Raw genomic sequence first — 56,761 nt, 5'->3', positions numbered from 1 at the left:
CCGGACTTCGCGCATGGCGTGTCGGGCCCTTTTCCAGGCTGGTGCGCCCGGGGGCTATGGCATGCGTTGCGCTTATCGTCCTTGTGAGCGTTCTCCTGCTGGGGTTTGGCCTGACGCACGGTTCGCTTCCCATACCCGCTTCCGCTATCGGACGCGCGCTGCTCACTGAGCCAGGCCTGGAGGCGAATGCGCGCTATATCGTGATGGATATTCGCCTGCCACGGCTGCTGATGGCGGTCTTAAGCGGCGCGATGCTGGGCATGGCGGGGGCGGCGATGCAGTCCATCACCCGCAATGGCCTGGCCGATCCGGGGCTGATCGGCGTGAAAGAGGGCTGCAGCGCGGCGGTGCTGCTGCTGATTTTTCAGTTTCCTGCGTTGGGTCTGGCCTGGCGTCCGCTGTTCGGGATGGCCGGTGGGCTCATTACCGCGCTGCTGGTGGTGGCACTGGCCCGCGATATCTCGCGTCCACGTTTTATTCTTATTGGGATTGGCGTGTCGTGGGCCTTCTCTGCGGCAATGGGGATCTTTATGACCACCGCCGATGTACGCGATGTGCAGACGGCGATGCTGTGGCTGGCGGGGAGCCTGCATGCGGCAAACTGGACGCTGCTCGGTATCGCCGCAGCCTGGGCTGCCCCTGCGTTTGCGCTGCTGCTCTTTACTGCCCGCGCGGCTGACGTGGCATTGCTGGGTAACCATACCGCGACGGGGCTTGGGGTTCGCACCTCACGATTAGCGCTGCTGCGCGTTCTGGCTCCGGTCGTGTTAACGGCGGCCTGCGTCTCCTGCGTGGGCAGTATTGGTTTTGTGGGGCTGATTGCGCCGCATATGGCGCGTCTGGTGCTGCGCGGTGGACAAACCGCGTTGCTGACGGGCAGTGCCGTGCTGGGCGCGCTACTGGTGCTGCTGGCCGATACCGTCGGGCGTCTGGCATTCCTGCCGCTGCAGTTGCCGGCGGGGATTGTGATTTCACTGATTGGCGGACCGTTTTTCCTGCTGCTGCTCTGGCAGCGTCGGGACAGATTTTAGAGGATTATGATGCGCGTACTTTTTTCGATGCTGTTGCTGGTTGGGTTTGCGGTGAGTGCGGCGGAGCCGATGCAGACGTTCACTGACGATCTGGGACGCAAGGTGGTGGTGCCGCTTCATCCGAAGCGGATCGTCTCGCTGCATGATCTGGATATCACCATTCCGCTGATAGAGCTTGGCGTACCGCCCGTCGCCAGCCATGGCCGCACGCGCCCGGATAGCAGCCATTTTCTGCGCGCCAGCGGCATGCTGACGGGCATCGATTTTGATAATTCCAGTATCAAATTTATCGGCACGGCGGATATCGACATTGAAGCCATTGCCGCCGCCAAACCCGATCTGATCATCACTGAACCCACCCGCAACACGCCGGTGGAACAGCTGGAGAAGATAGCCCCGACGGTGAGTATCGACCATCTCGATGGCGGTGCGCCGGAGATCTACCGCAAGCTGGCGCAGCTCACCGGTACGCAGGCGCGGCTGAAAATACTGGAACGCCGCTATCAGGAACAAATCAGGGCGCTGAAGGCGACCATCGATACGCGCAAAATCACCGTGTCGGTGATTCAGGCCAACCAGGGAAAAATCAACGCCATGCACAGCTACCACTCTTTAGGTCGCGTGCTGCGTGATGCCGGCTTTACCTTCCCGCCGCTGATTGAGAGCATCCCGGAAGGGGGACGGATTGACGTCAGCGCCGAACGTCTGCCGGAGCTGGACGCCGATTTTGTCTTTGCCACCTGGCGCGGAGACACCGGGGGCAAACCGCAGGACGAGCTGGCGGCGATGGAGGCGGTGATGCCGGGCTGGTGCCAGTTCCTCAATGCCTGCCGGACCGGGCACTATGTGCTGATTTCACGTGAAGAGGCCATTTCGAATTCCTTCGCCTCTTTAGGGCTGATGGTTGCGCAGGTGCAGTCGCAGATTGCCGGACGACCGCTACCGGAGGCATCACAGTGATGCGTAAAGACAAAGCGCGGGTCGATGTTTACGGCGAGCGCCTCCGCTCACGGGGGCATCAGTTAACGCCACGCCTGCAGCTGGTGGCACGCTACATCAACGAGAACCGGGAAGCGGTGATGGAGCAGACGGCAATGGAGATCGCCACGCTGCTTAAAACCTCGGACGCCACCGTGATGCGCGCGATCCAGGCGCTGGGCTTTGCCGGGTTGCGCGATCTGAAGCAGACGCTGGAGCAGTGGTTTGGTCCGGTGGTCACCTCGAGCGAAAAGATCTCCTCGACGGTAAATACGCTCACCAGTGATGTTAACGCGAGCATCGATTTTGTGCTTGAAGGGCATCAGCACACCTGCGAGGTTTTGTCGCAACCGCACAACCGCTATGCGATGGCGCAGGCGGTGTCACTGCTGGCCCAGGCCAGACAGGTCGCTATCTTTGGGATTGGCGCCTCCGGCATTCTGGCCGACTACACCGCCAGATTGTTCAGCCGGATGGGGTTACCCGCCATGCCGCTCAATCGCACCGGGATAGGCCTTGCCGAACAGCTGATTGCGCTCCAGCGCGGCGATGTGCTGGTGATGATGGCGCAAAAATCTGCACACCGGGAAGGGCAAACCACGCTGCGGGAAGCCAAACGTTTGGGGATCCCGACTATTTTGCTGACCAATGCCCTCGATTCGCGTTTCAGCAAAGAGGCCAGTGTGGTGATCCACGTTCCGCGTGGTGGAGAAAAAGGCAAAATTCCGCTGCACGGAACGGTGCTGCTGTGTCTGGAGATGATTATCTTGTCCGTTGCCTCCACCGAGCCGCAGCGCACCATCAAATCCATGAAGCGCATCAACGAGTTTCATCGAGGGTTAAAGCCCGGCAAAAAGAGCGGCTGACGTTTTTTGGCGTAGAGCGGGAAGCTGTGCAGGTAAAAAGTCGGGGGCATCCCCCCGACTTGTGGGTTACGCCTTAGGAATACGCAGCGTCTGGCCGGGATAAATTTTGTCCGGGCTGGAGAGCATTGGGCGGTTCGCCTCAAAAATCTTGTTGTACTGGTTGGCATCACCGTACACGGTTTTTGAGATGGCGCTCAGGGTATCGCCTGATTTGACCGTGTAGTAGGTGGCTTCATCTTTGGCATCGGTGGCGGTGATATTGTTTTCCACCTCGCTGACGCCAGCAATATTGCCGACGGCGACCTGAATTTTTTCTTTCTGCTCCTGCGTCAGTCCGTCACCCGTGACGCTGGCTTTGCCATCGGTGACGTTAACCTGAACTTTATCCGCGCCGGGAAGGTTGAGTTTCTTGAGGTGCTCGGTGATTTTGTCGCTTTGACCTTTATGATCGGTCAGGTTATCCCACAGCTTTTCGCCTGCTTCTTTTACGAAGTTAAAAAGACCCATTCCATCCTCCTGTTAATCATGAAGTCAGAATAAGCATAGCAGTTGGGTTTTAAGGTGATAAAAAAAGCCCGGAGCGCTAGCGCCTGCCGGGCTGGATCTGTTCTCCCTCTCTTCGCTGGAGAGGGCGAGGTGAGGGGGGGACTTAAACCCCTTGCTCCAGAATACGGATGTGGGTCTCCAGCACGTCACCTTTCACCGCGTCGCTCCACGCTTTCATATGTGCGGTCTGCAGGTGGGCTTCAAGATGCGCCACGGTTTCCCACTGCTCAACCATGATGATCGAGTCCGGGGCGGTGGCCTGGAAGCTGGCGCTGGTAGCGGCGTCAACCATCGGCGCATAGCCGTGGCAGCCTTCTTCTTTCAGTACGGTTGGGATAATTTTCGCGAACTGATCCAGCACCGCCTGGCGGTGATGTTGGCCAGGACGCGTACGGATTTCAGCAATAACGGTAAGCATAATTAACTCCTTCTAATTCCAGGCTACCAGTTAAGCAAAAATTTCAGCCAGATGCTTGCGATATTCTGCGATATAGCGCGGGACGTCCGGCATTTTAATCACGTCGTTGACGATGAAGGTCGGTAGCGGGTCCATGCCCAGGAACTGATTAGCCTTGTGGAACGGCAGGTACGCGCCGTCGACACCCACGCCTTCAAAGAACTGATCTTTTTCGGTGAATGCTTCCAGAGGGGCGTTCCAGGTCAGGGAGAGCATATATTTCTTACCCTGAATCAGGCCGCCTGAGCCATATTTTTTAGACGCGTCTGAACGGGTACGGCCGTCGCTGGCATACAGTGAACCGTGGCCCTCAGTGAACACGTCGTCCATGTATTTTTTCACGGTCCACGGTGCGCCCATCCACCAGCCAGGCATCTGCCAGATAACCACGTCAGCCCACAGGAAGTTCTGTACTTCCGCTTTTACGTCGTAATGGCTGTCTGCGCGCACAACCTTAACATCATGCCCGGCGTCGCGCAGGAAGCCGTCCGCGACCTCGGTCAGGGTGTCATTCAACTGGCCTTTAGAGTGGGCGAATTCTTTCGCGCCGTTGATAATCAGAATGTTGCTCATTATTTGTCCTCGTCGATGAGAGTATGGCGAGTATTCTACGCGCGAGGGCGATGCGGTAAAATGAGCAAAATGTGCAAAGTCTTTTGCGTTAAAAGCAATAATCCCTTACCAGCACACCTTCACGTCAACGCCACCTTCAGCGGCATTGTCCAGTGAAACGCGCATACCGTGCAGCGCAGCAATGCGTTTCACAATCGATAACCCCAGCCCGCTGCCCGTGGCATCCTGACCGGGTGGGCGATAAAAACGCTCGCCGATCCGGGCCAGCGCCTCGGGGGCGATCCCCGGCCCGTTGTCGCGTACGGTGAAGCCGCGGGCCTCCAGCGTGACGTCTACCACACTGCCGTGTGGGCTGTAACGCACGGCGTTATCCAGCAGGTTACGCACCAGCAGGCTCAACAGCAGCGGCTGACCTGTGCGTTCAGCCTGCGGGGCGTTGATGTTCAGGCGAACGTCGATGCCCGCCTGCTGCGCCGGATGCCAGATATCCAGAACCGCCGACTGCAGTAAATCGGCCATCATTATTGGTTCGACATCGTCGAGGTTTTCCAGAGAATCCAGACGTGAGAGCGTGAGGAGCTGATCCACCAGCCGTGATGCCCGGTCGATCCCCGCGTGGAGTTGCGAGAGCGCTTTTTCCTGCGCCTGCGGATCGTCCAGAGAGAGTTGCGCCACGTCGGTTTGTACCTTCAGTGCCGCCAGCGGGCTGCGCAACTCATGGGCGGCATCAGAGGTAAAGCGGCGCTCGCGGGTCATCATCTCCTGAGTTCGGGTAAAGAGATGGTTCAGTGAGTCAAGCAGGGGACGCACTTCTGATGGCACGCCCTGCGTCGGCAGGGTGTCGGTGGCATCCGGTGAGCGCAGGCGCAACGTCTGCGCCAGTTTTTTCAATGGCTTAAGCTCCCGGCTCAGCAGGACCATAAGCAACAGCAGCATCACCGGCAGCGCCACCAGCCACGGCGTCAGCTGCGAGCTGACCACGTCCAGCGCCATCTCCTGGCGGTATTCCCACTCCTGACCAACCACCACGCGGTACTTCCCGTCTGGCGAGGTCAGCCAGACGAAACGCCATTCATCGTTGTCGTCTTTGAGCCTGCCGTCATCAAACCCGTCGCGGCGATAGTGATACGGGATGTCGCGCCCGTTTTCCCCGTCATTGAGGATCATCGTGCCGTCGGTGGCGTAAATGGCGAAGGCCAGGGCATCGTCATCCAGGCGACCATGCTTCACTTTTTTTGGCATCTCGCGCATCTGCTCCGGAGCGCGGATCTCATCCAGATCCATCGTCAGCAGCCGTTTGGCAAACAGCATCTGCTGGGTATCAAACAGCTTATCGAGCGTGTGGGTCGTCTGCTGCCAGGCGACAAGGCTTGCGGCAAACCAGGCCGTCAGCGACAGCAGCAGGAAAAGAAGCGTCAGACGGAGTTTCAGGCTCAGTTTCATGCGTCACCCAGGGTATAACCGATGCCATGAACGGTGCGGATAAACTCACTGCCCAGCTTACGCCGCAGATGATGGACGTGAACTTCCACGGCATTACTGGAGACGTCGTCGTCCCATGTATAGAGCTTCTCTTCGATCGCTTTACGCGGCAGAACGCGGCCCGCATTGCGCATCAGGAGTTCCAGCAGGGCAAACTCTTTGGGCTTGAGCGTCAGCGTTTCCCCCTCCAGCGTGGCGACAAGGCTCGTCGGGTCGAGGGTGACCTTGCCGTGACGCAACTCGCTGCGCGTCTGACCGTGGCTGCGACGCACCAGCGCCTCAAGGCGGGCAGCCACTTCGATCAGCGCGAAGGGCTTGCAGAGATAATCATCGGCCCCCAGACGTAACCCCTCAACGCGCTGATTCAGCGCATCCCGCGCGGTCAGGATCAGCACCGGCTCGCTACGCCCGTTTTCGCGCCAGGCGCGCAGGATCGCCAGACCGTCGATCTCAGGTAGCGTCAGGTCAAGCACCACCGCATCGTAAGGGGCAGAACAGAGCGCCGCCTGACCGGTTTTTCCATCGGTGAACCAGTCCACGCTGAAGCCCATTTTGCTCAAGCCTGCTTTGATACCATCGCCAATCAGCTTGTCGTCTTCTATCAGTAAAATGCGCATATCCCCTCCTTGATGCCGTCAGTAAACCCTCTGGGTCCGCCTGCTGTACAGTAAAAATAAATAAATTTTCCCCTTAAGAAGTTGTTAAGGATTACCCTGTTTAATGGACTGCGACACCACATTAAAGGGAGATATGAATATGAAAAAATTCGCTGCAATGGCTGCTATCATGATGATGACCACCGCACCGGTCTTCGCTGCTCAGGGCGGTTTTACGGGCCCATCGGCCACACCTGCTCAGACGCAAACCCAGCAGGGCGGCTTTGTCGATAACAACGCTAACCTGACTACGGCCGCTAAAGTGAAAGACCTGAAAGACGACGCCTGGGTGAAGCTGCGCGGGAACATCACCGAACGCCTGTCCGATGACCGCTACACCTTCCGCGATGACACCGGAACGGTGGTGGTAGAGATTGACCACAAACGCTGGAACGGCGTAACCGTGACTCCGCAGGATAAAGTCGAGCTCCAGGGTAAGGTCGATAAAGACTGGAATGAGTTTGAAATCGACGTGAAGCAGGTTATCAAGCTGAATAAATAACGCAAAAAGGGCCGCTTATCCGGCCCTTTTTCTTTGTGACTCAACTCGCCAGATAGGGTAGTATCTGCGGCAATATTGCCTGAAACCCATCGGTTTCTGAGTTGAGGAATCACACGTAATGAGCGATATGGCAGAGCGCCTCGCGCTACATGAATTCACGGAAAACGCCTACCTGAACTACTCCATGTACGTCATCATGGACAGGGCATTGCCGTTTATCGGTGATGGCCTCAAGCCCGTCCAGCGCCGCATCGTCTATGCGATGTCCGAGCTGGGGCTGAACGCCACCGCCAAGTTCAAGAAATCCGCCCGAACCGTCGGTGACGTACTGGGTAAATACCATCCGCACGGCGACAGCGCCTGCTATGAAGCGATGGTGCTGATGGCCCAGCCGTTCTCGTACCGCTATCCGCTGGTGGATGGTCAGGGTAACTGGGGGGCGCCGGACGATCCGAAATCCTTCGCAGCGATGCGTTATACCGAATCCCGCCTGTCTAAATATGCCGAAGTGCTGCTGGGCGAACTCGGCCAGGGGACGGTGGACTGGGTGCCAAACTTCGACGGCACGCTGCAGGAGCCGAAAATGCTGCCTGCGCGTCTGCCGAATATCCTGCTGAACGGCACCACCGGTATCGCGGTCGGTATGGCGACGGACATCCCGCCACACAACCTGCGTGAAGTGGCGAAAGCCGCCATCACCCTGATTGAACAGCCGAAAACCTCGCTGGACGAGCTGCTGGATATCGTTCAGGGGCCGGACTTCCCGACCGAAGCTGAGATCATCACCTCGCGTGCGGAAATCCGCAAAATCTACCAGAACGGCCGTGGCTCCGTGCGCATGCGCGCGGTGTGGACCAAAGAGGATGGAGCCGTGGTGATCACCGCGCTGCCGCATCAGGTCTCTGGTGCCAAGGTGCTGGAGCAGATCGCCTCCCAGATGCGCAATAAAAAGCTGCCGATGGTGGACGACCTGCGCGATGAATCCGACCACGAAAACCCAACCCGTCTGGTGATCGTGCCGCGCTCTAACCGCGTGGACATGGAGCAGGTGATGAACCACCTGTTCGCCACCACCGACCTGGAAAAAAGCTACCGCATCAACCTGAACATGATCGGTCTGGACGGACGCCCGGCGGTGAAAAACCTGCTGGAGATCCTCTCCGAATGGCTGACCTTCCGTCGCGATACGGTGCGCCGTCGTCTGAACCACCGTCTGGAGAAAGTGCTTAAGCGCCTGCATATCCTCGAAGGTTTACTGGTCGCGTTCCTCAATATCGATGAAGTCATTGAGATCATCCGTACCGAGGACGAGCCGAAGCCCGCGTTAATGTCGCGCTTTGGTATCAGCGAAACCCAGGCCGAAGCGATCCTCGAACTGAAGCTGCGCCATCTCGCTAAGCTGGAAGAGATGAAGATCCGCGGTGAGCAGAACGAGCTGGAAAAAGAGCGCGATCAGCTGCAGGCGATCCTCGCGTCCGAACGCAAGATGAACACCCTGCTGAAGAAGGAGTTGCAGGCCGATGCCGATGCCTTCGGCGACGACCGCCGCTCTCCGCTGCATGAGCGCGAAGAAGCGAAGGCAATGAACGAGCATGACATGCAGCCTTCAGAGCCGGTCACCATTGTCCTGTCGCAGAGCGGCTGGGTGCGTAGCGCCAAAGGCCATGATATCGACGCGCCGGGGCTGAGCTACAAAGCGGGCGACAGCTTCAAGGCGGCCGTGAAAGGCAAGAGCAACCAGCCGGTGGCGTTTATCGACTCCACGGGCCGCAGTTACGCCATCGACCCCATCACGCTGCCTTCCGCACGCGGTCAGGGCGAACCGCTCACCGGTAAGCTGACGCTGCCGCCAGGGGCGACGGTTGACCACATGCTGATGGAAGCCGATGACCAGAAACTGCTGTTGGCCTCTGATGCAGGTTACGGCTTTATCTGTACCTTTAACGACCTCGTGTCACGCAACCGTGCCGGTAAAGCCATGATCAGCCTGCCGGATAACGCGCACGTTATGCCGCCGCTGGTGGTGGAGAACGAGAGCGACATGCTGCTGGCGATCACATCCGCGGGCCGTATGCTGATGTTCCCGGTCAGCGACCTGCCGGAGTTGTCGAAAGGGAAGGGCAACAAGATCATCAACATCCCGTCGGCGGAAGCCGCGAAAGGTGAAGATGGCCTGGCGCATCTCTTCATTCTGCCGCCGCAGAGCACGCTGACCATTCATGTCGGCAAGCGTAAAATCAAGCTGCGTCCGGAAGAGTTGCAGAAGGTGGTGGGCGAGCGCGGACGCCGCGGTTCGCTGATGCGCGGCCTGCAGCGTATCGACCGCGTGGAGATCGATTCTCCTGAGCGCAGCAGCGCGGGCGACAGCGAAGAGTAACGCGTTTCGATCCCCCTCTGTTCCGGAGGGGGATATCCAATAAAATTTCCCGTAAAATCGTTGTTAATTCGTGCGTTGCGATTAACAATACGCGCTCGTAATAAAGTCCTTACCTGGCCACAGGTGAAGTATAATTGTCAGCTGTCAGGGCTTCAGAGGTCGCTATGCTATACATTGTTCGTCTTATTCTTACCGTTATCTACTGCATTCTGGTCTGTGTTTTCGGCTGCATCTATTGCCTGTTCAGCCCGCGTAACCCGAAGCATGTCGCCACCTTCGGCCACATGTTTGGTCGTCTTGCGCCGCTGTTTGGCCTGAAGGTTGAAAAGCGTCTGCCGGAAGGGGCGGAGAATTTCGGTAACGCCATCTATATCGCAAACCATCAAAATAACTACGATATGGTGACCGCCTCTAACATCGTTCTGCCGCCAACCGTGACGGTGGGTAAAAAGAGCCTGCTGTGGATCCCCTTTTTCGGCCAGCTTTACTGGCTGACGGGTAACCTGCTGATTGACCGTAATAACCGCGCAAAAGCGCACGGCACCATTGCGGAAGTGGTGAATCATTTCAAAAAGCGCCGCATCTCTATCTGGATGTTCCCGGAAGGGACGCGCAGCCGCGGTCGCGGTCTGCTGCCGTTTAAAACCGGTGCGTTTCATGCTGCAATTGCGGCGGGCGTTCCAATTATTCCCGTGTGTGTTTCCAATACATCGAATAAGATTAATCTTAACCGCCTGAATAACGGGCTGGTGATTGTCGAGATGCTGCCGCCGGTCGATACCAGCAAATACGGTAAAGATCAGGTCCGTGAGCTGGCAGCGCACTGCCGTGAACTGATGGTTCAGCATATTGCTCAGCTCGACAAAGAAGTCGCAGAGAGAGAAGCCGCCGGGAAGATCTAATCCGGCGTTAAAAGGGAAAACGAATTCCCGCGTTGTTAGTCGTTTCAGATGGAGCTTATATGTCACTCAGTCGGCGTCAGTTTATTCAGGCTTCGGGGATCGCCCTTTGTGCGGGTGCGATGCCGCTGACAGCCAGCGCCGCCGGGCAGCAACAGCCGCTGCCCATTCCGCCGTTGATTGAATCCCGTCGCGGGCAGCCGCTATTCCTGACGCTACAGCGAAGCCACTGGTCGTTTACCCAGGGAACCCGTGCGCCAGTCTGGGGCATTAACGGGCGCTACCTTGGGCCGACCATTCGTGTGTGGAATGGCGATGACGTTAAGCTGATCTACAGTAACCGCACCTCTGAAAACGTCGCCATGACCATCAGCGGATTGCAGGTTCCGGGCCCGTTAATTGGCGGTGCTGCGCGCATGATGTCGCCTAACGCCGACTGGGCTCCCGTGCTGCCGATCCGTCAGAGCGCGGCGACGCTGTGGTATCACGCCAACACCCCTAACCGCACTGCCCAGCAGGTTTATAACGGCCTGGCCGGGATGTGGCTGGTGGAAGACGAGGTCAGTAAATCCCTGCCCATACCCAACCACTACGGTGTGGATGATTTCCCGGTCATTATCCAGGACAAGCGTCTGGATAACTTTGGCACGCCGGAATACAGCGAGCCGGGCAGCGGTGGCTTTGTTGGTGACACGCTGCTGGTCAACGGCGCGCAGAGCCCGTATGTCGAAGTCTCACGCGGTTGGGTGCGTCTGCGCCTGCTCAACGCCTCTAACTCGCGCCGCTATCAGCTGCAGATGAGTGATGGCCGGGCGCTGCACGTGATTTCAGGCGATCAGGGCTTTTTACCCGCGCCGGTATCGGTGAAACAGCTGGCGCTTGCGCCAGGTGAACGGCGTGAAATCCTCGTGGATATGACCAACGGTGATGAAGTCTCTGTGACCTGCGGCGAAGCGGCGAGCATTGTGGATCGCATCCGTGGCTTCTTTGAGCCGTCGAGCATTCTGGTCTCCACGCTGGTGCTGACCCTGCGCCCAACCGGTCTGCTGCCGCTGGTGACCGACAGCCTGCCCATGCGCCTGCTGCCGCAGGAGATCATGAGCGGTTCGCCGGTGCGCAGCCGTGATATCAGCCTCGGCGACGATCCGGGGATCAATGGCGCGCTGTGGGATGTCAACCGTATCGACATTACCGCGCAGCAGGGCACCTGGGAGCGCTGGACCGTTCGCGCCGACATGCCGCAGTCGTTCCACATTGAAGGGGTGTCATTCCTGATCCGCAACGTGAACGGCGCGATGCCGTTCCCGGAAGACAGGGGCTGGAAGGACACCGTCTGGGTGGATGGTCAGGTCGAACTGCTCGTCTACTATGGTCAGCCTTCGTGGCCGCACTTCCCGTTCCTGTTCCACAGCCAGACGCTGGAGATGATGGACAGAGGCTCCGTGGGGCAGATGCTGGTTAACCCTGCACCGTAAGCACACCATTCCCGGCTTGCCGGGAATGGGTTATGCCCGCCAGAAAAAGCGCGAGAACAGGATCAGCACCGGATAAATTTCCAGACGTCCTAAGATCATCGCCGCACACATCAACAGTTTGGCCTCTTCCTTTAACGTCCCGAAGGTTGATGCCGTTTCGCCAAAACCCAGCCCCATGTTGTTGATACAGGCTGCAACCGTCGCGAATGATGTAAACAGGTCATAGCCCATCAGATTGAGTGCCCAGACGAAAAAGCCCGTGATCATCACGTAAAGAAAGAAGAAGCTCCATACCGAACGCAGGACGCGCTCATTCACCACGCTGTTGCCAACCTTGATGCTCAACAGCGCCCGCGGATGCGCCAGTTGATTCATCTCCTGTATGCTCTGTTTGAACATTATCAGAAAACGCAGGGCCTTGATCCCACCGCAGGTTGATCCCACGCAGCCGCCAAAGAAACTGGCGCTCAACAGCAGGAAAATGGTGTGGGCTGGCCAGTGGGCATAATCGGCCGTTGAAAGGCCGTTATCGGTCATCATTGAGCTGGCAAGAAAGAACGCATGCACCAGACTATCGGTGGCGTTGTACATCCCCGCGTGCCAGACTTGCCAGGCGGTGATGACGATAATCACCGCGGCGGCGCTCAGAAAGAATCTCACCTCCGGGCTGCGGCGAATCGGCTTCAGGGTGCGTCTGACAAGGGCGATATACCAGAGTGTAAAGTTGAACGCCGAGAGCAACGAAAACACCCCGGCGACAAGCTCAATCGCGTGGCTGTCATAAAAACCGATGCTCTCACTGCGGGTTGAAAAGCCGCCCAGGGAGACGGTGGAGAGCCCGTGACAAACGGCATCAAAGAAGGGCATTCCCGCCAGCCAGTACGCCAGCGTGCAGGTGATGCCCAGCGCCAGATAGGTGACCCACAGCGTGCGTGCGGTATCGGCAAGCCGGGGCGTCAGACGCTCCTCCTTAAACGGCCCGGGCATCTCTGACTGGTACAGCTTCATACCCCCGATGCCCAACAGTGGCAGGACCGCGACGGCCAGCACGATGACGCCCAGCCCGCCGATGAAATTGAGCTGCGCGCGATAATACAGATACGATTTGGGCAGGGCGCTGACGTCGCCAATCACCGTTGCGCCCGTGGTGGTGATCCCGGAAACGCCTTCAAAAAGTGCGTCAGCGAAGGAGAGTTGCAGACCATCATCCATCCAGAGCGGCATGGCGCTAATGAATGAGAACAGCAGCCAGAACAGGACGATAATCACGAAGCCGTCGCGGGTGCGCAGCTGTATACCGGCGTGACGGGTTGCCCGCCAGGTCAGTCCGCCGAGGGTGAAAAAGGTTAAAAAGGTGGTCAAAAAAGCAAAGTAGGTTCGCTCTTTATTCAGCAGCGCGATAACCATCGGCGGCAACATCGACAGGCTGTACAGCAGGACCAGAAACCCGCAGAGGTGAAGCACAACCCGCAGCTGGGAGACATGTAACGAATCGTTGAACTTCACAAAAGCACTCCGCGCCAGAACACCTTTCCGGGGCAACTCACCGGAAAATATAGTGAATATTATGATCCAAAAATATCAGGGCGCGATATTTTAGCGGCTTCCATGAATATCTGTCTGCTTCCTGCATCCTTTTCTTCAAATCTGGCGGATGAACAGCGTATAATCCGGCTCCTTTTGTCTATTTTTTCTTCGGAAGCATTATGAGCGCAATTTCCCTGATCCAGCCGGATCGTGACCTTTTCTCGTGGCCCCAGTACTGGGCGGCCTGCTTTGGACCGGCGCCGTTCCTGCCGATGTCCCGGGAAGAGATGGACCAACTGGGCTGGGATAGCTGCGATATCATTCTGGTCACGGGCGATGCCTACGTTGACCACCCGAGCTTCGGTATGGCCATCTGTGGCCGTATGCTTGAAGCGCAGGGCTTCCGTGTGGGGATCATCTCCCAGCCGGACTGGAACAGCAAAGACGACTTTATGCGTCTGGGTAAACCGAACCTGTTCTTCGGCGTAACCGCCGGCAACATGGACTCGATGATCAACCGCTATACCGCCGATCGCAAGCTGCGCCATGACGACGCCTATACCCCGGATAACGTGGCGGGCAAACGTCCGGACCGCGCCACGCTGGTCTACACCCAACGCTGCAAAGAAGCCTGGAAAGACGTGCCGGTGATCCTGGGCGGCATTGAGGCGAGCCTGCGCCGTACCGCGCACTACGATTACTGGTCTGATACCGTGCGCCGCTCGGTGCTGGTTGATTCCAAAGCCGATATGCTGATTTACGGTAACGGCGAGCGTCCGCTGGTGGAAGTGGCGCACCGTCTGTCGCAGGGCGAGCCGGTGAGCAGTATCCGCGACGTGCGTAATACCGCCATCATGGTGAAAGAGGCGCTGCCGGGCTGGCGCGGGGTGGATTCCCGTATCATTGATATGCCTGGCAAAATCGATCCTATCCCGCACCCCTATGGCGAAGATCTGCCGTGCGCCGATAACAAGCCGGTAGAGCCAAAAAAAGCGGAAGCGAAGGCTATCGTCGTGCAGCCGCCGCGCCCGAAACCGTGGGAAAAGACCTATGTGCTGCTGCCGTCCTACGAGAAGGTAAAAGCCGACAAGGTGCTTTACGCCCATGCGTCGCGTATTCTGCACCATGAAACCAACCCCGGCTGTGCGCGTGCGTTGATGCAGAAGCACGGCGAGCGTTTTATCTGGATCAACCCGCCGGCGATCCCGCTCTCCACCGAAGAGATGGACAGCGTCTTTGCACTGCCGTACAAACGCGTGCCGCACCCGGCGTACGGCAACGCCCGTATCCCGGCGTATGAGATGATCCGCTTCTCGATCAACATCATGCGCGGCTGCTTCGGCGGCTGCTCCTTCTGCTCCATTACCGAGCACGAGGGGCGCATTATTCAGAGTCGCTCTGAAGATTCGATCATCAACGAGATCGAGGCCATTCGTGATTCCGTGCCTGGCTTTACCGGCGTGATTTCCGACCTCGGTGGCCCGACCGCCAACATGTACATGCTGCGCTGTAAATCGCCGCGCGCGGAGCAAACCTGTCGTCGTCTCTCCTGTGTCTATCCAAGCATTTGCGAGCATATGGACACCAACCATGAGCCGACGATCAACCTCTATCGCCGCGCGCGTGACCTGAAGGGCATCAAAAAAATCCTGATTGCCTCCGGGGTACGTTACGACATCGCCGTGGAAGATCCGCGCTACATCAAAGAGCTGGCGACGCACCACGTCGGCGGGTATCTGAAGATTGCGCCGGAGCACACCGAAGAAGGTCCGCTGTCGAAAATGATGAAGCCGGGCATGGGCAGCTACGATCGCTTTAAACAGTTGTTCGATACCTACTCGAAGCAGGCCGGGAAAGAGCAGTACCTGATCCCTTACTTCATCTCTGCCCACCCGGGTACGCGCGATGAAGACATGGTGAATCTGGCGCTGTGGCTGAAGCAGCGTCGCTTCCGTCTGGATCAGGTGCAGAACTTCTATCCGTCACCGCTCGCCAACTCCACAACCATGTACTACACCGGCAAAAACCCGCTGAGTAAGATTGGTTACAAGAGTGAAGACGTGGTGGTGCCGAAAGGGGACAAACAGCGTCGTCTGCACAAAGCGCTGCTGCGCTACCACGATCCGGCCAACTGGCCGCTGATCCGCCAGGCGCTGGAAGAGATGGGGAAAAAGCATCTGATTGGCTCGCGTCGCGACTGTCTGGTGCCGGCACCAACGCTGGATGAGATGCGTGAAGCGCGTCGCCAGAACCGCCATACGCGCCCGGCGCTGACCAAGCACACGCCGATTGTGCATCAGCGTTCGAACGGTGGGACTACGGGGGCGAAAAAAGCGGGAAAACGTAAGATCGGATAGCGATGATGCCCTCTCCCCTTCGGGGAGAGGGCAGGGTGAGGGGATTAACCGCCAAACTGATCCGGATCGGGCCCTAAACGCTTGCCCTGATCCAGTTTTGCAATCTCGCCCAGCTCATCTTTATCCAGGCGGAAATCCCAGACGTCGAAGTTCTCGGCGATGCGCGATGGCGTGACCGATTTCGGGATCACCACCAGGCCGTTGTCCAGATGCCAGCGAATGACAATCTGCGCCGGGGTTTTGCCATATTTATCCGCCAGATCGCGAATAATTTTCTGGTCGAATACCCCTTCACCGCCCTGAGCCAGCGGGCTCCAGGACTCGGTCTGGATTTTGTGCGTGGCGTTCCAGGCGTGAAGCTGACGCTGCTGCATTAGCGGGTGCAGCTCAATCTGGTTAATGACCGGCGCAACGCCCGTCTCGTCAATCAGGCGCTGCAGGTGATGAACCTGGAAGTTACAGACGCCGACGCTTTTCACCAGCCCCTCTTTCTGCAGTTCAATCATCCCTTTCCAGGCATCAACATAATGGTCGATAGCCGGAACCGGCCAGTGCATCAGATACAGATCGACGAAATCGAGCTGGAGTTTCTCCAGGCTCTCCTGCAGCGCTTCACGCGGGCGCTTTTGGTCGTCGTTCCACAGTTTGGTGGTGATAAAAAGTTCGTCGCGGGGCATACCGGCGCTGGCCAGTGCTTTCCCCACGCCGTCCTCGTTTTTGTAGGCGGCGGCGGTATCAATGGACCGATAGCCGACTTCCAGTGCTTTATGAATGGCGGAGACGACCTCGTCGTTACCGGCTTTCCATACACCTAGCCCCAACTGGGGCATCACGTTGCCGTCCTGCAGCTTGATTACGGTTTGGTTTGCCATTTTTCCTCCTTCAGGTGCGCATCGCCGGAGGGGGACTCCGGCGATGGGGTGTGCATTAAGTCTGGACGAAATGTCAAAAAACGAAAGGCAGGATGCCAAAAACGCTTAGCGCGCCGCCTCGTAGATACGACGGCTAACGTCCAGCGTAATGTCGCCGTGTTCGCCCAGCTGAGTCATGCCGTGTTCTTCCAGTTTAGCCAGCAGGGCAGGGATAGAGCTGCCATCCAGACCATAGCCGGACAGACGCGTTGGCACGCCCAGGCCTTCAAAGAAGTTGCGGGTTGCTTCGATGGCCGCATCGATACGCGCGTCGTCAGAACCTTCGGTGATGTTCCAGACACGTTCCGCGTACTGCAGCAGTTTGGCGCGTTTGGTATCACGTTTTTCGTTCCACAGGGCCGGCAGAACCACCGCCAGCGTCTGGGCGTGATCCAGCCCGTGCATCGCCGTCAGTTCATGGCCCAGCATGTGGGTCGCCCAGTCCTGCGGCACGCCTGCGCCAATCAGGCCGTTCAGGGCCTGCGTTGCAGCCCACATCACGTTGGCACGCACGTCGTAGTTTTCCGGCTCTTTCAGCGCTTTCGGACCGTCTTCGACCAGCGTCAGCAGAATACCTTCCGCGAAGCGGTCCTGAATTTTGGCATCCACCGGGTAAGTCACGTACTGCTCAACGGTGTGAACAAAGGCGTCGACCACGCCGTTCGCGACCTGACGCGCGGGCAGGGTGTAGGTGTACACCGGATCGAGGATCGCGAACACGGGCTGAACGTGCTCGTTCATAAAGGCCTGTTTGTCTCCGGTGGTTTTACGGGAGATCACCGCGCCTTTGTTGGATTCAGAACCGGTGGCTGGCAGGGTCAGCACGGAGCCCATCGGGATCGCGCTTTTAATGTCGCTGCCGCGGGTTTCCAGGATATGCCAGGGGTCGATACCGTCGGCGTAGTGTGCTGCCGCGGCGATGAACTTCGTGCCGTCCAGTACGGAACCGCCGCCGACAGCCAGCAGGAAGGTGATGTTTTCTTCGCGGGCGATTTTTACCGCGTTCATCAGCGTTTCATAAGACGGGTTTGGCTCGATACCGCCAAACTCGCGCACGTCCAGACCTTCCAGTGCGCTGTAAACCTGATCCAGCACGCCGGTTTTTTTCACGCTGCCGCCACCGTAGGTGATCAGCACGCGGGCGTCAGCGGGGATCTGTGCACGCAGATCGGCGATAGCGCCTTTACCAAACAGGATGCGGGTTGGGGTGTGGAGATTAAAATTATTCATGGCTCGTTCCCTATCGTGGGTGAAAAATCGTGGCGGCGCGGATGGCTACCTGATGCTGCACATTGTGGCTGCCCGGGGATATCCTCTCAATGCACATTCCTGCCGATGTCTTGCCCATTTCTACAGAGCACTGGAGAAACGTCAGGAAAATGCGCAGACTGTGAGGGTCGCAAACCGTACCCGGAGTAACGCTAAATGAACCGTGAAGCCATCTGTCTTCAGCTCACTTCGCAGATTAAAAGACTGATTGATAAGAAAAATAACCCAGGCGAACTGCTGCCGGATATTCGCCTGCTCTACGGGACGCAGCCGGGAACGCGTACGCCGGTGATGTATCAGCCGGGCATCGTTTTTCTCTTTTCCGGCCATAAAATTGGTTATATCAATGAACGCGTGTTCCGTTATGACACCAATGAATATCTTCTGCTGACAGTACCTTTACCCTTCGAATGTGAAACCTTCGCGACAGAGGCGGTTCCGCTGGCGGGGATCCGCGTGAATGTCGATATTCTTCAGCTTCAGGAGCTGCTGATGGAGATTGGCGAAGACGAGCTTTTCCAGCCGTCGATGGCGGCGAGCGGGATTAACTCAGCCACGCTATCAGAGGAGATCCTCTGTGCCATTGAACGTCTGCTGGACGTGATGGAGAGGCCGCTGGATGCGCGTATTCTGGGTAAGCAAATCATCCGCGAAATTCTCTATCATGTGCTGCTGGGTCCGGGGGGCGGGGCATTACTGGCGCTGGTCAGTCGGCAGACCCACTTCAGCCTGATAAGCCGCGTACTCAAGCGCATTGAAAGCCAGTACACGGAAAACCTCAGCGTTGACCAGCTGGCGGCGGAAGCGAACATGAGCGTCTCGGCGTTTCACCACAACTTTAAGTCGGTGACCAGCACCTCGCCGCTGCAGTACCTCAAAACCTACCGGCTGCATAAGGCTCGTATGTTGATGATCCACGACGGCATGAAGGCCAGCGCGGCGGCGATGCGGGTCGGGTATGAAAGTGCATCGCAGTTTAGTCGGGAGTTTAAGCGCTACTTCGGCGTCACGCCGGGAGAAGATGCGTCACGCATCCGAACCATGCAGGGAGTCTGACGGCAAACGTAGGCCGGGTAAGCGAAGCGCCACCCGGCTTTTATTTATGCACTGCAGTATTTCTTCTTAATCACCACCGCAATCGTTCCCACCAGTCCAGCCACCAGCAGGAACATCGGCAGCACCATCAGGAAGGTCATTACCTGGTCTTCATGGTGTTTCACAAACGGGATCATGTTCAGCGCGTAGCCGAGGGTAGTAACGACACCCACCCATAACAACGCGCTCAGCCAGTTAAAGAACTGGAAGCGGCGGTTCGACAGGCCGGAAATGCCTGCCATGGTGGGCAGCAGGGTGCGAACAAAGGCCAGAAAACGCCCGGCCAGCAAGGCCAGCAGGCCGTGCCTGTCAAACATGCAGGTCGCACGCTGATGGTATTTATGCGGTAGCTGCGCCAGCCAGCCTTTCACGACGCGCGTGTTGCCGAGCCAGCGGCCCTGCAGATAGCTCAGCCAGCAGCCCAGGCTTGCCGCGGAGGTGAGGATCACCATGGTCGGCGTGAAGTCCATGACACCTTTACCGATTAGCGCCCCCGCAAGCAAAAGCAGGCTGTCACCGGGTAAAAATGAGGCTGGCAGTAATCCATTTTCGAGGAACAGGGTCGCGAACATCACGAAATAGACGATACCTACAACGTGAGGATCGGTCAGTGCGGCAAAGTCGTGTTGCCAGAGCGCCGCGATAATATCTTGAATAACAGCCATGGACTTTCCTGTGGAACAGCAGATATAGAGCTATTGTACTCCCTAATTTGCCCGACAGGGTTGATCGCGGGCGCAACTAATGCAGACTTTTCTGGTGGCAGTGTCCACAAAAGCATCCATGGAGTACATGTTTGCCAGCACTCTACACGATACGCGCAAACCCTGCTGCTAAATCGGCAATTAAATCGTCCGCGTTTTCTAAACCAATATGCAGTCGAATCAGGGTGCCGCTGAAGTCCACATCACCGCCGGGGCGCAGGGCCGCAATCTGCTCCGGCTGGTTAGGCAGGATCAGGGATTCAAACCCGCCCCAGGAGTAGGCCATGCTGAAGAGGGTAAAATTATCCAGATAGCTTGCCAGCTCATCATTACTCAGCCGTTTTTTTAGAACGAATGAGAACAAACCGCTGCTACCCGTAAAGTCTCGTTGCCAGAATTCATGTCCTTTACTGCCCGGCAGTGCCGGATGGTTGACGCGCTCAACCTGCGGGTGCTGTGCCAGCCACTCGGCTATCTTCAGGCTGCTTTCATGATGCTGACGCAGGCGCACGCCCAGGGTACGGATGCCGCGGCTGGTCATGTAGGCGGTATCGGCATCGACCATCTGCCCCATCAGGTAGGCGTTTTCCCGTAGCTGATCCCAGCAGCGGGCGTTAGAAACGGCCGTGCCGATCATCCCGTCAGAGTGGCCAATCAGATATTTGGTCGCCGCCTGAATGGAGATATCAATATCGAATTCCAGCGCTTTAAACAGCACGCCCGCCGCCCAGGTGTTGTCGATCATGATAATCGCCTCCGGCGCTTTGCTGCGCACGGCCTTCACAATGGCCGGCACGTCGTGCACTTCCATGGTGATTGAACCTGGCGATTCCAGGAACACGATGCGCGTGTTGGGCTGAATAAGCTCTGCGATGCCCTCGCCAATCAGCGGGTCGAACCAGTCGGTGGTCACACCGAGGCGGGTGAGGATCTTGGTGCAGAAATCCTGGCTGGGCTCGTAGGCGGTGTTGGTCATCAGAATATGGTCGCCCTGTTCCACGAACGCCAGAATGGTGTTGGCGACCGCCGCCGCGCCGCACGGAAATAGCGCGCATCCTGCGCCGCCTTCCAGCTCGCACATGGCTTCCTGCAGTGAGAAATGGGTTAGCGTGCCACGACGGCCGTAAAACAACCCTCCTTTGGCGCGGTTGCGCGTGGCGTTTTTTTTGTCCTCGACGGTATCAAACACCAGCGAGGAGGCTCGTTGAATCACGCTGTTCACCGCTCCCTGCGTATATTTTTTGCTGCGTCCGGCCTGTACCAGCGTGGTATCAAGATGCTTCTTTGTCATGTTCGCTAACCCTGTTTTTTATACGTCTGGACGTCCAGACTACCACGATTGTAAAAATCTGCACCCGGATGCTTATCGAATAAGCAGAAAATATTAGCAAAAAAGCGCATAAGAAATTTTTACTGCGTAAGCGCAAGGAATGTGAGCGAAAATTGCGGCACTATGTAAATAGTAATGAGAACGACTATCAATTCGACGATGTTTTGATATTATTACGTTCAGATTTTGTGATTTGCGTCCTGGAGATACAGAGTGGGTAATAATTTGATGCAGACGGATCTCTCCGTTTGGGGCATGTATCATCATGCTGACATCGTGGTTAAGATTGTGATGATCGGCCTGATTCTGGCGTCCGTGATCACGTGGGCTATCTTCTTTGGCAAGAGCGCCGAGCTGATTTCTCAGAAGCGCCGCCTCAAGCGGGAGCAGCAGCAGCTGGCCGAAGCCCGCTCTCTGGATCAGGCGGCTGATATGACTTCATCCTTCCACGTGAAAAGCCTGACCACCCTGTTAGTTAACGAAGCGCAAAACGAGCTGGAACTCTCCGCAGGCAGTGAAGATAACGAAGGCATTAAAGAACGTACCGGCTTCCGTCTGGAGCGCCGTGTCGCCGCCGTGGGCCGTCATATGGGCCGGGGCAATGGTTATCTGGCGACCATCGGGGCGATCTCGCCGTTCGTCGGTCTGTTCGGTACGGTCTGGGGCATCATGAACAGCTTTATCGGGATTGCACAAACCCAAACGACGAACCTGGCGGTGGTTGCTCCGGGTATCGCCGAAGCGCTGCTGGCGACGGCTATCGGTCTGGTTGCGGCGATCCCGGCGGTGGTTATCTATAACGTCTTCGCGCGAATGATTGGCAGCTATAAAGCCACGCTCGGTGACGTCGCCGCACAGGTTCTGCTGCTGCAAAGCCGCGATCTTGATCTGAATGCCAGCGCCGTTAAACCGGTGCACGCGGCGTCTAAACTGCGCGTAGGTTAATGAATTATGGCAATGCGTCTTAATGAAAATCTGGACGACAACGGCGAAATGCATGAAATCAACGTAACGCCGTTTATCGACGTTATGCTGGTTCTGCTGATTATCTTCATGGTGGCTGCGCCGCTGGCGACGGTCGACGTGAAGGTAAACCTGCCGGCCTCGTCCAGCCAGCCGCAGCCGCGCCCGGAAAAACCTATCTATCTGTCAGTGAAAGCGGATAAATCGATGTTCCTCGGGAACGACCCGGTAACGGCGGATTCTGTCATCCCGGCGCTGGATCAACTCACTGGCGGTAAGAAAGACACGACGGTCTTCTTCCGTGCGGATAAAACCGTTGATTACGAGACCATGATGAAAGTCATGGATACGCTGCATCAGGCGGGATATCTGAAGATAGGGCTGGTCGGCGAAGAGAAAGCGGCCGCAAAATGACGAAGAAGCTGGCGAAAGCCGGCTTTTTTTATGCCTGTCGGGTTATTCGTGTTTGTTCGTCGTCGGTGCGGTAGCGGGGGTTGCCAGTGCGTCTTCATCGAGCGCGACACAGGTGACGTTTGACGTGCGGTACTCGCCGTCAGAGAGTTTGCGCGTCAGGCGCAGGGTCGCGGTTTCTCTGGCCAGCAGATACTGGTAATTGGCCTCCAGACGCCCCAGAAGCTTCTCTTTCAGTTCGGGTCGCTGTTCGATGATGGCATTCATCACGGCGCCGTAAATCTCTTCCTTGACCTGTAAGGGATAAATCTCGCGGCGGTTCTGCCACTTCAGGCGCACCAGCGTCGCCGGAATGGAAACCAGATCCTGGGTAATACGCGTCATCTCGGCGTTTTTGGTGTTACGCAAAGCCTCGAGATTTTGCTTTAAGATAAATTCGTCACTTTTTTTCTCATCTAAAGTCAAATAGACATCGTTATCTTTAACGTCTTTCACATTAATCTTCCCCCAGGTTATAAAAAATAGGGTTGTTTTTTTCTCGCGTAATTAGATTAAGCCAAATTTCATTGCCCGCTTCATTTATTTCTTTGGTCTTTTCGGCCATTATTTGACTTAGTTTCTGGGCATCTATTTCGCCTTCTGCCTGCAGGTCATTCAACAGGTGGACAAAGGCTTCAATTTTGATGGCGCGAAATAAGCGATCCTTTATATGACGATCGTGCTCTTCCAGCAACATATTACGGGATTTGCCGCTACGGGAAACACCAATTAATATGTCAGGCTCAAAATCAGCGAGCTTTCTTTTTCCCTGAGTGAAATTAGCCTCTTTTTCTGCTTCCGTCGGTTGCTGTTCCACAGGCGTGATGTGGTACTTAGCCGGGACGAGATAGTCGGGCAACATTTTTTAATTTCCTTTAATTTCAACAAGGTGGGGAAGATAAAGGCGTGAGATTCGTTGACAATATCATGAGGCAATTTTAAAATCAAAAAAAATGGAGCCAACCCATGAACAGCATCTTTTTTACGGTCATAACATTACTATTACTGACCGCTGGTGTTCTTTTATTGATGCAAGAGTTCAATAAAACGAAAGAGTCGAAAGACACCAGTGAATCCCCACAGCCTGAACTGATGACTAAAGAGGAAGGTGAAGACCATTTCTCTGTTTTGATGAACTCCGTGACGCCGGTTTGGTACTGGCGGGTGAACCATGAATATATCGACTTTTTGCACGCGACAATTAAGCGGATGAAAATGTCGGAAATTAATGACACGCCGGGCCTGTTTGAAGCGCAGCGCCGCTGCAGTGACCTGAATTCAGCGGTCTATAAATATTATGACAATATCAAAAAGCGCTGTCTGAATGGTGAGAAGGTCTCGTATTCCGACCTGGACGTATTAAACCTGCGTCAGTGCTTTCGCGAGTTCAGCCTGGAAGCCTACCCGGAGCTGGTGGTGCTGGTCTGGCCGGAGTATGCGCGCCCTGAGGTGGATCCCAACAACGTCTAATGGTTAGTTGTTGCAAACAGTCAGCGCCGTTGCGATATACTGAGTGCTGGTTTCGTTTGCAGACAGGACTTTATGGAACGCTTCTTTGAAAACGCTATGTACGCCTCGCGCTGGATACTGGCACCCGTCTATTTTGGCCTTTCGCTGGCGCTGATCGCGCTCACGATTAAGTTCTTCCAGGAAATCTTGCATGTTCTGCCGAACATCTTTTCCATTGCCGAAGCAGATTTGATTCTGGTTCTGCTGTCACTGGTGGATATGACGCTGGTGGGGGGCTTACTGGTGATGGTGATGTTCTCTGGCTATGAGAATTTTGTTTCCCAGCTTGATATCGACGCGCGGAAAGAAAAGCTGAGCTGGCTGGGCAAAATGGATGCCACGTCGCTGAAGAATAAAGTGGCCGCCTCGATTGTGGCGATCTCATCCATCCACCTGTTACGCGTGTTCATGGACGCAAAGAATGTCCCGGACAACAAACTGATGTGGTATGTCATTATTCATCTGACGTTTGTGCTTTCGGCGTTTGTGATGGGGTATCTGGATAAGATCAGCAAGAAGTAATTTCCTTCTTAACCACCCTCTCCCTGTGGGAGAGGGCTGGGGTGAGGGCAACAGACCGCACTATTTATCCGACGACGCCTGCCACAAATTCAACTCTCCATCCGCAACATGCTGATCAATGCGTATCAGCTCATCGTCCGTAAAGCGCAGGTTTTTCAGGGCCAGAACGTTCTCTTCCAGCTGTTCCGGGCGGCTCGCGCCAATCAGCACGGACGTTACGCGCTCATCTTTCAGCAGCCAGCTCAGCGCCATCTGCGCCATTGTCTGTCCACGTGCCTGCGCCATCTCATTGAGCAAGCGCAGACTGTTCAGATTGGCGTCGGTCAGCATCTTCTGCGTCAGTCCGCGCACCTTGTTCCCCTCGCGCTGCATCCGTGAACCTTCAGGAATACCGTTGAGGTATTTTCCGGTCAGCAACCCCTGCGCCAGCGGGGTAAACGCAATACAGCCGGTACCGTTTTGCTTTAGCGTCTCCAGCAGGCCGGTTTTATCCACCCAGCGGTTAAGCAGGTTGTACGACGGCTGATGGATGAGCAGTGGTATTTTCCATTCGCGAAGCAGGTCAGCCATTTTCTGCGTGCGCGCCGTTGAATAGGACGAAATTCCGACATACAGCGCTTTACCGCTCTGTACCGCATGGGCCAGCGCGGCGGCGGTCTCTTCCATCGGCGTGTTCTCGTCCACGCGATGGGAATAGAAAATATCCACATATTCCAGACCCATACGCTTCAGGCTCTGGTCGAGGCTGGCGAGCAGATATTTGCGCGAGCCGCCCGAGCCATACGGCCCCGGCCACATGTCGTAACCCGCTTTGGTGGAGATAATCAGCTCGTCGCGATAAGCGGCAAAATCCTCCTGCAGCAGGCGACCAAAGTTCTCTTCCGCGCTACCCGCAGGCGGGCCGTAGTTATTGGCAAGATCGAAATGGGTAATGCCGAGGTCGAAGGCTTTACGCAGCAGCGCACGCTGGGTATCGAGCGGCTGAACGTGGCCGAAGCTGTGCCACAGACCGAGCGACAGCGCAGGCAGGCGCAGGCCGCTTTTTCCGCAGTAGCGGTACTGCATATTTTCATAGCGGCCGGGGTTAGGGTGCCAGGACATGATGTCTCCTTTCTTATCGATGAATTTTCGAAACAACGTTTTCATTCTCTGATTATCAAATCACAAATCCTGTTGTTAAGCGATGTTGCGCCTGAAAGGAGGGTTAAGCGTTAACCAGTGCTGTGGTACCTGTGAAGCCACGCTAATCAAAAATAATCACAAAAGGTTATAATTTCCCCATTTCCTGCCGATAACGAGAGAAGCACTCGCCTCTGGGCGAATTCACCCTCACGGCAAGGAAGATTTATGAATATGCTCCGTAATTTCACGATACGTTTCGTCATGCTGACGATCCTGGGGATTTTTTGTTTAATGTGGGCAGGCGTCGGGTTGTACAGCACCTGGTCCCTGTCCCGTGTTTCTGATGGCAATGAAGTCGATCGCCAACTGGTCAAACAGATGACCATTCTTAGCCAGGGCAACGATCAGTATTTTCGCTTTGTTACCCGTTTGAGCCGCGCGATGGAAGCCAAAGCCGCCGGCGGTACGCCGGATCTGGCCTCCGCCCAACAAGCGCTGGATAACATGGGCAAGAAACTGGCCGAGATGAAGGCGATCTCCCCAGGCCCGATGGATGAGCAAGTCTCTTCCCGGGTGATCAGCGCCTGGCAGGCGTTGCTCGAACAGGGCGTCACGCCGCAAATGCAGCAGGCGAAGCTGGGCGCGCTGGACGGCTATCGCCAGCAGGCCAACAACGTCACGCCACCGCTGAGCCGCGCGTTCGGGTCGGCAGCTGAGGCGTTCAATAACGCTGCCGCGAAAACGCTCGACAGCACTCGCGTGGTGGTGGACGACCTGACCAGCATGACCCGCACGGTGATTATCGCCGCCACCGTAATTGGCCTGCTGATCCTGCTGTTCAGCGACCGTTACCTGGTGGCGATGCTGGTGAAACCGCTGGACAGAATACGTCAGCAGTTCCGCCAGATTGCACAGGGCGATCTCAGCCAGCCCATTGAACCGTTTGGCCGCAACTGTGTGGGACAGCTGGTTCCCTTGCTGAGCGCTATGCAGGACAGCCTGCGTGAAGCGGTCAGCACGATCCGCGCGGGCAGTGAAAATATCTGGCGCGGGGCGACGGAGATCTCCAGCGGTAACAACGATCTCTCCTCCCGTACCGAAGAGCAGGCTGCCGCGCTGGAAGAGACGGCGGCCAGCATGGAGCAACTCACTGCCACGGTGAAGCTGAACGCCGAAAGCGCACGTCAGGCAAGCCAGCTGGCCGATGTGGCATCGACCACGGCCAGCCGCGGTGGCTCGCTGGTGGAGGAGGTGGTGACCACCATGAGCGGTATTTCCGACAGCTCGAAGAAAATTGCTGAAATCACCACCGTGATTAACAGTATCGCCTTCCAGACCAATATCCTGGCGCTCAACGCAGCAGTGGAAGCGGCGCGTGCGGGTGAGCAAGGCCGTGGCTTTGCCGTGGTGGCAGGTGAGGTGCGTAATCTGGCCAGCCGCAGCGCCAACGCGGCGAAAGAGATTGAAGGGCTGATTGCCGATTCCGTTGCTCGCGTCGAGCAGGGGGCTCAACTGGTGAACGACACGGGAACCACGATGGAAGCGATTCTGCGCGATGTGACGGAAGTGACCACCATCATGAAGCAGATTGCGTCAGCCTCTGAGGAACAAAGCAAGGGCATTTCCCAGGTCGGGGTTGCCATTACGCAGATGGACGGTGTGACCCAGCAAAACGCCTCGCTGGTGGAGCAGGTCTCCGCCGCGGCAGCGGCGCTTGAGCGTCAGACTGAAGAGCTTCAGCGTTCGGTGCAGAAATTCCGCCTCACGGCATAACGCGCAAAGGCCGCCTCGTGCGGCCTTTCACGGGATCGCATTCAGGAAGGTGGCAGCACGCTAAGGGCCTGGTTAACCGCCGCCTGCAATCGCGATGGCGGAACGCCATCCCGGGCCTGTACCGACAAACCGTGTAAGAAGATGGCAAAAAAGTCTCCCAGGCTGTCTGCATCGGTGGTGTCCGGCAGTTCACCGTTATGCACAGCCTGACGCAGATGGTCGATGATCTGCTGTGTGCGCTGCAGGCGATGCTGTGCCAGCCAGGTTTTGATCGTCTCATTTTCCGCACTGACGCTGGCTGCGGAGGCGACCACCATGCATCCTTGCGGTAAATCCGGATGACAGTACAGGTGTACGGCATCCATCAGCAGCGTCTGGATTGTCTCCCGCACGTTGCTCCCGGTGGCTAAGGCCCGGTCCGCAAAGCCGCCTTCCTGTTTTTCATAATCGGCAATGGCTTCCCGAAAGAGCTGCTCTTTTGAACCGAACGCCTTATAAATACGCGCCGACGCAATGCCCAGCTCTGCCACCAGATCCGACATTGAGGTGCCTTCATAACCCTGTCGCCAGAACAGGTTGCGCGCTTTGATAAGCGCCTGATCACGATCGAACTGGCGCGGTCTGCCTGCCATTTTGTTGCTCCGGTTGCTCCTGAATTCAGTGAAACAGGATCGCTTAAATCCTCTGGATTACCAACGAATTTATAATTTTCGCTTGCGGTTATCCGGCTTTACTCCTATTGTTTGTCAATCGACAAACAATAGGAGTATACGATGAAAACCCTCAAAGGTCCCTCTCTCCATCTTGCTCAGTTCAGTGATGATGCGGCCCCATTCAATAGTTTGCCTGCGATAGCCCGGTGGGCGGCGGAAACGGGGTTTAGCGCCCTGCAAATCCCGGCATGGGATCGCCGTCTGTTTGACGTGGCGACGGCGGCAGAAAGCCAGACCTACTGCGACGATCTGACCGGCATGCTGGCGGAACATGGCCTGGTGGTGAGTGAACTGACCAGCCATATCTTCGGCCAGCTGATGGCGGTACATCCCGCTTACGACAGCTTATGCGACAGCTTTGCGCCACCGGAAGTACACGGCAATTCGCACGCCCGCGGCGAATGGGCGCGGCAACAGCTGCTGATGGCGGTCAAGGCTTCCGCCCGGCTGGGCCTCAGCGATCTGGGTACCTTCTCTGGCTCGCTGGCGTGGCCCTACCTGTTCCCATTCCCGCAGCGTCCGGAAGGGTTAATTAAAACCGCCTTTGACGAACTGGCCAGACGCTGGATGCCGGTGCTCAACGCCTGTGATGAGCACGGGATTAATCTCTGCTATGAGATCCACCCCAGTGAAGATCTGCACGATGGCGTGTCGTTTGAAATGTTTTATCAGCGGGTAAACGAGCATCCCCGCTGCCGGGTGCTTTTTGACCCCAGCCACATGGTGCTCCAGCAGCTTAACTACCTGGAGTTTATTGATATCTATAAGGACGTGATCACCATGTTCCACGTGAAAGACGCTGAATTTAATCCGACCGGTCGTCAGGGGATTTATGGTGGCTACCAGTCATGGATTGACCGGGCTGGACGCTTTCGCTCACTGGGTGACGGGCAGGTGGATTTCAACGCTATCTTTTCGAAACTGACCCAATACGATTATGCCGGCTGGGCAACGCTTGAATGGGAGTGCTGCCTGAAAAACCCGCTGGATGGTGCCCGAGAAGGGGCTGCATTCATCCGCGACCACATTATCCACATCACCGATAAAGTCTTCGATGATTTCGCCGGTGCGCCGGTTAACCCTCAGCAAATCAACGCCTTACTCGGCATTCGCTAAGCCGCGACATTACAGGGAGTCCCCATGGAACAACAATTCAGTGAGATCCTGCCTGCGGATCTCAGGGCAGAACACGTCTATACGAAAGTAAACGGCCAGCGCATCCACTGCGTCGTGGCGGGAAAAGGTCAACCGGTATTACTGATACCCGGCTGGCCGCAGACCTGGTATACCTGGCGCTATGTCATGCGCGCGCTGGCAGAGGCGGGCTTTAAGGCGATAGCGGTTGATCCTCCGGGCATGGGTGAATCAGACAAACCCCGCGACGGCTATGACACCGGACGTGTCGGTGCCACGCTGCATACGATGATGGCACAACTGGGGCATTCGCATTACCGCATTGTGGGCCACGATATCGGTATGTGGGTTGGCTATGCCATGGCGAGCGATTTTCCTCAGGCGATAGAACGGCTTGTGCTGACAGAAGCGGTTATCCCAGGACTGGCACCGCCACCACCGATTTTTGTCGCACCGGAAGAGAACATCTTTCTCTGGCACTTCATGTTTAATCAACTGGCGGATTTACCTGAAACCCTGACCAGCGGACGTGAATCACAGTATCTCAGCTATATTTTCGACCGCTGGTCGCATCGTCGTGAACGGGTCGCTGCAGAGGTGTATATCACCGCCTATTCGACTCCCGGCGGATTGCGTGCCGGCTTCGACTATTATCGCGCTATCCCGGAAACTATCCGGCAGAACCAGCGCCGTGCGCAAACGCCTTTAACCATGCCGGTGTTAACGGTGGGGGCTGAACACGCCACGCGTGATGCACCGTTGATAACTCTGGAGGGCAATGCCCTCGATCTGCGTGGCGAGACGGTGGCCGACTGCGGGCATTTTATTACCGAAGAGTGTCATGAGGCGTTTATTGAGCTGATCGTGCCGTTTCTGGCTGAGGGCACTCACTATGCCGCTTGATCCGCATATTGCTGATTTTCTGGCTGCGTCATCGGGCGCGCCGCCACCTGCCTCGTTAGCCGAAATGCGAGCCGCGACTGAAGCGGATTTGCTGCGGCTGCAGGGAGAAGCTGAATTACGCGATGACATGCAGGATTACGTAGTCATCGCCGATGATGGTTACGCCATTGCCCTTCGTGTTTATACCCCCGCCGCCTCAAACACAGAAATGGCGCAGCCTGCGATGCTGTTTGCTCACGGCGGTGGCTGGTGCCTGGGCTCGCTGACGCTGTACGATCGGCCCTGTCAGGCACTGGCGAATGCCACCGGTCGGAAAATACTCTCGGTGGATTACCGGCTGGCACCAGAGTATCCCTTCCCGCGACCGTTAGAAGATGTTTATCAGGCGCTCTGCTGGGTCCGCGATCATGCCGCGCTTTTAGGCATTGATGCCAGTCGTCTGGCGGTGGGGGGCGATAGCGCAGGCGGGAACCTTGCTGCAGCGGCAACTCTGCTGGCCCGGGATCGCAGCGGACCTCACATTGAGCATCAGTTGCTGCTGTACCCGGCGTTAAGCCGCGGAATGTCGAGCGAAAGCTACCGTGAATTTGCTGAAGGGTATTATTTAACGCGTGATGCGATGGTGTTTTGCTGGGAAAACTATCTGGGAGAACGTCGACATCCGTATGCCGAGCCGCTGCATATGGTCTCGCTGAGAGGGTTACCTCCAGCAACCATCCTGAGTTGTGAATATGATCCCCTGCGCGATGAGGCGGAGCAATATGCGCTGCGGCTTGAGGAGGCGGGGGTGCCTGTACGCTGTGAACGGTTAGCGGGCATGGTGCACGCCTGTATTCATATGTCAGGGTTAACACCCGCGGCACGTCGGGTGTTTGAACGGGCTTGTATATAGTTCAGAGTAGGGCTCCGTTTTCCAAACGGAGCCCTTTGTCTATACCTCGCGCGTCCATGCCACAATGCAGCATCGGTTAGTTCTGCAAGATTGCCGAGGTAATTCCCATTTTTGTTGTCAAAAATCGTTTCGGGAATATGCTTTCTGAAACAGATCAGCGAGGCGATAAAATGGACACGTTGCTTTTACCCGGTCAGAACCCCCGAGTCTGGGCGGAAACCATGATCAATCTGGAGGCCAGGACACTGGTTAATACGGCCAACACGGTAGCGGCTATGCATCTTCAGGATGGTTTTATCCGCATTCAGTTTGTGGATGAGATAAGGGCATTCATCATGGCCCAGTTTGAGGCCGCTCGCCGGGCAAAAACGGATGATGACTGTATGGCCTGCCTGCAGGCATTGCGTGCAGAGAACACCAGTCTGCTTGAACAGTCCCGTTCCCTCAAAACCGGCTATGCAAAACTCTATGCCGAGGTCAAGGTTGTCCGGGACGAGAACAAAATTGTGGGCTACATCATCTCGGCTGTTGATGTGGTGGTGGCCGGAGCGGCTATCTTTGGCGGGATTGTTATGATGTCCTCCATGACGCCGGTGGGCGTGGTGGCCGGTGCCGTGATTGTTGTTAACGGGCTTAACACTATTTCACGTGAGGCCGCACACAACCTCCTCGGTGATAAGCAAACGGAGGGAATTTTCGCTGACGGTTCGATGGAAGTCGCAGAATTCCTGGGCTTCAGCCGGCAGCAGGGGCTGGGGACCTATAAGGCTGTCACGCTTTTCAGTGAAGTCTACGGCGCGTATGGTCTGAGGCTGAAACCCGAAGCACAACGGCTGTGGTACTGGACCAGGCCCGATTTCGTCAGGAAAGTATCCGACACGCCACGGCCCGCGATGGCGCTTAAAATTGCGGGATGGGGTGTTAAAGCCAAAGTGGCGCTTGATTTACTGACTATCGAGCCTGTCGGGAAATAGTCTTTTGCAGGCGGAATGCTTTCCAGCCCAGAACTGGTGGAAAGGTCACCCAGGCAATGATCAGGACAACAAGGGAACTCATGCCCCCGGAAAGAATGTGTGTCTGGCTGCCGGTGATAAGGGTGACCAGCATAACCAGAACCAGCGCGACCGTGACCCATACCGAAACCCGGAAGCGCCGTGAGAGCGCATCGATGAGATGCTGCATTGTACCGCCGGCTGCTGCGAGTCGGCCCTGTAAATTGTCTACTTCGCTTTTGCTGAAACCTGCCTCAAGCAGGTCTTTCTCACTGATAGCCATCACGTCCTCCCTAATCAGGCGAAAGTATACTGTATCAGACCAATAATCCCCAGGTGGCCAGCGTAAGCAAAATAAAAGAAATTACGGAGCATGAACGATGACAACTTTCCGGAGAAAGTTCCGTACATGAGGAGACCGCAAGCAGGGGGCTACCCGTCACGATCGCGGCAATACTTCCCGTTTCTCAAACGGAACCGAGAGAAGAAAAAAAACCAGCGTAATAGCTGGGTTTCTTTATCATATCGGTTTGAAATGCAGAACTACGGCATTTATCAGTGCGTCGCTTCACCAATTGCCGTGCCGGCTACCGCACCGGCGGCGGTTTTGTCCATCGCCATGCCTGAGGTAGAAAAAAGGAGGATGCTGATCACCAGCGCTGTATTGATTGCTTTCATAACAAATCCTTTGTGACTGCTGTCGGTTGAAACGTCGCTTCTCGCCGTCTGGCTGGAGAAAAACGTCCGCATAGTGCCAGTAATACCGGCCCACCCCTTAAGCTAATCACGCCCTGGCCAAGGATTTGCCTGGCCGGGCGGTTACCCGCCCGGCAGTGCATCACGCCTGACGCTTATCTTCGGTTTTGGTCTCGAAGTCGCTCGCCGCGTGGCGTTCGTGGAGTTGCTCGTTAAGCTCACCGTTGGTGCGGTTCACAATCCGTCCGCGTTTCACGGCAGGGCGGTTCGCCACGTCTTTCGCCCAGCGCTGCACGTTGGTGTACTTCTCTGCGTCCAGGAACTCGGCGGCGTTGTAGACGCTGCCCAGCGCCACGCAGCCAAACCACGGCCAGACCGCCATATCGGCGATGGTGTATTCTTCACCCGCCACGTAGCGGCCACGGGCGAGCTGTTTATCCAGCACGTCGAACAGGCGTTTGGCTTCCATCGTGAAGCGGTCAATCGCGTACTCAATCTTCACCGGCGCATAGTTGTAGAAATGGCCGAAACCGCCACCGAGGAATGGGGCCGCGCCCTGCAGCCAGAACAGCCAGTTCAGGGTTTCCGTGCGGCCAGCCGGATCTTTTGGCAGGAAATGCCCGAACTTCTCTGCCAGATAGAGCAGGATGTTGCCGGATTCAAATACGCGCGTTGGCGGGGTGGTGGAGTGGTCACGAAGCGCCGGTATTTTCGAGTTCGGGTTCACCTCAACAAAGCCACTGGAGAACTGATCGCCTTCACCGATGCGGATCAGCCACGCGTCGTACTCCGCGCCCGTTACGCCCAGCGCCAGCAGCTCTTCGAGCATGATCGTCACTTTCTGGCCGTTCGGTGTACCCAGGGAGTATAGCTGCAGCGGGTGCGAACCGACGGGCAGTTCTTTTTCATGCGTGGCACCAGAAACAGGACGGTTGATGTTGGCGAACGCCCCGCCGCCGTTCTTTTTCCATTCCCACACTTTGGGTGGCTGATAGGTATTTTCGTCTGACATGTTGGCCTGCCTTTTTTGTGATGTGTTGAGGCAGTGTAGCAGGAGATGAATAGACCGTTTAACGAACTGAGCGCAAAGGTCAGGGGAGGTGTATGATAACCCTACCTCTGTCAGGTTAATTACAACGTGCAGACGACGACAACCCTTCAAAAAATTGCCGCCTGCCTGTTTTAGGTTGGATACATGCGTAAAGGAAAGTTAAGCAGTGATGCGCCATTCGGGACGTTGTTAGGCTATGCGCCCGGTGGCGTGGCGATTTACTCTTCAAATTACGGCAGTCTGGACCCGCGTAAGTACCCGCAAGACGCGGATTTTCGCAGCTATATCGGCAACGAATACATGGGCCACAAGTGGCAGTGTGTGGAGTTCGCCCGCCGTTTTCTGTTCCTCAACTATGGCTTCGTGTTTACCGACGTCGGGATGGCGTGGGAGATCTTCTCCCTGCGTTTTTTGCGCCAGGTGGTGAACGATAATATTCTGCCGTTACAGGCTTTTGCCAACGGCTCGAAACGCGCGCCGCAGGCCGGGGCGCTGCTCATCTGGCAAAAGGGCGGCGAGTTCCATGAAACCGGCCATGTCGCGGTAATCACCCAGCTTTTGGAGGGCAAGGTCCGCATTGCCGAGCAGAATGTAATTCACTCTCCGCTCCCGCTCGGACAGCAGTGGACCCGTGAGCTGCGCATGACCGTTGAGAACGGCTGTTACACGCTTCATGACACCTTCAGCGATACCGAAATCCTTGGCTGGATGATCCAGACGGACGACATGGAGCACAGCATTCCCCAGCCCGAACCTGACGGCGAACTGCTGAAAATCAGCGGTGCGCGGTTGAAGAATAAACGTCAATACGACGGAAAATGGCTCAACGAAAATGACGCCCTGCAGCAGGCCTACATCCGCGCCAACGGCCACGTTATTAATCACGATCCCTGCCACTATTTCACGATTACCGAAAGCGCCGAACAGGAGTTGATTAAAGCGACCAATGAACTGCATCTGATGTATCTGCACGCCACCGACAAAGTGCTGAAAGATGACAACTTACTGGCGCTTTTCGACATCCCCAAAATCCTCTGGCCGCGCCTGCGTCTCTCCTGGCAGTGGCGTCGGCACCATATGATCACCGGTCGTATGGATTTCTGTATGGATGAGCGCGGCATTAAGGTTTACGAGTACAACGCTGATTCCGCCTCCTGCCACACCGAGGGCGGCTTAATTCTGGAAGAGTGGGTTAAACACGGCTATCGCGGCAATGGGCACAACCCGGCAGAAGGTTTGCTGGAGGAACTGACCGGGGCGTGGAAACACAGCCATGCGCGTCCGTTCGTGCACATCATGCAGGACAACGATGTCGAAGAGGACTACCACGCGCTCTTCATTCAGCGCTCGCTGCTGCAGGCCGGGTTTGACACCAAAATTCTGCACGGTCTCGGCGCGCTGAGCTGGGATGCCGCCGGGCAGTTGATTGACGACGAAGGTCGCCACGTCAACTGCGTGTGGAAAACCTGGGCGTGGGAAACGGCAATCGAGCAGATCCGGGAGGTCAGCGAAACCGAGTACGCTGCCGTGCCGATCCGCACCGGTCACCCGGAAGGCGAAGTACGGCTGATTGACGTGCTGCTGCGCCCGGAAGTGCTGGTCTTCGAACCGCTGTGGACGGTGATCCCAGGCAATAAGGCGATCCTGCCGGTGCTGTGGCAGCTGTTCCCGAACCACCGCTACCTGCTTGATACCGATTTTGAGGTTAACGACCTGCTGAAGCAGACCGGTTATGCCGTCAAACCGATCGCCGGACGTTGCGGCAGTAATATCGATCTGATCAGCGCCCAGGATGAACTGCTGGATAAATCCAGCGGCAAGTTTGTCGATCGCAAGAATATCTACCAGCAGCTGTGGTGTTTGCCGAAGGTGGATGGCAAATATATCCAGGTCTGTACCTTTACCGTGGGCGGGAATTACGGCGGCACCTGTCTGCGTGGGGATCAAACGCTGGTGGTGAAAAAAGAGAGCGATATTGAACCGCTGATTGTGGTCAAGGATAAGTAACCAGGCAGTAACCGAGCCTTCGCAAGGATCGCTTGCGGAGGCTTTTCTTTGTCTTTCTCCACCCTCAGGTTCCTCCCTCAAATCCTGCCTCAAGGAGGAAGATTTCTGGCTGCGGCCAGGCCAGGCTGATGATGACCCTCAACCTGATGGACAGCATATGAACACTTTCACCCATGCCCGCCAGCAAGCCCAGCTCTCTTTTATTGCCTCAGCAGAGAATATTGTTGTCGGTGACAGCCGCCATTGCCCGATGGCCCCTGAGAAATTAATGCAGCTTTCGTCTTCCGATCCCTGCGTCGTTGATTGCTTTGATGGCGGCCTTACCGCTCAGGTCCTGCATCTGTGTATTGAGGGCAGACACTACACTCTCAAGCAGAAACGACACGAGGCGCTGGTGCGAAATACCGATGGCCAGACCTCGTTCCTCAATGAAGTACAGAGACGGGCTGATTTCACCCGGCTCAAAAACGATCCGTTGTGGGCGGGACGATTCGATCACATCGTACCGACGATTTATGCCAACTTTCGCCAGGGGATTATTCTCTCGCCCTGGCTGCCGGGCCACTCGCCAGAAAAGGTCGATGAAGATCTGTTTGAACAGGTTTTATCAACGCTAATGGCATGCGAAGAGGCCGGTCTTATGGAGTGGGATTTGTGTCCCGGCAATCTTCTTATGGATAACGGACATCTCTGGTTATTCGATTTCGGGTATATGTATCCTTTCCAGCCTCTGCAGAGCTACAACAGCAATGGCCTGCAGGATCCCCTCTTTCACGCCTGCGAGCGTTTTGAAACCCGCTTTTTCTTCGGAAGGCTGCTCGAAGAAAATCAGCCTGAAGCCGTGCAACTGTCGCAGTATCATGCCCTGAAAACAGTGGCCCTGAAGCATTATCGCCATAAAAGAGAAAAACTGGCGTCGCAAGGCGCGGATGCGGCGGTGCTCGTCTGGCTGGATGCGATTATTACCCGCTGGCAACAGGCACTGCGTGATAATCAAAGCCTGCAGCGCGGTTTCACCCTTGAGGCGTTTCGCTCACACGTTCTGGATGTCGAGGATGATTTACATGGGCAAAGCTGTACGCCACTGACCCTGAAAAGGATTGAGTACATTACTCAGTCGATCCAGGCGTGTTACGAGGTGCTTAACGAAGGCGGCGCGCTTTTTTACGATAATAAAGGTAAAAGTCAGAGAGCATTACTGGCGCAATATCAACGCAAACGTCAGCTCGCCTGTGACGCTATGCAGCCACAGTATAAGCGCTGAGAGTGACCCGCAGAAACAGCATCCGCAGGGAGAACCTGCGGATGTCTGAGCCTTATTCCTCGTCCTGCTGACTGATTTTCAAATCAATTATGCGTCCAATCTGGTCATGATAGACCGTCAGTAAATTGTACTGACTCATCTCTGAGATGATTTGCGGCGTCACGTTAAAGCTGCGGGCCAGCTCGTCGTGCTTAAGCGATGCTGCGCGGCGATGTCGTCTCGCATGCGCGCGGCGGCGATTATATTGATACCACAGAATCAGCAACCAGCCGTTGAGCGCGGCAATCAGCAAATAGATCAGCACCGTCTTAAAGGAGGCAATAATTACTCCCCAGCGGTAGTCGCTCTCGTTGGTTATCTGCATCCACAGGTTGGCATAGAGGAAAAACAGAAATCCACCCCAGGCCAGCAGGGTTAACGCTGCATCAAAAAGCCGGGGCACCAGCCGATGTTCAGTCAGGATTAACGTATTCTCGTTCATTGAATGCTCCCTTTTCCTCTGTCCGGACTGATCCAGCGCGCGCGTGAGCGCTGGCGTTTAAGCATGACCTTCGGGAAGGCGACGAGGGTGGTGAACAGGCCGATCATCCAGTACACCATCGGAAACCAGATGATCCAGAAGAGCGAACTCGCCACGTTGCGTTCATAACGTCGCTCAATGTACAAACTGACGAGGAACTGCAGCACACACATGATCCCCAACAGGAGTCCGGTGAATTCCGGCGGGAACAGGCTTGTGACGGTCAGGTTTGCCGGAAGCGGCGTGAGGGTGCTGATGATAAATAACAGCACCGTCACCGCATACGCGAACGCCCACAGCGTTGACAGGGCGTACTCTAAAAACAGCGGCCACATGCGATGATGTTCCCAGCGCACGATCTTGCGAAGATTGACCAGAAACACCTCCGCGCCGCCCTGGGCCCAGCGCAGGCGCTGTTTCCACAGCCCTTTTAACGTCTCCGGCATCAGGATCCAGCACAGCGCGCGCGGCTCGAAAAAGATATCCCAGTGGCGAAGCTGAAGCTTCCAGCTGATGTCGATATCTTCGGTGATCATATCCGGGCTCCAGTAGCCCACGTCCGCCAGCGCCTGACGGCGAAAGGCCGCAATGACGCCTGAGACGGTAAAGACCCGGCCATAGATCCGCTGCGTGCGTTTGATGAGCCCAATGATGGAGGAGAATTCGCCCACCTGAATGCGGCCAATTAACGTGGAGCGCGTACGAATACGCGGGTTCCCGGTCACGGCGCCCACGTGGGGATAGTGGAGCAGCGGGGCAACCAGATAAGCGGCGGTATCGCGATCGAGCAGGGCATCGCCATCAATACAGACCAGAAGATCCCCCCGGGCCGCCGCTGCGCCCGCTTTCAGCGCCACGGCTTTCCCCTGATTCTCCGCCAGATGGATGACGCGCAGACGCGGCTGCTCCTGCGCCAGCTGTTGCAGCACCTGCGCGGTGTTATCTGACGAACCATCGTTGATGGCGATAACCTCAATATTCGGGTAACGCTGGGCCAGCGCGGCACCGATCGTCTCCCGGGCGTTTCGCTCCTCATTGAAACAGGGAATGAGAATCGAAATTAACGGATCACCCTCTAACGTCGGGGCAGGCGTTTTTCTGTTCCATGACCAGTGTCGTTCAAGCTGAAACCAGAAATAGAGCCCCCCGGTGATCCAGAACACGGACATGAACAGGGGCCAGAAGAAGACAAAATCCAGAATCAGTTCGCCGGTAAAGAGGGCGGCCACGCCTAATGGCAACCCGAATACCAGGCATAAAATTGAGAAGGCAATAAGGCGATCAGTCATTGTCAGGATACCAGTACGAAGAGAATTCAGGCCTGATACGGGACATATCAGGTTGGTTATGGATGAAATCGTCGGGGTAGTAACCGTAATGTTTGCTGCCGTTAAGCTGGAGCACGCGCATCCACTCCACCAGACGACTGTCGGGTACGGCGCGTTGCGGTGTCTGCGCCCAGTCACGGGCCTGCAGCTCAAAAATAGTTTTATTCAGCGCGCCGGGGCGTTCGGCGACGGTCTTAACCAGACGCGTTAGCCAGGCGTTGCTCTCGTCAGCCGGGACGGACTCCATCAGCGGCATGGCCATTGGCACCGTCCAGTCATACTCCGCCAGGAAGTCATCAAGATTTTGCGCAAACCACGCTTCGCTCGCCGGGTCGAGGATTGGCAGGGCGAACATATTGCGCGCGGTTTTTATCTGCGGGCCACGGATGTGCTTCACCGCCAGGCTCAGGGCGTGGGTAAACCCGATCAGCGTCTGGCTTTTCTGACGCGTCGTCTGCTGCCCGGCGTCGTCCACGTCCGTGAGCACCGCATCGTCATGGAACAAAATGCCGTTGAAGCTGGCATAGCGGGCCAGGTCTTCATAGATTTCGGTCACCTGCTGGCGAACCTGTGGGTCCCACGGCGAAAGTCGGGTATAGGGCTCGGTGGCGACGCGCACCTGGCCCGTTTGACGATCCCGGCGCTGCACGCGCGGCAGGGCAGGGGAGAGATCGAACGAGAGAACCGGCATCCACGCGTAGACTTTTACGCCCGCGCGGGTTTGCAGTTGCCAGGCGACAAAGTTGAAGAGATCGGCACGCACGGGCAGCTGGCGGTTGGGGAAATAGAGCGCCTTAATCGTGCCGTTGCCGAGGGGATCAGAAAACGCCTGCAGGAAAACATGGCTGATTTTCATGTCATAGACCCGCTGGATCAGCATGTTGATATTTTTGGTCTGCTGAGCCGGATCGGGATCATAAACGTAGTCCAGATCCACGTGCATGACGCGCACAGGATCGGTCTCCTGGATCTGCGCGATGCTGCTGGCAAAAGATTTGAGCGAAGGGTTCCCGGAGATCAACAGGCGCGGGATGTTGTCTAGGTGACGCACGTCTGCCAGCCCGTCCTCAAGGGTAAAGGCCAGCTGATAACCCTGCTGTCTGGCAATGGCGAGCGACGTGCCGTTGGCAGCGCCATAAGGCCACACCCAGGCGCGCGGCGCTTTGCCCGTCACCTGCGCGATTTTTTCGGTGACTTTCCGTACGTCATCGCCGATGCGCTGGCTGAACTGCTGGTCAGTTTCGTAGCGCCCTGTCGCGTTATCGTAAAAGCGGCTGGCAATGGCCGGTTCGCGGCTTCCCTGCGGATTGGCCGGTATGCCGTAATGTGAGGCCCAGGTATGTGAACCAATCTCAATCAGCGGGGACTGGCTTAACTCGCGCACCATGTCCCACGTCGCGAAGCGATCGCGGGGGGTCATCAGACCGCCAAAATTCACTTTTTGCTGTGCTGGCGTATCCACCCAACTGCCGACCGGAGCCCACAGCGCCGGCACATTCCAGGCCTGGAGCAGCGGCCAGACGCGGGTGTAAAAGCTGCTGTATCCGTCGTCAAAACTGAGCAGAAAGGCTTTCGGCGGCAGCGTTTTTTTACCGTCATGGGCATCCAGAATATCCTGCACGCTGATGGCGTTATACCCGTTATGCACAAGCCAGCTTATCTGCTCGTTTAAAGCGCTGGTCCGTACGGAGAGGTAGCGCTGATCGGCGGCATCATCTTCCACATCGTGGTAGGCCAGCACGAGAAACTGATTCTTTGGCCAGGGTTTACTGGCTTCCGGCTGAGGTCTCTCGTGGGGCGAAACAAACGAAAGGGCCTGTGCGCAGACGCTCGCGCTGAGGCATAACCAGCCGATGATGAGCAGGCCCACACGAAAACGAATGTTCAACATATTCATCCTTAAAACCGTAAAGTCGCATCGAAGGTGACGGAGAGATTGCTTTCTCGTTTACCGTCGTAAGGGCGCTTATCCCAGTTCAACATCACGCCGGTATCGACGACGTTGTTCCATTGAACGCGTTGCCCGTAGCCGAGCAGCGTGATGGCGCCGGCGGACTGATTTTTCTGCCAGTAACCTCCGGCTCCGGCGACCAGTTGCTGGCTCCAGAGGGTGTCGTAATAGCGGTACAGCTGATGATCGACGGACAACGCAGCCGTCGCGGACAGATCCCGCTCGGGGTTGTAATAGAGCGTATCCCGCAGGCTATTCGTGCTGGCGGAGATGCCCGGTTCAAGATCCAGCGTCAGGGTCGGCGTTTGCCAGAGCCGCTCCTTGCCGGTGAGGGTGTACTCCTGTCGGCGGTTATGGTCGGAAAAATGGCTGACTGCGGCGCTGAGTTGATACTCGCGACGCTCGTTCTGATACCAGCGCACCCAGCCTTCCGCGCGGTCTGCACGGATCCCATTCCGTAACGCCCGCAACGGCGTGGTGCGTGATACCCGTTCAAGGCTGCCGCCAGATTGCCAGCGATCGTTCAGACTGTACTGACCGGAGAGGCGAGCGCCAGGTGTGCTGGTGCCGTGATAACGGTTGCCGGAGAGCTCCGCTTCAAGCCAGATATCCCGGGACCGCCATTCGACGCCACCAACCAGATGTCGGTTGGTGCCTTTACCTTCGTCAAACTTGCCTTCTGCAAAGCGGGTGCCGCCAAACAGTCGCCAGTTATCGGCGACTGGTGGACCATAGAGCGTGGCGTCCCAGTTCAGATCGTGAGTCCCGCTGACCGGGTTGTCGGAGTGCAATCCCTTGCCTGCGTTCAGACGCAGTTCAGACATATGATGTACATTTCTGAGCCTGTCCAGGCGCTGGACGCTGCGATCGCGTGGCGCACGGACGAGCAGATCGTCGGTCAGGAGTTCCATTTGTCGCCACTCCTGCAGATCCATCGCGACGTAAGCCTGCTGCTTCTCCAGCTCTGTATTTGAGGGCTCCAGTACTTCCGCCATTTTGAGCTTTTGCTCTGCCGCACGTGACAGGCCGCGGGCCTGAAGCAGGGCGGCATAATCAATCTGTAGCCCCTGATTGCCGGGCGCCGTGGCGGCCAGACGGTGCGCCAGTGCTCCGGCTTCCGGCAGGGCATTTGTTGCCAGCAAATACTGAAACGTGAGCGACTGGCCGATAAGCCATTGATCGTTGGGTTGGGCGGTTGGCGAACCGAAATCGTAGCGGGTCCAGGAGGCGTGACGGGTTATCCGCTCGACATACTGACGGGCGGCCTGATACTGCCCGGTATCCAGCCAGGCATAGAAAAGCTGATGCTCTTCGTCCTGCGGGTTACGTGCATAGTCAGGATACTTTTGCAGGAGTGCCAGGGCTGCATCGGCGTTTTGCTCCTGCAGATACGCGGAGATGACCCAGCCGATTGCCCAGCCCGGCACCGGATGGTGCGCTGACGTCAGCGTGTGATATTCAGCGATCACCTGCGGATAATCACCCTGCGCATACAGCGCACCAAGGCGGTCGACGCGGGCGCGAATGATATCTTCTGCCGCCTGCGGTTCGTGTTGCCAGCGGGCAAGCAGAGCGTCATAGCGATTCAGTGCGGCCTGCGCCAGACGCAGGCGCTCTTTTTCCGTACGGCCAGGCACATCAGCCAGGCGTACCTGTTCGGCGGCGGCGTTAAGTTCAAGCTGGCGTCGTTGTGCCGGAGGCAGAGCAATACCCTGTGACAGCCGCAGGGCAGGCGTACTGACCCGGTTATCGTTCAGGTCGTCGATGAGCGCACTGAGCTGTGCTTTATTCTCGGGGGCGCTCTTCAGGGCGCGGGTGTCCGCTAATAAACGATCCCAGCTTTTCCCCTGGCGTAAGTACACATAGGCGAGCGTCTCCAGGTTTATCTGGCTGGGGTGCGCTGTTACCTGCTTTTGCGCTTCCTGCAGGGCCAGTTGATCCATGCGGGCATCGGCCAGCGTTTTGATATACCCGACACGGTAGTCGTCATGTTCCGGTGCAAGGCTACAGGCCTGTTTCCAGAGTGCGAGCGCAGGTTGCCACTGCTTTTGATTTCTCCAGGATTGCGCGGCTGCGGCAACGCCACGGGCGGGGAGTGGCATATAGACGTTATAACGCAACCATACCTGAATAACCTCGTCATCGCGTCCTGCCCAGGAGGCAACCTGCAGCCAGTCTGCAACTTGTTCAGGCGTCAGGGCATGCTGTTGTTGATAACGCTGCAGGTAATGGAGAAACGAAGTGTAATTACCATTACGCGCCTGCTGAATCTGTTGGTCATATACGGATTCGGCAGCCTGAACCAGAATGGGAAACAGTAATAGCAGACACAATAATTTTGGAGCGCGGTAAAAGAATAAAGTATTGAAGCGAAGTGATCTTTCCATATCTATTTGCCATTTGTTTATCATAAATCCATTGCGCAACACGGCCGCCTTTATACGTAGCGTTAAAGGCCATAAATGAGAGCGTAAAATGTGAATGCAGTTACGTTATGAGATACTTACTTAAAGGTAATTATGGATCCTTATCGTCATGGACCGGGTGAAAGGTAATGTACACCTGATATGTTGACGGATAAATATGTTGAAAAGCCGGGTTGTTGTTTTGAGATAATTCTGTATTCAGGTGATTTTTATGATTATTTTGAATGGATATTATATTTGTAATGCTTTGATATATAATGTATTTATTTTTATTGTGACGTTTTTGTTTATATTTTTAATGCGCCTTTGCTGCATAAATTAAAGTACTTTCTGGTGCATGTTTGGGAAGTTTCGTGACAAAAATTCTTAATATCTTGAGAGGTGACTTTTCTGCGATTGTTTTTTACTTATAATTAATAGCAGACATTGAGTGATAGTCTATGGGAAGTCTTACAAATCAATGTGTGTGTCGAGGGATGATCAAAGCCAGAATACATTTATCGTTCATATAAAAGCGCTATAAAACGAAGGCGTCTTCTTTCTGAAGGGTCGTTCTTGCTTTAATCTAAAAGGGATGGTTAGTGGCAACTTCAATAGTGTTAGTGACACAGGATCGCTACCTCGTCAGGGGAATGAGGATATTTTTTCCGGATATAATCCTGCTGGATTCGATTGACAGAAAGATATTTGATAACAGTGCAGATGAATATTCTGTGCTGATTGACAGTCGTTCACCGCTCCGTCTGTATGATTATCTGATACGCCATCCGGCCAGAACGAGAAAAACAATCGGCTGCGTGATGCTCGATATGCGGCACCGGGAGGAGAATCAGCTCAGCATGAAGATGTTTATGAATACTGCGCTTCCGGTGGCTGACATGGCGTCGTTGTTTAATCTGGTGCTGAATATGAAAGGCAGGCGTCTGACAACCAAATGGCTGCTTAACTTACGGCTGAGTACCCATGAAGCGATTATGCTGCGGCTGCTCAGGGCGGGCATGTCGATGGAAGAGGTGGCGGAGGAACTGAACACCTCGATTAAAAGTCTCTACCGCACGCGAACGGCGCTCTCTGAACGGCTGGGGGCGGAGAATTTTAACGAGGCGTGTTTGTTTATCTTTAAAAACAAACTGCTGGATGGAGATGGGAACGATCCCTGATTGGGTCATAAACCAAAAAAAAACCGCCACGAGGGCCGGGTCGACGTAGCGCAACCCGGCACTTCAGCGTTGATATCAATCAGAACGACCAGCGCAGATTAGCGTTAACCGAGTTGACGCGGGTATCGGCACCATATTGCCCCTGATAGCCCACATCCAGCGTCGCAGCACGCGACAGCTGCACGCTCACGCCGATATCACCCACCATCACGTCCTCATCCACGGCCTGACCCTGAGTAATGAACGCGTCGCTGCCCGCAAACGCCATGCGCGAAGAGGTATTCTTATCGCCATAGGCGTGCTGCCAGCCCAACGAACCGTAGAGATTAACGTTCTTCGGCAACGCGGTCACACCGCGCACCCCGAGGGTGGAATAGAAGGTGTTCATGGTTTCATTACGTACGCTCAGCGCGGCGGCACCGCCGTCCTCTCTGAAACTGTCGGTATGCAGTCGGATCCAGGAGAGGTTAACAAAGGGCTCGACATTCATCTCTGGCTGGCCGAAACGGTAACCCGCTTCGGTGAACGCCAGCAGCGAGTTGGCGTCGTAATCTGACTTCAGCCGATCCGAGAAGCCGCTGAAATCAACGTTGCGCTCGCCTTCGATCTTGTGCCAGGTGTAACCCAGCGCGCCGCGAAGGGAGAACGCATCCTGTTGACCCGCTGCATACAGGCCGAGGTGATAGTTGTCGGTATCCGTTGAGGAACGACGGCTGTCGACGTCGTAATCCCCGCGGCTGTAGCCGAAGTAGCCACCGACACGCACGTTATGGTCCGCCAGCTTGCGATCTGCCCCCAGCAGGAAACCGGTGGTGTTGCCGTCCAGTTTGCCCACGTTACCGTCGCCGCTGTTTCGGCTCCAGGAGCTGAAAGTCTGGCCCCAGACGCCATTGTTTTGCGGCTCCGGCTGCTGCACCAGCGACATTGCTAGCGGTGGTATCGGCAGGCTGTCGTTATCAAACGCGCGCTGCATCCGCTGGTTTAACACGTTAAACACCTGCGTGCTGCCGGCGATCAGGTTGGATTGCATTGATGGATACACTTCACCGGAGAGCTGGTTGAACGCTTCGCGCGCTTCCGGCGCGCTCAGCACCAGCAGCGAGTTATACAGCGCCAGCGACGGGCCGCTTTGCGTCAGCGTGGAGAGCGCCCCGGCGGTATTCCACTGGTTGCTGCTCCTGGCCACGGTCTGGAAAATCCCTGGCTTGCCGCTGCCAGGATTTTCTCCGCCGGGGTTTTCACCGCCCGGATTCTCACCGCCCGGGTTTTCGCCTCCAGGGTTTTCTCCTCCTGGATTCTCACCGCCCGGGTTTTCGCCGCCGGTCTCTTTCTGCGCGATGGTCAGATCGACGGCGTTAGTGCTCTGCTTGAGCGCCACGTCCAGGAAGGCGGATTTGGATATTGCTCCGGCGAACTGACCGTCAATGCCCCCGTCGGAAGTTAAAATGCGATAGCTTTGTCCCGTTTTATAGCTGGTTTGCGGATCCAGCGCGGTGACCTGTACTTTAGCCAGATCGCTGATGGTGGTTTTGCCCGATACCAGCAGTTGGTCGCTGCGGCCATCTCCCGCGATATCAACGTCATAGAAAGACTCGCCCACAAAATTCAGATAGCGTTTCAGCGTCAGCGTGCCGATATCGCCATCCCCTGGTGAGATATGCCCACCGGACAGGATCTCGGTCTGGCCCAGCGTACCGTTGCCGCCCAGCGTGCCGCCGGCCTTGATTGACGCGGCGCTGCTGTAACCCAGCCCATTGCTGACGTCTGAACCCGCCGTCGCGTTGAGGATCAGCGTACCGCCGTTCTCAGCACTAAGGGTCTGAATCTCAAAAATATCGTCTTCTGGCTGGGTGTTGATGTTGCTGGCAATAATGACTTTGCCACCGCGAGCGGTCACGTTCGCCTGAAGCGCTGAAAGATCGCCGTTCAGCGTTGTCTGCCCGGAGGTATTGATCACCTCACCTTCGCCGCTCATCTTGTTGCTGAAGACGTAGTTTTCGTCGGTATGGTTGAAGTAGACATAGCTGCCGAACAGCCCGCCGCGCAGGCTGATTGCCGTCTTCGCATCGAGGGTCCCTGCGCCGCCTGCCGTACCAAGCGTTGGCTCAGTTATACCCGTGCCGGTGTCCATGTTGCCGCGGCTGCCGATGATGAGCGCCCCCCGGTTCGAACCGGAGCCCGATGTCCCCACGATCAGCGCATTGCTGCCGGCGGAAAATGAACCGCCGTCAATAACCGACAGCACGCCATTGCCATAATCGCCCACGCTAACGCTGCTGTCGCTGGTAAAGCGCGAGTCTTTGCCCGCAATAACCAGCTCGGCGGTTTTCCCTGCCCCGGAGACGCCCGCCACCTGCACGCCGCCCACGTTAACCGCTCCGCCGTTCAGCACGTCCAGGTCGCCATTCAGCGTCAGCGTACGGCCAACATTCCACTGTGAGCCGCTCCCCGTGACGGTGGCTTTCGGGCTCAGCGTGTCGGTTTCATCCGGCCCGGTACCATTGCCGATGCGCGCATCGTAGGTGGTATCGAGCGCCGCGCCATCTTCAATCGCCAGCGTGGAGCGTGCGCCCAGATCGGGGCCTACGCTAAGAAAATTACTGGTCACGCGAGAGCCGGCACCCGTGGCGATAAGGTGGCTGTCGTAGCCGCGGGTGGTGCCGACAACGATCTCTTTTGCACTCGCCAGCGCGCCCTCTTCGACTCGCAGGGTGCCGAGGCCAAGATTCAGGTCGCCGCGCAGGACGTACTGATCGTTCACCGCCTTAAGCTCAGCGTTTGGCCCACGGACCGTGACCACGCTTTCATAAATTTGGCCGTTGAACAGCCGACCGATATTGATGTTATAAGCGGTGATTTTGCCATTATCGATCAGCAGGTTTCCGCGTTGATTGCGTCCAACGTAAACGTCTCCGGTGTAACCCAGCGTTTCGGTAATACGCGTGTCACCATCAAAAATGGCATCGGCTGCACGTGCGAAATCGGCAGGTGAAAGCAGTAACAGCGGCGCGGAAAATAGAGCGAGGTAAAGTCTGGAAAGCGGCGTCTTAACCGCTAAAGAATGCGATGTAGAGTTATTCACGGGTTATCTCCGTACTCATTAGCGTGATGTCTGGAAAATCGGTTTTAAATGAAAAATCAGATACGACAGAAAAAGTTAAAGGCGTAATATGTGTACGCCTTTTGATGTGAAGTTAATTATTTATGGGTGACCACAGGTGTACAGGTTGGCGCGCTCAGCGTCGGGGCGGATCCTAAAATCCCTGGCATCATCATCGATGAGCAATCGAAAATACGGCCTTTTTCCGTTGTCGCGCGATAAGACAGCTTTTGCCCTCCCAGTGCATCCGGTTGGGCGCCATTAACATTGGTCACGGTTATTTCATCCGATGAGCCCAGCCCCAGCATTTTAGCGGTTTCCGCCTGCAGGAGTGGAATGGCCTGATCGGTTTTCAGCGTGGAACAACCGGCTAGCATCAACGTAACGGTTAAAAAGAGTAGTGGCTTTTTCATAAATTATCCTTTATATCCAATCAGTTAATTTCGCTGATTGTATTTATGTTTTCTATTACTCAAATCAGTGAATAATATATTTCCCTTTCCTAATCGAAAAAACCCTCCTAAAGTAGGGTGGGTAGATAATAATTCATCCGTACTCTCTAATATGCGAAGGTAAAAGGAGGATCCTTTGGGGCAGAATTATGCGTTGGTCGTTGATGACCATCCATTGGTAGCAAGCGGCATCGCCAATTTTCTGATTACACATTGCCGATTTAAGCAGGCGAGTGTGGTGACGAATGAGGATGATTGCTACCGTCAAATTAGGGATAATGGCCCGCCACGTTTGCTGGTAATCGATTTTTGGCTCTCGTCCGGAACCGCGTTGAAATTACTCAAAGAAGTCAAACAACTTTACCCACAGGTAAGGCTCCTGGTGGTTAGCGGGGATGATAATAATGATATCTGGCAGAAAGTTCACGCCGCCGGTGGACACGGTTTCGTATTGAAAAGCGAGCCACCTGAAATGTTTTCGCGGGCCGTTTTTGCCCTCACTGATAATCTCACCTGGTTTCCTGAGGGAAACGAATTTTCCGTTGAATCGAATAATGAGAAGTTAAGTAAATTTAACTTAACGCCGCGCCAAATAGACGTGTTAAATATGATTATGCGCGGCCTGCCAAATAAAAGAATCGCCGCGCAACTTTCTATTTCTGAGCCTACAGTCAAAGAACACATCAGCAATATATTGAAAAAGATAGGCGTTAACAGTCGGGTCGAAGCCATCACGCTTTTGCATGGCAAACGGGAACCGTCGGAATGAGATTTTTACAGAGCTTACAGAACGCTGGCATCTCTCCTCCCGCGCAGATCCGTTTGCTAAACAATACCTTTTTGCGGCTGGTGTTCAGCTTCAGCGCTGTCCCTTTCGTCGGCATTCCTTTCGCCATCTGGATTAATTTGCTGGGCGACGAACTCGGCCCAACCATTACCTGGATAATTATTTACCTGCTATGTGCCGTGGCGATCCGAATATTGCACCGACGCTACCAGCGCGAAGCGAAAGAGCATGATGAAGCGGATGTCCTGCGCCGCTGGCTGCCGCGTATAAATAAGATCGCTTTAATTCACGGGCTGGGGATTTCATCTCTCTATTTAATTACTCCGCAGACGCAGAACTTTGACTTTTTCCTGCTCCTGAATATCAGTATTGCCGCCATCGTTGCCGCCAATGCGACGCATCTGACGCCGGTCATCAGCACCTTTACGTGCTTTTTCTTCGCCTCCTGGGGGGTACTGAACCTTGGCATTATCTGGCGGCTGGACGATCTGATGTTCATTGTGCTGATGTTGAACCTGCTGTACGGCTTCGCCATTTACCGCCATGCGTTAACGTCGCACGCGTTCTTCATTCAGCAGGCGCTGCTTGAGGAAAAAAGCTCACGCCTGGCAGAACAGTTTCGCCAGGCCAAAGAGGAAGCCGAGCAGGCGCTGCTGGATAAAAATCAGTTCCTGACGACCGCCAGCCACGACCTGCGTCAGCCGGTACACGCCATGGGGTTTCTGATCGAAGCTATTATCCACCGAAACCGGGACGACAGTCTCACACCCCAGCTGCTTGATCTGCAGCAGAGCATCCGCTCGGTGCATTTGATGTTCAATTCCCTCCTTGATCTCAGCAAGATTGAATCCGGGAATGTGCTTACTGCCCCTGCCAGAGTGGACATTGGCGCGCTGCTCGACTCGGTGATCACGCTGTTTCGCGAAGAGGCCAACAGCCGTGCACTCAGGCTGCGCACCTGGCGGCCTAAACGCCGCATCTACGTGATGGGCGATCCGCTGCTGGTGCGACAATCCCTGATTAACCTGATTCAAAATGCCCTCCGCTACACGCTACAGGGCGGCGTGCTGGTTGCCATCCGACCGCGCGATGACGGGTGTATGGTGGAGGTGTGGGACACGGGGGTTGGTATTGCCGATGATGAGAAAGGTAAAATCTTCTCACCTTACTACCGCCCCGAACTGGCCTGGAAGATCGACAGTGCAGGACACGGGCTGGGTCTGGCCGTAGTTGCCCGCTGTGCCAAGCTTATGAAGGTGAAGTACGGGATGCAATCCATTGAAGGTAAAGGTTCACGCTTCTGGATGCGCTTCACCCAATATGCTGGCGACGAGAGCGCGCCGGAGATGCGGCCCGCCCATGACCACATCGCCACGCCGGTACGCTATGCGCCGCTGCACGGTTCCTGTCTGGTCGTTGATGACGACCCGCTGGTGACGTCTGCCTGGGAGAGCCTGATGAGCATCTGGGGAATCAACGTGCGCTGTGCGGCCTCCGCTGAAGAAGCGTTCGCTATCATCGACGATGGCTTTACGCCGTTTGCCGTATTGTGCGACCAGCGTCTGCGATCCGGTGAAAGCGGCTTCGACATCCTTAAAGCGCTTTTTGAACGTCTGCCGGACATGAGCGGCGCGATGGTCAGCGGCGAATTTAATTCGCCGGTTCTGCTGGAGGCGGAGCAGGAAGGGTACATGGTGCTACGCAAGCCTCTGGAGCCGGCTAAACTGCATGCGCTGCTGACACAGTGGTCCGGGAGTCGTGGATAGAAGAATAGGCAGCAGCAGCGTTAAGCTTCACTGCCTGCTCCCGGTCGCCAGGCTGTAAGGCCCGCTAGCTCGCGCTGTCCTGCACGTTTTTTGTACCGGGTAGATGTCAGTTTTCGAGCGTATACTCTAAGATATGTTCAACGAGTTGATATAAATATAAATTTGACGAATATCGTCAGGTAGCGATTTATCCGTCGAATTAAGTTAAACTTCGTCCCAGGTTCAGTGAGTTATGGGACTGATAACAGAATGACCAGCGAAGAAGCACTTTTAAAATCAGGTTTTAGCAAACGAGATCTTCAAAAGCTAAAAAACAATATTGAGAATTACGGTGGTTCGTTTGATAGCGTAACGCATGATCTGGCCAATCGTTTTAAGGCAATGAAGTGGATAACTATTATTGCCTTCATCATACTGGCTTTAACTCTTTTACTTGCATCTCAGGATACAAGTCTGACACTTGCGATCACGTTATTGATTGTACTACCTTTTATCTGGTATATAACGCCAGCAAAACTTGGCTACAAATCCTGGCGTTATCGTAAAATGCTGACTAATTCTTGGACGGATCGCTGACGGACAACAGATCAAAAACAATCTTAGCTTTCACGCCATAACCAGCTATTTTCATTGTTAGCTGCGGGCGGCTCAGTGTGCTTACCTTTCGGTAATAGTCAGCAGGCAGATATCGAAACAGTCGCCAGGTACCAGGTCGCCGTAACAAGCCAAAAATGGTGTACGCATTAGCGGCCAGTGAGATTGATTTGTAGACGCCTAACCCATTCTCACGACTAAAGCCCATAAACTCAGCTGTAGACATCGCGGCATTCGCGACCAGCCCTTCACTGGTCGTGTTGTGAGTTGCGTAGCGAGCCACTTCTTTACTGATGCTGTTTGCCCCGTCAGTAACCAGTATCGCACCAGCAAGAACCCCGAGAGGGGTCATAGTGCCAATGAGGGTAAGCCCCGCAGCTATTTCAGCACCGGCCAGCACAACACTGACTGCCGAGATCACATATCCAACAATTTTGTTATTCTCTCGAATGAACTCGACTTTAGCGTAAAGTTTGGCTGCCCTCGTTCGTAATAAACGAGCTTGTTCCAGGAGGTTACAGTTTTCTTCTCTCAGAACTTTAACGCATTCCATGCATTCTTCATCTGATTTAGCCCGACGAGCTAACGTAAACTGTTGTTCTATGAGGTCACGAATTTCCTGAATAAACTTCATTCGAGTCAGACTATCGCTGAGATGAAAAGCCGACAGAGTGTTGGCTGTATTTACCAGCTTCCTGGCTTCCATATTCACCATAGTTTCCGCCCAGGCTTTATTTCTTCCACCTGAGTGCATCATGTTAAGTAATGCTGCATCCATTGTAATTTCTCTCCATTGCTTTACCGGCCACTGCTTAGACTGATAAACGACTCCCCATAACAGCCATGCGTACCAACGCACTATATAGTAGCAATGTGGTTACGTGGTCTGAAGCAGAAGTCACTTCACGGATATGTGACGCCACTCTGTTGGGATTTGTGGGGTTGATATGTGCTTTACAATACTTGAACAGATCGGTGAAGGTCAGGTTTTTCTGTTTCTGTGTGACGGTAAACACGCCAATTGCGTACCACCGGGAAGCGGGGGATGGAGGAAAGAAAAGGGCGGTAACTACTTTGCTGACTCAGAAAGCAAAAACCCCCGCCGAAGCGAGGGTTATAAATGAGTGGTGCCGGACTCGGAATCGATAGTTGTTTATAACTTGCTGATATTTAATGTTTGTTTCTAATTTGATTAATTTTGTACCCTCAATTGTGCCCTCAGTCCCGATTAGTTTAAATCAGAAAACCGAATCGGGGACGAACAGGGTAAGAAGAGTTGAGGCCGTTCGCGGTCATATGCAGTGAGGGAAGACACTTCTGATACGCGACATAATCCAGTAACAAACCACCAGAAAAAAAGTACCAGAAGCGTCCGGTATTATTTTGTACGCAGCCATGCGATTCATACAAGGACTTTGTTCAACCCGCCCTCCTGAACGGGTCTGAGTCTTCTGACGCAAGTGCATACAGGATTGTCCGAGCTGTTTGTCTGAATTTCATGAATGTTGCTCCTGAGCGGTGTTCCCCGCGATGAGAAGAGTGATCCTTTTATATCCGTTGCGTTGCATCAGCCCCGTTGCTCGTCTGGCCCGGAGGATATCAATCACCCCTATAAAAGGGGATTGGTAGTGAGCGGAGAAACCTGGGCGATCAATTCGCACCAGCTCAGATTTTTTTACGAGAAAATTGAGGGTATCTGTCAGTGAAATACCGGCGTCAATATGCTGCGAAATAACCTGCTCATCGGCAAATTGTGTGTCATAAAGTGGAAGGCCATAATGCTGCTCCAGCAAGTACGTAAGTAACTGCTGCCAGATTTCAACAGGTGTCGGGCGTGGCGGTGCTTTCCGCATCAGGGGGGCGGGTAAGGTTTGCATAAGGGAATGTTCATGTATTAAGGCGGTTCAAAAGGATGATGGTTCAGGGAGCGGGGTTAGCGGGTGACGCTGGTATCTGATGTCGGGTAAATCGCGATATAGATGTAGCCATGCGATCCGAGTGAATCTGCCTCGCAGGTTAGCTCTTTGGCATATAACGTGACGCAGTGCTGATGGCGGGGATTGAGTTCACCGGAAACCAGCATTAATTCCAGCTGTTTAAGCAGCACAGGAAATGTCTGGTCCAGATGGTGTAAGTCTGCGTCACTGAATATGCCGGTGATGCTGACGCGGTCAGCCAGATAATGGAGACGGTTACCTTCCTGGACCAGTCGGGCTCCAAAACATGGGGTTATGTTGCGCCGTAGCCCCCACCAGGGCTCCGCGCTATTACGATTTGCTGCATTTGTTGTGCTGTGCATTTAAGTAATCCTTAACTGTGGGTTAATTCAGGGTAACGCTGCGCAATACGACATACAGGCCGTTGCGGTCCTGGCGGCGTTCAGCGAAGACCGCGAGCACACCGCTGATATCCTGCACCTCCCGGCCGGCATAGTGGCAGATACTGCCGGACCACTGATATTTACCGGTACAGAAGCGAAACAGCCGGGACTGTGAATGCTGACGGTATATCGCCATTGCCTGACGTTTGCTGATAATTTTTATCGTTGTGTCCTCCCTGGCGTTACAGCCAGCCACGTTCCGAAAACGAAACGATATCCATCCCACCGACTACCAGGTGGTCAAGCAGGCGAATATCAACCAGCTCAAGTGTCTGCTTCAGACGTCCGGTAATCAGCCTGTCGGCCTGACTGGGCTCAGCCTCTTCCGATGGATGGTTATGGGCCAGTATGGCTGCCGCTGCGTTATGCTTCAGACCGGCTTTAATAACCTCGCGCGGATGTATGGTTATGCTGTTAATCGTTCCGAGAAATAGCGTGTCGTGGGCTATCAGGCGATGCTGATTATCGAGCCACAGAACAGTGAAGGCTTCGCGCTCCAGTTTGGCAAGCTGCAGGCGAAGCCAGTCGCGCACGGTATGGCTGGACGTGAATGGAGTACCGGGTTCACGTAGTTGATTTTCCAGCAGAGTGATAGCCTCCCGGATAGTCTGCTGTGCGGATACCGATAATGCGGTGGCAAACAAGGGTAGCTGTTGTTTCATAGCGGATGGCCTCAGTCGATGATGTGCATGATGGTGTTGCATTCAGAATGCGCCAGCGCATAATTCCGCAACCGGTAATAGTGTTCCGTCATGGTATCGCATTCGGTGCGCATTGCGTGGTGGCTGTATGTCATCAGGCAAACGGCTATCCCGGCGGCTTCGACGCTGACTTCACCACCGTTGCCGTTCATGGTGTTAAACAGCGCCCATTTCTCATCTGTATCTCCATTTGTTTCCGGGGCCATAAACGCACCGCCGTTACTCAGTGTGTAAAAATTCCAGATACCCCCACTGTAGTCTGCGCAGAAGCGGTCCATCCAGGCGAAGACAGTTGGCTCAATGATTATCCACTGCGGGATGCAGCCGAAGTGCTTCGGCCAGAAGCTGAGGCGCTGCTCGTCCTGTACGAGGGTGGCGGTCAGCGCTGGCGAAGAACCTGCAGGTTGTGGCGGTAACGGGAGGGTATCGTTAAGGTTAATAATGTCGGTCATGCTAGTTTTTCCTTGTATATTTATCAGGTTGGAGATGTTGCTTCAGCCGGAGTAACGGGCAGGACTGCGCATAGCCATCTTCATCACAGCGTGACGGCCAGTGGCCCTGCGTGAGACTTAAGCTGCAGAGGCTGCATTCACCGGGACGATAAAGAAGGTGTGAGCACCAGGCGCACAGGTCATCATCTGAGATGGTTCGGCTGCTGGGAATGTTCTCTAGGGCGGTCGGATAAAGGATGGCCTGGTGGGGGTTATCAGGCAGCGGTGGCATCAGCTCAGCGCCTGCTGCAGTTCTTCCGCCATTACCCAGAGGGCGCGATTGAGCTTAACGTCGCTGTCTATGCCTCTAACCGCGCGGGTATGGCTGCGTTTACCTTTGGCGGTACGTCCTGGCAGACCCCCTTTCAGCAGGTTATCCTGGCAACGATTGAAAACTGACCACAGGTCGTCCTGACGGTCTTCATAGCGTCGGGGTGTCAGTATCTGTGCTTCCGTCACTGGCCGGTGCTCTTCACCAAAACGATACGTCAGGGCGGCTTTTGCAAAAGCCTGCTGTACCGGTGGCGGGAGTAACAGTGACTGCATCGCATCCCGATTTTCTTCAACCCGGTCAAATATCCCCAGTACTTCATAAGCGCCTTCAATGACTTTCTCCACCACATTGCCTTTATGCGGTACCCGCACCTCCCCAAAGGTTTCGCCGCAGACAAGCCCGTTCTGGCAGACAAAGCGAAACAACCCCGGCAGCATCTGGTATGAACTGGAGCCGTCGTGACTGTTAAGCAGAATGATTTCGGGGACCTGTTTGCCGGTGATTTGCCCCTCACGCCTTAGGCGCAGCATGTGCTTCGTGTGTTCACGTTTGTCAGGGTTCCGCACGCGGGTCTGGCAGGCAAAGAATGGCTGAAACCCTTCGCGTTGCAGGTTATCGAGGAGAGTGATTGTGGGAATACAGGTATACCTGTCGCTGCGTGAAGCATGCTTTTCCTCACTGAAAACGCTGGGCACATAATGTGCCAGCTCATCACGGGTTAACGGGCGGTCCAGGCGGACAAGGTTGACCGCACCAAAGCGGCTTGCTAATTTCATAAAAACTCCCTGAATACATAAATGAAAAAGGCCGCGCTTCCACAAGGAAGTGCGGCCTGTTGACTGAAATGAATAGCGTGAAGATGGTGAATGCGGTGAAGTCAGGGTCGGGGTAGTCAGATGAGCAGACAATAACCCGGCGCACAGGAGCACAACATAAACCAGACGGGACTGAAGCCTAATCCATCACAGCAGAACATAGGAACATGGCTGCTTCTTACTGATGGTCGGCGAGACGTCTGAGCGGGGCTATCTGCGTGTTGCCCTGCGCCAGGCCGCAGTGACCGGCTCCGGCGGCGACCAGCGCGCCGGCGAGCGCCGGGCCCAGTTTCCTGACCGGGTATTGCCAGCTCCATGCCAGCGGACCGTGAGCGGATATGCCGTCATCTTCATAAAAATGAAACACAACGCTTCCCGTTTTATGGTCCAGCATTTGTGACGCGGCGCGGTTCAGGTCCGCTGAGACCTGGCTGTCGAACAATGTGACCCGCTGTTCAGCATGCGCCTTCATCTGATGCTCTCCCGCCGGGTAATACTGTATGGTCATACCCGTTGCGCCTGATGTCTTACCGCCGGTAAGGTCCTTCAGCCAGTAAAGAATATTCAGGCGTTTTTCCGTTCCGTTACAGGTCAGAATAAACCTCTGTGTTTCCTTCCCCTTCGTGGCGGTGATGATAAAATCATCCACACCCGACATGATGTGGTCGTGCGTGACCAGTACATTTTCTGCCACCACGCCTGTGTGGCTGACAGGTTTCGGGTCGTATGCTGCAGTCCGGCCCGGCTGGGTCCAGAGTACGGCGACGATAATCAGAAACCGGACGACAGTGATTACGGTTCTCATTGTGTTCATTCTCCTGCTTCAGGCAGGACGACATACATATTCTGTCCCCTGACTTCAATGGTCACTGGCTCCTTCACGCCGGTATTCAGCAACGCCTGTGCCTGCCAGAAACGCCCGTTCACTTCTTCACGCATCTCTGTCACGCGGATACAGCGTTCGTCAAACCCCTCATCCCGCAGGATTTT

Annotated in this window: 54 protein-coding genes and 2 pseudogenes (1 of these 56 cut by a window edge); 24 read left to right on the top strand and 32 right to left on the bottom strand. The window is 55.5% G+C overall.

The features are described from left to right. The 3 genes in view from ACTJJI_RS14480 to ACTJJI_RS14470 are tightly spaced (at most 9 nt apart) and all read left to right on the top strand, a layout consistent with a single transcriptional unit that may run on beyond the window. Positions 1-1,031: the 3' portion of a FecCD family ABC transporter permease gene (locus ACTJJI_RS14480; RefSeq protein ID WP_440654572.1), read on the top strand. 10 nt of this gene lie to the left of the window's left edge; the window shows 1,031 of its 1,041 coding nt (coding positions 11-1,041); the start codon falls outside the window, past its left edge; its stop codon occupies positions 1,029-1,031. Between the two features lie 9 nt (positions 1,032-1,040). Beyond that, the gene (locus ACTJJI_RS14475; protein ID WP_440654758.1) at positions 1,041-1,991 is read left to right on the top strand and encodes an iron-siderophore ABC transporter substrate-binding protein; all 951 of its coding nucleotides are present in this window, start codon (positions 1,041-1,043) and stop codon (positions 1,989-1,991) included. Continuing rightward, a complete protein-coding gene (locus ACTJJI_RS14470; RefSeq protein WP_440654570.1) occupies positions 1,988-2,875 on the top strand; it encodes a MurR/RpiR family transcriptional regulator in 888 nt (295 codons plus the stop codon). Before ACTJJI_RS14475 ends, ACTJJI_RS14470 begins: the two co-directional genes overlap by 4 nt. A gap of 66 nt (positions 2,876-2,941) precedes the next feature. Here the strand turns inward: ACTJJI_RS14470 and lysM are convergent, their stop codons facing one another. The 5 genes from lysM to qseB form a co-directional block, all read right to left on the bottom strand. Then, positions 2,942-3,382: a peptidoglycan-binding protein LysM gene (gene lysM / locus ACTJJI_RS14465; RefSeq protein WP_046888649.1), complete on the bottom strand. Its 441-nt coding sequence runs from the start codon at positions 3,380-3,382 to the stop codon at positions 2,942-2,944. Positions 3,383-3,524: 142 nt separating this feature from the next. Continuing rightward, positions 3,525-3,839 carry a putative quinol monooxygenase gene (locus ACTJJI_RS14460; RefSeq protein ID WP_014833282.1) on the bottom strand — a complete coding sequence of 105 codons (315 nt, stop codon included), beginning with the start codon at positions 3,837-3,839 and terminating at the stop codon, positions 3,525-3,527. Positions 3,840-3,869: 30 nt separating this feature from the next. After that, a complete protein-coding gene (locus tag ACTJJI_RS14455; protein ID WP_014833281.1) occupies positions 3,870-4,451 on the bottom strand; it encodes an NAD(P)H-dependent oxidoreductase in 582 nt (193 codons plus the stop codon). Between the two features lie 105 nt (positions 4,452-4,556). After that, the gene (qseC, locus tag ACTJJI_RS14450; RefSeq protein WP_395523055.1) at positions 4,557-5,894 is read right to left on the bottom strand and encodes a quorum sensing histidine kinase QseC; all 1,338 of its coding nucleotides are present in this window, start codon (positions 5,892-5,894) and stop codon (positions 4,557-4,559) included. Then, positions 5,891-6,550 carry a quorum sensing response regulator transcription factor QseB gene (qseB, locus tag ACTJJI_RS14445; protein ID WP_046888648.1) on the bottom strand — a complete coding sequence of 220 codons (660 nt, stop codon included), beginning with the start codon at positions 6,548-6,550 and terminating at the stop codon, positions 5,891-5,893. Before qseB ends, qseC begins: the two co-directional genes overlap by 4 nt. Before the next feature lie 139 nt (positions 6,551-6,689). Between qseB and ACTJJI_RS14440 the strand changes: the two genes are divergently transcribed. From ACTJJI_RS14440 to ftsP, 4 genes are all read left to right on the top strand, one after another. Next, positions 6,690-7,091, top strand: a complete 402-nt coding sequence (locus ACTJJI_RS14440) for a YgiW/YdeI family stress tolerance OB fold protein (protein WP_014833278.1) — start codon at positions 6,690-6,692, stop codon at positions 7,089-7,091. A 118-nt stretch (positions 7,092-7,209) separates the two neighbouring features. Next, the gene (parC, locus tag ACTJJI_RS14435; protein ID WP_163280765.1) at positions 7,210-9,468 is read left to right on the top strand and encodes a DNA topoisomerase IV subunit A; all 2,259 of its coding nucleotides are present in this window, start codon (positions 7,210-7,212) and stop codon (positions 9,466-9,468) included. A 164-nt stretch (positions 9,469-9,632) separates the two neighbouring features. Next, positions 9,633-10,370 (top strand): 1-acylglycerol-3-phosphate O-acyltransferase, encoded by a 738-nt coding sequence (plsC, locus tag ACTJJI_RS14430; protein WP_013098722.1) that lies wholly within the window; start codon positions 9,633-9,635, stop codon positions 10,368-10,370. Between the two features lie 59 nt (positions 10,371-10,429). Next, positions 10,430-11,842 carry a cell division protein FtsP gene (gene ftsP / locus ACTJJI_RS14425; protein WP_014833276.1) on the top strand — a complete coding sequence of 471 codons (1,413 nt, stop codon included), beginning with the start codon at positions 10,430-10,432 and terminating at the stop codon, positions 11,840-11,842. Positions 11,843-11,872: 30 nt separating this feature from the next. On the opposite strand, the gene ACTJJI_RS14420 is transcribed toward ftsP, so the two are convergent. Next, positions 11,873-13,348, bottom strand: coding sequence for a TrkH family potassium uptake protein (locus ACTJJI_RS14420; RefSeq protein ID WP_047361306.1), 1,476 nt, complete (start codon positions 13,346-13,348; stop codon positions 11,873-11,875). Positions 13,349-13,548: 200 nt separating this feature from the next. Between ACTJJI_RS14420 and ACTJJI_RS14415 the strand changes: the two genes are divergently transcribed. Beyond that, on the top strand, positions 13,549-15,726 hold the full coding sequence (locus ACTJJI_RS14415; protein ID WP_046888646.1) for a YgiQ family radical SAM protein: 2,178 nt from the start codon (positions 13,549-13,551) through the stop codon (positions 15,724-15,726). 44 nt (positions 15,727-15,770) lie between these two features. Here ACTJJI_RS14415 and dkgA read toward each other — a convergent pair whose 3' ends face one another. Further along, complete coding sequence (gene dkgA / locus ACTJJI_RS14410) at positions 15,771-16,598, bottom strand: 2,5-didehydrogluconate reductase DkgA (protein WP_063411976.1); 828 nt, start codon at positions 16,596-16,598, stop codon at positions 15,771-15,773. Between the two features lie 105 nt (positions 16,599-16,703). After that, positions 16,704-17,867 (bottom strand): alcohol dehydrogenase, encoded by a 1,164-nt coding sequence (gene yqhD, locus ACTJJI_RS14405; RefSeq protein ID WP_014833272.1) that lies wholly within the window; start codon positions 17,865-17,867, stop codon positions 16,704-16,706. Between the two features lie 195 nt (positions 17,868-18,062). Here yqhD and ACTJJI_RS14400 point away from each other — a divergent pair, with 195 nt between their 5' ends. Next, positions 18,063-18,962: an AraC family transcriptional regulator gene (locus ACTJJI_RS14400; RefSeq protein WP_050860595.1), complete on the top strand. Its 900-nt coding sequence runs from the start codon at positions 18,063-18,065 to the stop codon at positions 18,960-18,962. Between the two features lie 44 nt (positions 18,963-19,006). Here ACTJJI_RS14400 and yghB read toward each other — a convergent pair whose 3' ends face one another. Then, a complete protein-coding gene (gene yghB, locus ACTJJI_RS14395; RefSeq protein ID WP_014833270.1) occupies positions 19,007-19,666 on the bottom strand; it encodes a DedA family general envelope maintenance protein YghB in 660 nt (219 codons plus the stop codon). 142 nt (positions 19,667-19,808) lie between these two features. Then, positions 19,809-20,996: a cystathionine beta-lyase gene (gene metC / locus ACTJJI_RS14390; protein ID WP_083020652.1), complete on the bottom strand. Its 1,188-nt coding sequence runs from the start codon at positions 20,994-20,996 to the stop codon at positions 19,809-19,811. 252 nt (positions 20,997-21,248) lie between these two features. On the opposite strand from metC, the gene exbB reads away from it, so the two are divergent. Both exbB and exbD read left to right on the top strand, forming a co-directional pair. Beyond that, on the top strand, positions 21,249-21,980 hold the full coding sequence (exbB, locus tag ACTJJI_RS14385; protein ID WP_219279775.1) for a tol-pal system-associated acyl-CoA thioesterase: 732 nt from the start codon (positions 21,249-21,251) through the stop codon (positions 21,978-21,980). A 6-nt stretch (positions 21,981-21,986) separates the two neighbouring features. Then, positions 21,987-22,412 carry a TonB system transport protein ExbD gene (gene exbD, locus ACTJJI_RS14380; RefSeq protein ID WP_014833267.1) on the top strand — a complete coding sequence of 142 codons (426 nt, stop codon included), beginning with the start codon at positions 21,987-21,989 and terminating at the stop codon, positions 22,410-22,412. 42 nt (positions 22,413-22,454) lie between these two features. Here the strand turns inward: exbD and ACTJJI_RS14375 are convergent, their stop codons facing one another. Beyond that, a complete protein-coding gene (locus tag ACTJJI_RS14375; RefSeq protein ID WP_046888643.1) occupies positions 22,455-22,904 on the bottom strand; it encodes a hypothetical protein in 450 nt (149 codons plus the stop codon). Between the two features lies 1 nt (position 22,905). After that, entirely contained in the window at positions 22,906-23,310 is a 405-nt protein-coding gene (locus ACTJJI_RS14370; protein ID WP_013098709.1) for a hypothetical protein, read from the bottom strand. Between the two features lie 104 nt (positions 23,311-23,414). On the opposite strand from ACTJJI_RS14370, the gene ACTJJI_RS14365 reads away from it, so the two are divergent. Next, the gene (locus ACTJJI_RS14365; protein WP_014833265.1) at positions 23,415-23,918 is read left to right on the top strand and encodes an ESA_00282 family adhesion-associated protein; all 504 of its coding nucleotides are present in this window, start codon (positions 23,415-23,417) and stop codon (positions 23,916-23,918) included. 72 nt (positions 23,919-23,990) lie between these two features. Further along, positions 23,991-24,479 (top strand): TIGR00645 family protein, encoded by a 489-nt coding sequence (locus ACTJJI_RS14360; protein WP_013098707.1) that lies wholly within the window; start codon positions 23,991-23,993, stop codon positions 24,477-24,479. A 60-nt stretch (positions 24,480-24,539) separates the two neighbouring features. Here ACTJJI_RS14360 and ACTJJI_RS14355 read toward each other — a convergent pair whose 3' ends face one another. Then, a complete protein-coding gene (locus ACTJJI_RS14355; RefSeq protein ID WP_046888641.1) occupies positions 24,540-25,580 on the bottom strand; it encodes an aldo/keto reductase in 1,041 nt (346 codons plus the stop codon). 246 nt (positions 25,581-25,826) lie between these two features. Between ACTJJI_RS14355 and ACTJJI_RS14350 the strand changes: the two genes are divergently transcribed. Beyond that, positions 25,827-27,374 (top strand): methyl-accepting chemotaxis protein, encoded by a 1,548-nt coding sequence (locus ACTJJI_RS14350; RefSeq protein WP_440654560.1) that lies wholly within the window; start codon positions 25,827-25,829, stop codon positions 27,372-27,374. Between the two features lie 41 nt (positions 27,375-27,415). Here ACTJJI_RS14350 and ACTJJI_RS14345 read toward each other — a convergent pair whose 3' ends face one another. Next, positions 27,416-28,006, bottom strand: coding sequence for a TetR/AcrR family transcriptional regulator (locus ACTJJI_RS14345; protein ID WP_014833262.1), 591 nt, complete (start codon positions 28,004-28,006; stop codon positions 27,416-27,418). 141 nt (positions 28,007-28,147) lie between these two features. Between ACTJJI_RS14345 and ACTJJI_RS14340 the strand changes: the two genes are divergently transcribed. The 4 genes from ACTJJI_RS14340 (at position 28,148) to ACTJJI_RS14325 (ending at position 31,990) form a co-directional block, all read left to right on the top strand. Beyond that, positions 28,148-29,203, top strand: a complete 1,056-nt coding sequence (locus ACTJJI_RS14340) for a sugar phosphate isomerase/epimerase family protein (protein WP_063411970.1) — start codon at positions 28,148-28,150, stop codon at positions 29,201-29,203. 24 nt (positions 29,204-29,227) lie between these two features. Next, positions 29,228-30,124 carry an alpha/beta fold hydrolase gene (locus ACTJJI_RS14335; RefSeq protein WP_248041688.1) on the top strand — a complete coding sequence of 299 codons (897 nt, stop codon included), beginning with the start codon at positions 29,228-29,230 and terminating at the stop codon, positions 30,122-30,124. Further along, positions 30,114-31,016, top strand: coding sequence for an alpha/beta hydrolase (locus ACTJJI_RS14330; RefSeq protein WP_440654557.1), 903 nt, complete (start codon positions 30,114-30,116; stop codon positions 31,014-31,016). Before ACTJJI_RS14335 ends, ACTJJI_RS14330 begins: the two co-directional genes overlap by 11 nt. 170 nt (positions 31,017-31,186) lie before the next feature. After that, positions 31,187-31,990 (top strand): DUF4225 domain-containing protein, encoded by an 804-nt coding sequence (locus ACTJJI_RS14325; protein ID WP_043951696.1) that lies wholly within the window; start codon positions 31,187-31,189, stop codon positions 31,988-31,990. Here the strand turns inward: ACTJJI_RS14325 and ACTJJI_RS14320 are convergent. The 3 genes and pseudogenes from ACTJJI_RS14320 to yghU all read right to left on the bottom strand — a co-directional run bounded on the left by ACTJJI_RS14320 (position 31,968) and on the right by yghU (position 33,716). Continuing rightward, complete coding sequence (locus ACTJJI_RS14320; protein WP_046888636.1) at positions 31,968-32,291, bottom strand: hypothetical protein; 324 nt, start codon at positions 32,289-32,291, stop codon at positions 31,968-31,970. The genes ACTJJI_RS14325 and ACTJJI_RS14320 overlap by 23 nt on opposite strands. Before the next feature lie 278 nt (positions 32,292-32,569). Next, a pseudogene (locus tag ACTJJI_RS14315) lies at positions 32,570-32,686 on the bottom strand (glycine zipper family protein); the annotation flags it as partial. 160 nt (positions 32,687-32,846) lie between these two features. Continuing rightward, a complete protein-coding gene (gene yghU / locus ACTJJI_RS14310) occupies positions 32,847-33,716 on the bottom strand; it encodes a glutathione-dependent disulfide-bond oxidoreductase (protein ID WP_014833255.1) in 870 nt (289 codons plus the stop codon). A 183-nt stretch (positions 33,717-33,899) separates the two neighbouring features. Here yghU and gss point away from each other — a divergent pair, with 183 nt between their 5' ends. Continuing rightward, positions 33,900-35,762 carry a bifunctional glutathionylspermidine amidase/synthase gene (gss, locus tag ACTJJI_RS14305; protein WP_083020660.1) on the top strand — a complete coding sequence of 621 codons (1,863 nt, stop codon included), beginning with the start codon at positions 33,900-33,902 and terminating at the stop codon, positions 35,760-35,762. Positions 35,763-35,919: 157 nt separating this feature from the next. Then, positions 35,920-37,026 carry a phosphotransferase gene (locus ACTJJI_RS14300; protein WP_192544628.1) on the top strand — a complete coding sequence of 369 codons (1,107 nt, stop codon included), beginning with the start codon at positions 35,920-35,922 and terminating at the stop codon, positions 37,024-37,026. Between the two features lie 52 nt (positions 37,027-37,078). Here the strand turns inward: ACTJJI_RS14300 and pgaD are convergent, their stop codons facing one another. Genes pgaD through pgaA form a run of 4 tightly spaced genes read right to left on the bottom strand, consistent with a single transcriptional unit; the run spans position 37,079 to position 43,212 of the window. After that, a complete protein-coding gene (gene pgaD, locus ACTJJI_RS14295; RefSeq protein ID WP_014833252.1) occupies positions 37,079-37,507 on the bottom strand; it encodes a poly-beta-1,6-N-acetyl-D-glucosamine biosynthesis protein PgaD in 429 nt (142 codons plus the stop codon). After that, positions 37,504-38,835 (bottom strand): poly-beta-1,6-N-acetyl-D-glucosamine synthase, encoded by a 1,332-nt coding sequence (pgaC, locus tag ACTJJI_RS14290; protein WP_440654553.1) that lies wholly within the window; start codon positions 38,833-38,835, stop codon positions 37,504-37,506. Before pgaC ends, pgaD begins: the two co-directional genes overlap by 4 nt. Beyond that, complete coding sequence (gene pgaB / locus ACTJJI_RS14285) at positions 38,828-40,765, bottom strand: poly-beta-1,6-N-acetyl-D-glucosamine N-deacetylase PgaB (protein WP_014833250.1); 1,938 nt, start codon at positions 40,763-40,765, stop codon at positions 38,828-38,830. Before pgaB ends, pgaC begins: the two co-directional genes overlap by 8 nt. Before the next feature lie 8 nt (positions 40,766-40,773). Continuing rightward, a complete protein-coding gene (gene pgaA / locus ACTJJI_RS14280; RefSeq protein WP_440654551.1) occupies positions 40,774-43,212 on the bottom strand; it encodes a poly-beta-1,6 N-acetyl-D-glucosamine export porin PgaA in 2,439 nt (812 codons plus the stop codon). 671 nt (positions 43,213-43,883) lie between these two features. On the opposite strand from pgaA, the gene ACTJJI_RS14275 reads away from it, so the two are divergent. Continuing rightward, the gene (locus ACTJJI_RS14275) at positions 43,884-44,411 is read left to right on the top strand and encodes a LuxR C-terminal-related transcriptional regulator (RefSeq protein ID WP_014833248.1); all 528 of its coding nucleotides are present in this window, start codon (positions 43,884-43,886) and stop codon (positions 44,409-44,411) included. Positions 44,412-44,490: 79 nt separating this feature from the next. On the opposite strand, the gene ACTJJI_RS14270 is transcribed toward ACTJJI_RS14275, so the two are convergent. Together ACTJJI_RS14270 and ACTJJI_RS14265 are read right to left on the bottom strand one after the other, a co-directional pair. Further along, entirely contained in the window at positions 44,491-47,493 is a 3,003-nt protein-coding gene (locus ACTJJI_RS14270; protein WP_440654549.1) for an autotransporter outer membrane beta-barrel domain-containing protein, read from the bottom strand. 116 nt (positions 47,494-47,609) lie between these two features. Further along, complete coding sequence (locus ACTJJI_RS14265) at positions 47,610-47,924, bottom strand: lipoprotein (RefSeq protein ID WP_013098694.1); 315 nt, start codon at positions 47,922-47,924, stop codon at positions 47,610-47,612. Positions 47,925-48,099: 175 nt separating this feature from the next. Here ACTJJI_RS14265 and ACTJJI_RS14260 point away from each other — a divergent pair, with 175 nt between their 5' ends. The 3 genes from ACTJJI_RS14260 (at position 48,100) to ACTJJI_RS14250 (ending at position 51,092) form a co-directional block, all read left to right on the top strand. After that, positions 48,100-48,732, top strand: a complete 633-nt coding sequence (locus ACTJJI_RS14260; RefSeq protein ID WP_013098693.1) for a response regulator transcription factor — start codon at positions 48,100-48,102, stop codon at positions 48,730-48,732. Further along, positions 48,729-50,516, top strand: a complete 1,788-nt coding sequence (locus ACTJJI_RS14255; protein ID WP_440654546.1) for an ATP-binding protein — start codon at positions 48,729-48,731, stop codon at positions 50,514-50,516. The genes ACTJJI_RS14260 and ACTJJI_RS14255 overlap by 4 nt, the downstream gene beginning before the upstream one ends. A 249-nt stretch (positions 50,517-50,765) precedes the next feature. Next, positions 50,766-51,092 carry a hypothetical protein gene (locus ACTJJI_RS14250; protein ID WP_072057259.1) on the top strand — a complete coding sequence of 109 codons (327 nt, stop codon included), beginning with the start codon at positions 50,766-50,768 and terminating at the stop codon, positions 51,090-51,092. Here ACTJJI_RS14250 and ACTJJI_RS14245 read toward each other — a convergent pair. From ACTJJI_RS14245 to ACTJJI_RS14205, 9 genes and pseudogenes are all read right to left on the bottom strand, one after another. Next, a complete protein-coding gene (locus ACTJJI_RS14245) occupies positions 51,070-51,888 on the bottom strand; it encodes a DUF4225 domain-containing protein (RefSeq protein ID WP_046888623.1) in 819 nt (272 codons plus the stop codon). The genes ACTJJI_RS14250 and ACTJJI_RS14245 overlap by 23 nt on opposite strands. Before the next feature lie 718 nt (positions 51,889-52,606). Next, positions 52,607-52,987, bottom strand: a complete 381-nt coding sequence (locus ACTJJI_RS14240; protein ID WP_440654543.1) for a TA system toxin CbtA family protein — start codon at positions 52,985-52,987, stop codon at positions 52,607-52,609. A 56-nt stretch (positions 52,988-53,043) separates the two neighbouring features. Continuing rightward, positions 53,044-53,409 (bottom strand): type IV toxin-antitoxin system YeeU family antitoxin, encoded by a 366-nt coding sequence (locus ACTJJI_RS14235; protein ID WP_440654541.1) that lies wholly within the window; start codon positions 53,407-53,409, stop codon positions 53,044-53,046. A gap of 22 nt (positions 53,410-53,431) precedes the next feature. Then, positions 53,432-53,653 carry a DUF987 domain-containing protein gene (locus ACTJJI_RS14230; protein ID WP_202783766.1) on the bottom strand — a complete coding sequence of 74 codons (222 nt, stop codon included), beginning with the start codon at positions 53,651-53,653 and terminating at the stop codon, positions 53,432-53,434. A gap of 19 nt (positions 53,654-53,672) precedes the next feature. Beyond that, complete coding sequence (gene radC, locus ACTJJI_RS14225; RefSeq protein ID WP_202783757.1) at positions 53,673-54,152, bottom strand: RadC family protein; 480 nt, start codon at positions 54,150-54,152, stop codon at positions 53,673-53,675. Between the two features lie 11 nt (positions 54,153-54,163). Continuing rightward, a complete protein-coding gene (locus tag ACTJJI_RS14220) occupies positions 54,164-54,643 on the bottom strand; it encodes an antirestriction protein (protein WP_440654539.1) in 480 nt (159 codons plus the stop codon). 270 nt (positions 54,644-54,913) lie between these two features. After that, on the bottom strand, positions 54,914-55,732 hold the full coding sequence (locus ACTJJI_RS14215; RefSeq protein WP_440654537.1) for a DUF932 domain-containing protein: 819 nt from the start codon (positions 55,730-55,732) through the stop codon (positions 54,914-54,916). Positions 55,733-55,949: 217 nt separating this feature from the next. Beyond that, positions 55,950-56,576, bottom strand: coding sequence for a hypothetical protein (locus ACTJJI_RS14210; RefSeq protein WP_440654535.1), 627 nt, complete (start codon positions 56,574-56,576; stop codon positions 55,950-55,952). Positions 56,577-56,581: 5 nt separating this feature from the next. Continuing rightward, positions 56,582-56,761: pseudogene (locus tag ACTJJI_RS14205) on the bottom strand (hypothetical protein); the annotation flags it as partial.

The sequence above is a fragment of the Enterobacter sp. 22466 genome (assembly GCF_052044775.1).
Taxonomy (GTDB): domain Bacteria; phylum Pseudomonadota; class Gammaproteobacteria; order Enterobacterales; family Enterobacteriaceae; genus Enterobacter; species Enterobacter dissolvens.
Note: the sequence above shows the minus strand (reverse complement) of the source record. Positions and strands in the feature narration are given on the sequence as shown.

Bases quoted from the DNA above. Each gene is read 5' to 3' on its own strand.
- ACTJJI_RS14475 (WP_440654758.1), top strand. From the start codon at position 1,041: ATGCGCGTACTTTTTTCGATGCTGTTGCTGGTTGGGTTTGCGGTGAGT.
- lysM (WP_046888649.1), bottom strand. From the start codon at position 3,382: ATGGGTCTTTTTAACTTCGTAAAAGAAGCAGGCGAAAAGCTGTGGGAT.
- ACTJJI_RS14460 (WP_014833282.1), bottom strand. From the start codon at position 3,839: ATGCTTACCGTTATTGCTGAAATCCGTACGCGTCCTGGCCAACATCAC.
- ACTJJI_RS14455 (WP_014833281.1), bottom strand. From the start codon at position 4,451: ATGAGCAACATTCTGATTATCAACGGCGCGAAAGAATTCGCCCACTCT.
- qseC (WP_395523055.1), bottom strand. From the start codon at position 5,894: ATGAAACTGAGCCTGAAACTCCGTCTGACGCTTCTTTTCCTGCTGCTG.
- qseB (WP_046888648.1), bottom strand. From the start codon at position 6,550: ATGCGCATTTTACTGATAGAAGACGACAAGCTGATTGGCGATGGTATC.
- ACTJJI_RS14440 (WP_014833278.1), top strand. From the start codon at position 6,690: ATGAAAAAATTCGCTGCAATGGCTGCTATCATGATGATGACCACCGCA.
- parC (WP_163280765.1), top strand. From the start codon at position 7,210: ATGAGCGATATGGCAGAGCGCCTCGCGCTACATGAATTCACGGAAAAC.
- plsC (WP_013098722.1), top strand. From the start codon at position 9,633: ATGCTATACATTGTTCGTCTTATTCTTACCGTTATCTACTGCATTCTG.
- ftsP (WP_014833276.1), top strand. From the start codon at position 10,430: ATGTCACTCAGTCGGCGTCAGTTTATTCAGGCTTCGGGGATCGCCCTT.
- ACTJJI_RS14415 (WP_046888646.1), top strand. From the start codon at position 13,549: ATGAGCGCAATTTCCCTGATCCAGCCGGATCGTGACCTTTTCTCGTGG.
- dkgA (WP_063411976.1), bottom strand. From the start codon at position 16,598: ATGGCAAACCAAACCGTAATCAAGCTGCAGGACGGCAACGTGATGCCC.
- yqhD (WP_014833272.1), bottom strand. From the start codon at position 17,867: ATGAATAATTTTAATCTCCACACCCCAACCCGCATCCTGTTTGGTAAA.
- ACTJJI_RS14400 (WP_050860595.1), top strand. From the start codon at position 18,063: ATGAACCGTGAAGCCATCTGTCTTCAGCTCACTTCGCAGATTAAAAGA.
- yghB (WP_014833270.1), bottom strand. From the start codon at position 19,666: ATGGCTGTTATTCAAGATATTATCGCGGCGCTCTGGCAACACGACTTT.
- metC (WP_083020652.1), bottom strand. From the start codon at position 20,996: ATGACAAAGAAGCATCTTGATACCACGCTGGTACAGGCCGGACGCAGC.
- exbD (WP_014833267.1), top strand. From the start codon at position 21,987: ATGGCAATGCGTCTTAATGAAAATCTGGACGACAACGGCGAAATGCAT.
- ACTJJI_RS14370 (WP_013098709.1), bottom strand. From the start codon at position 23,310: ATGTTGCCCGACTATCTCGTCCCGGCTAAGTACCACATCACGCCTGTG.
- ACTJJI_RS14365 (WP_014833265.1), top strand. From the start codon at position 23,415: ATGAACAGCATCTTTTTTACGGTCATAACATTACTATTACTGACCGCT.
- ACTJJI_RS14360 (WP_013098707.1), top strand. From the start codon at position 23,991: ATGGAACGCTTCTTTGAAAACGCTATGTACGCCTCGCGCTGGATACTG.
- ACTJJI_RS14355 (WP_046888641.1), bottom strand. From the start codon at position 25,580: ATGTCCTGGCACCCTAACCCCGGCCGCTATGAAAATATGCAGTACCGC.
- ACTJJI_RS14350 (WP_440654560.1), top strand. From the start codon at position 25,827: ATGAATATGCTCCGTAATTTCACGATACGTTTCGTCATGCTGACGATC.
- ACTJJI_RS14345 (WP_014833262.1), bottom strand. From the start codon at position 28,006: ATGGCAGGCAGACCGCGCCAGTTCGATCGTGATCAGGCGCTTATCAAA.
- ACTJJI_RS14340 (WP_063411970.1), top strand. From the start codon at position 28,148: ATGAAAACCCTCAAAGGTCCCTCTCTCCATCTTGCTCAGTTCAGTGAT.
- ACTJJI_RS14335 (WP_248041688.1), top strand. From the start codon at position 29,228: ATGGAACAACAATTCAGTGAGATCCTGCCTGCGGATCTCAGGGCAGAA.
- ACTJJI_RS14330 (WP_440654557.1), top strand. From the start codon at position 30,114: ATGCCGCTTGATCCGCATATTGCTGATTTTCTGGCTGCGTCATCGGGC.
- ACTJJI_RS14325 (WP_043951696.1), top strand. From the start codon at position 31,187: ATGGACACGTTGCTTTTACCCGGTCAGAACCCCCGAGTCTGGGCGGAA.
- ACTJJI_RS14320 (WP_046888636.1), bottom strand. From the start codon at position 32,291: ATGGCTATCAGTGAGAAAGACCTGCTTGAGGCAGGTTTCAGCAAAAGC.
- yghU (WP_014833255.1), bottom strand. From the start codon at position 33,716: ATGTCAGACGAAAATACCTATCAGCCACCCAAAGTGTGGGAATGGAAA.
- gss (WP_083020660.1), top strand. From the start codon at position 33,900: ATGCGTAAAGGAAAGTTAAGCAGTGATGCGCCATTCGGGACGTTGTTA.
- ACTJJI_RS14300 (WP_192544628.1), top strand. From the start codon at position 35,920: ATGAACACTTTCACCCATGCCCGCCAGCAAGCCCAGCTCTCTTTTATT.
- pgaD (WP_014833252.1), bottom strand. From the start codon at position 37,507: ATGAACGAGAATACGTTAATCCTGACTGAACATCGGCTGGTGCCCCGG.
- pgaC (WP_440654553.1), bottom strand. From the start codon at position 38,835: ATGACTGATCGCCTTATTGCCTTCTCAATTTTATGCCTGGTATTCGGG.
- pgaB (WP_014833250.1), bottom strand. From the start codon at position 40,765: ATGTTGAACATTCGTTTTCGTGTGGGCCTGCTCATCATCGGCTGGTTA.
- pgaA (WP_440654551.1), bottom strand. From the start codon at position 43,212: ATGGAAAGATCACTTCGCTTCAATACTTTATTCTTTTACCGCGCTCCA.
- ACTJJI_RS14275 (WP_014833248.1), top strand. From the start codon at position 43,884: ATGAGGATATTTTTTCCGGATATAATCCTGCTGGATTCGATTGACAGA.
- ACTJJI_RS14265 (WP_013098694.1), bottom strand. From the start codon at position 47,924: ATGAAAAAGCCACTACTCTTTTTAACCGTTACGTTGATGCTAGCCGGT.
- ACTJJI_RS14255 (WP_440654546.1), top strand. From the start codon at position 48,729: ATGAGATTTTTACAGAGCTTACAGAACGCTGGCATCTCTCCTCCCGCG.
- ACTJJI_RS14250 (WP_072057259.1), top strand. From the start codon at position 50,766: ATGACCAGCGAAGAAGCACTTTTAAAATCAGGTTTTAGCAAACGAGAT.
- ACTJJI_RS14245 (WP_046888623.1), bottom strand. From the start codon at position 51,888: ATGGATGCAGCATTACTTAACATGATGCACTCAGGTGGAAGAAATAAA.
- ACTJJI_RS14240 (WP_440654543.1), bottom strand. From the start codon at position 52,987: ATGCAAACCTTACCCGCCCCCCTGATGCGGAAAGCACCGCCACGCCCG.
- ACTJJI_RS14235 (WP_440654541.1), bottom strand. From the start codon at position 53,409: ATGCACAGCACAACAAATGCAGCAAATCGTAATAGCGCGGAGCCCTGG.
- radC (WP_202783757.1), bottom strand. From the start codon at position 54,152: ATGAAACAACAGCTACCCTTGTTTGCCACCGCATTATCGGTATCCGCA.
- ACTJJI_RS14220 (WP_440654539.1), bottom strand. From the start codon at position 54,643: ATGACCGACATTATTAACCTTAACGATACCCTCCCGTTACCGCCACAA.
- ACTJJI_RS14215 (WP_440654537.1), bottom strand. From the start codon at position 55,732: ATGAAATTAGCAAGCCGCTTTGGTGCGGTCAACCTTGTCCGCCTGGAC.
- ACTJJI_RS14210 (WP_440654535.1), bottom strand. From the start codon at position 56,576: ATGAGAACCGTAATCACTGTCGTCCGGTTTCTGATTATCGTCGCCGTA.